Origin of the sequence: Amycolatopsis acididurans, assembly GCF_012328925.1 — a bacterium.
Taxonomy (GTDB): Bacteria; Actinomycetota; Actinomycetes; order Mycobacteriales; family Pseudonocardiaceae; genus Amycolatopsis_E; species Amycolatopsis_E acididurans.
Genome location: NZ_JAAXLS010000057.1, coordinates 1 through 41,148 on the forward strand (window position 1 = coordinate 1; position 41,148 = coordinate 41,148).

33 protein-coding genes are annotated in these 41,148 nt (G+C 69.6%); 16 read left to right on the plus strand and 17 right to left on the minus strand.

The window, feature by feature from the left end; genetic code table 11:
* From sucB to lipB, 4 genes are all read left to right on the plus strand, one after another.
* Positions 1-1,050: 2-oxoglutarate dehydrogenase, E2 component, dihydrolipoamide succinyltransferase (gene sucB, locus HFP15_RS36960; protein WP_168522302.1), on the plus strand; the 1,050-nt coding region annotated here is incomplete at its 5' end.
* Positions 1,051-1,125: 75 nt separating this feature from the next.
* Positions 1,126-1,995, plus strand: coding sequence for a TIGR01777 family oxidoreductase (locus HFP15_RS36965; protein ID WP_168522304.1), 870 nt, complete (start codon positions 1,126-1,128; stop codon positions 1,993-1,995).
* Between the two features lie 11 nt (positions 1,996-2,006).
* Positions 2,007-2,621, plus strand: a complete 615-nt coding sequence (locus tag HFP15_RS36970) for a phosphatase PAP2 family protein (RefSeq protein ID WP_312871930.1) — start codon at positions 2,007-2,009, stop codon at positions 2,619-2,621.
* A 10-nt stretch (positions 2,622-2,631) separates the two neighbouring features.
* Positions 2,632-3,369, plus strand: a complete 738-nt coding sequence (lipB, locus tag HFP15_RS36975) for a lipoyl(octanoyl) transferase LipB (protein ID WP_376768923.1) — start codon at positions 2,632-2,634, stop codon at positions 3,367-3,369.
* Positions 3,370-3,430: 61 nt separating this feature from the next.
* Here lipB and HFP15_RS36980 read toward each other — a convergent pair whose 3' ends face one another.
* Positions 3,431-4,366 (minus strand): LLM class F420-dependent oxidoreductase, encoded by a 936-nt coding sequence (locus HFP15_RS36980; RefSeq protein WP_168522306.1) that lies wholly within the window; start codon positions 4,364-4,366, stop codon positions 3,431-3,433.
* A 188-nt stretch (positions 4,367-4,554) separates the two neighbouring features.
* Positions 4,555-5,157 (minus strand): TetR/AcrR family transcriptional regulator, encoded by a 603-nt coding sequence (locus HFP15_RS36985; RefSeq protein WP_168522308.1) that lies wholly within the window; start codon positions 5,155-5,157, stop codon positions 4,555-4,557.
* A 131-nt stretch (positions 5,158-5,288) separates the two neighbouring features.
* Here HFP15_RS36985 and HFP15_RS36990 point away from each other — a divergent pair, with 131 nt between their 5' ends.
* From HFP15_RS36990 to HFP15_RS37005, 4 genes are all read left to right on the plus strand, one after another.
* Entirely contained in the window at positions 5,289-5,795 is a 507-nt protein-coding gene (locus HFP15_RS36990; RefSeq protein WP_168522310.1) for a hypothetical protein, read from the plus strand.
* A gap of 18 nt (positions 5,796-5,813) precedes the next feature.
* Positions 5,814-6,758 (plus strand): oxidoreductase, encoded by a 945-nt coding sequence (locus tag HFP15_RS36995; RefSeq protein WP_168522312.1) that lies wholly within the window; start codon positions 5,814-5,816, stop codon positions 6,756-6,758.
* A gap of 27 nt (positions 6,759-6,785) precedes the next feature.
* Positions 6,786-7,790, plus strand: coding sequence for a lipoyl synthase (lipA, locus tag HFP15_RS37000; RefSeq protein ID WP_168522315.1), 1,005 nt, complete (start codon positions 6,786-6,788; stop codon positions 7,788-7,790).
* An 85-nt stretch (positions 7,791-7,875) separates the two neighbouring features.
* The gene (locus tag HFP15_RS37005; RefSeq protein WP_168522317.1) at positions 7,876-8,532 is read left to right on the plus strand and encodes a DedA family protein; all 657 of its coding nucleotides are present in this window, start codon (positions 7,876-7,878) and stop codon (positions 8,530-8,532) included.
* Here the strand turns inward: HFP15_RS37005 and HFP15_RS37010 are convergent.
* The gene (locus HFP15_RS37010; RefSeq protein ID WP_168522319.1) at positions 8,529-10,436 is read right to left on the minus strand and encodes an acyl-CoA dehydrogenase family protein; all 1,908 of its coding nucleotides are present in this window, start codon (positions 10,434-10,436) and stop codon (positions 8,529-8,531) included. The genes HFP15_RS37005 and HFP15_RS37010 overlap by 4 nt on opposite strands.
* Positions 10,437-10,585: 149 nt before the next feature.
* Here HFP15_RS37010 and HFP15_RS37015 point away from each other — a divergent pair, with 149 nt between their 5' ends.
* The 3 genes from HFP15_RS37015 to HFP15_RS37025 all read left to right on the plus strand — a co-directional run bounded on the left by HFP15_RS37015 (position 10,586) and on the right by HFP15_RS37025 (position 13,571).
* Complete coding sequence (locus tag HFP15_RS37015) at positions 10,586-11,455, plus strand: patatin-like phospholipase family protein (protein WP_168522321.1); 870 nt, start codon at positions 10,586-10,588, stop codon at positions 11,453-11,455.
* Between the two features lie 129 nt (positions 11,456-11,584).
* Positions 11,585-12,811 carry a L,D-transpeptidase gene (locus tag HFP15_RS37020; RefSeq protein ID WP_376768924.1) on the plus strand — a complete coding sequence of 409 codons (1,227 nt, stop codon included), beginning with the start codon at positions 11,585-11,587 and terminating at the stop codon, positions 12,809-12,811.
* Positions 12,812-12,827: 16 nt separating this feature from the next.
* Positions 12,828-13,571, plus strand: coding sequence for an SIR2 family NAD-dependent protein deacylase (locus tag HFP15_RS37025; RefSeq protein ID WP_168522325.1), 744 nt, complete (start codon positions 12,828-12,830; stop codon positions 13,569-13,571).
* A gap of 9 nt (positions 13,572-13,580) precedes the next feature.
* On the opposite strand, the gene HFP15_RS37030 is transcribed toward HFP15_RS37025, so the two are convergent.
* From HFP15_RS37030 to dnaE, 4 genes are all read right to left on the minus strand, one after another.
* Entirely contained in the window at positions 13,581-15,725 is a 2,145-nt protein-coding gene (locus tag HFP15_RS37030) for a bifunctional polysaccharide deacetylase/glycosyltransferase family 2 protein (RefSeq protein WP_168522327.1), read from the minus strand.
* On the minus strand, positions 15,725-16,216 hold the full coding sequence (locus HFP15_RS37035; RefSeq protein WP_168522329.1) for a hypothetical protein: 492 nt from the start codon (positions 16,214-16,216) through the stop codon (positions 15,725-15,727). The genes HFP15_RS37030 and HFP15_RS37035 overlap by 1 nt, the downstream gene beginning before the upstream one ends.
* A gap of 419 nt (positions 16,217-16,635) precedes the next feature.
* Entirely contained in the window at positions 16,636-18,117 is a 1,482-nt protein-coding gene (locus tag HFP15_RS37040) for an MFS transporter (RefSeq protein ID WP_312871931.1), read from the minus strand.
* A gap of 600 nt (positions 18,118-18,717) precedes the next feature.
* On the minus strand, positions 18,718-22,287 hold the full coding sequence (dnaE, locus tag HFP15_RS37045) for a DNA polymerase III subunit alpha (RefSeq protein ID WP_168522331.1): 3,570 nt from the start codon (positions 22,285-22,287) through the stop codon (positions 18,718-18,720).
* Between the two features lie 135 nt (positions 22,288-22,422).
* Between dnaE and HFP15_RS37050 the strand changes: the two genes are divergently transcribed.
* Positions 22,423-23,589, plus strand: a complete 1,167-nt coding sequence (locus HFP15_RS37050) for an aminotransferase class V-fold PLP-dependent enzyme (protein ID WP_168522333.1) — start codon at positions 22,423-22,425, stop codon at positions 23,587-23,589.
* On the opposite strand, the gene HFP15_RS37055 is transcribed toward HFP15_RS37050, so the two are convergent.
* The 3 genes from HFP15_RS37055 to HFP15_RS37065 form a co-directional block, all read right to left on the minus strand.
* Positions 23,573-24,856: a phenylacetate--CoA ligase family protein gene (locus tag HFP15_RS37055; protein WP_168522335.1), complete on the minus strand. Its 1,284-nt coding sequence runs from the start codon at positions 24,854-24,856 to the stop codon at positions 23,573-23,575. The genes HFP15_RS37050 and HFP15_RS37055 overlap by 17 nt on opposite strands.
* A gap of 60 nt (positions 24,857-24,916) precedes the next feature.
* A complete protein-coding gene (locus HFP15_RS37060) occupies positions 24,917-25,684 on the minus strand; it encodes an IclR family transcriptional regulator (protein WP_168522366.1) in 768 nt (255 codons plus the stop codon).
* A gap of 217 nt (positions 25,685-25,901) precedes the next feature.
* Entirely contained in the window at positions 25,902-26,657 is a 756-nt protein-coding gene (locus HFP15_RS37065) for an IclR family transcriptional regulator (RefSeq protein WP_168522337.1), read from the minus strand.
* A gap of 89 nt (positions 26,658-26,746) precedes the next feature.
* Here HFP15_RS37065 and HFP15_RS37070 point away from each other — a divergent pair, with 89 nt between their 5' ends.
* Together HFP15_RS37070 and HFP15_RS37075 are read left to right on the plus strand one after the other, a co-directional pair.
* A complete protein-coding gene (locus tag HFP15_RS37070; protein ID WP_168522338.1) occupies positions 26,747-27,856 on the plus strand; it encodes a mandelate racemase/muconate lactonizing enzyme family protein in 1,110 nt (369 codons plus the stop codon).
* Entirely contained in the window at positions 27,844-28,953 is a 1,110-nt protein-coding gene (locus HFP15_RS37075; protein ID WP_168522340.1) for an iron-containing alcohol dehydrogenase family protein, read from the plus strand. The genes HFP15_RS37070 and HFP15_RS37075 overlap by 13 nt, the downstream gene beginning before the upstream one ends.
* Before the next feature lie 46 nt (positions 28,954-28,999).
* On the opposite strand, the gene HFP15_RS37080 is transcribed toward HFP15_RS37075, so the two are convergent.
* From HFP15_RS37080 to HFP15_RS37110, 7 genes are all read right to left on the minus strand, one after another.
* Positions 29,000-30,253, minus strand: coding sequence for an alpha/beta hydrolase (locus tag HFP15_RS37080; protein ID WP_168522342.1), 1,254 nt, complete (start codon positions 30,251-30,253; stop codon positions 29,000-29,002).
* Positions 30,250-30,498 (minus strand): hypothetical protein, encoded by a 249-nt coding sequence (locus HFP15_RS37085; RefSeq protein ID WP_168522345.1) that lies wholly within the window; start codon positions 30,496-30,498, stop codon positions 30,250-30,252. The genes HFP15_RS37080 and HFP15_RS37085 overlap by 4 nt, the downstream gene beginning before the upstream one ends.
* Positions 30,495-31,145: a VOC family protein gene (locus HFP15_RS37090; protein WP_168522347.1), complete on the minus strand. Its 651-nt coding sequence runs from the start codon at positions 31,143-31,145 to the stop codon at positions 30,495-30,497. Before HFP15_RS37090 ends, HFP15_RS37085 begins: the two co-directional genes overlap by 4 nt.
* 135 nt (positions 31,146-31,280) lie before the next feature.
* Positions 31,281-32,057, minus strand: a complete 777-nt coding sequence (locus HFP15_RS37095) for a TetR/AcrR family transcriptional regulator (RefSeq protein WP_246272387.1) — start codon at positions 32,055-32,057, stop codon at positions 31,281-31,283.
* A gap of 40 nt (positions 32,058-32,097) precedes the next feature.
* Entirely contained in the window at positions 32,098-32,838 is a 741-nt protein-coding gene (locus HFP15_RS37100) for a maleate cis-trans isomerase family protein (protein ID WP_168522350.1), read from the minus strand.
* Complete coding sequence (locus tag HFP15_RS37105) at positions 32,835-34,547, minus strand: (2,3-dihydroxybenzoyl)adenylate synthase (protein ID WP_168522352.1); 1,713 nt, start codon at positions 34,545-34,547, stop codon at positions 32,835-32,837. Before HFP15_RS37105 ends, HFP15_RS37100 begins: the two co-directional genes overlap by 4 nt.
* Entirely contained in the window at positions 34,544-36,082 is a 1,539-nt protein-coding gene (locus HFP15_RS37110; protein ID WP_168522354.1) for an FAD-dependent monooxygenase, read from the minus strand. The genes HFP15_RS37105 and HFP15_RS37110 overlap by 4 nt, the downstream gene beginning before the upstream one ends.
* 204 nt (positions 36,083-36,286) lie before the next feature.
* On the opposite strand from HFP15_RS37110, the gene HFP15_RS37115 reads away from it, so the two are divergent.
* Together HFP15_RS37115 and HFP15_RS37120 are read left to right on the plus strand one after the other, a co-directional pair.
* Complete coding sequence (locus tag HFP15_RS37115; RefSeq protein WP_168522356.1) at positions 36,287-38,407, plus strand: hydantoinase/oxoprolinase family protein; 2,121 nt, start codon at positions 36,287-36,289, stop codon at positions 38,405-38,407.
* A complete protein-coding gene (locus HFP15_RS37120; RefSeq protein WP_168522358.1) occupies positions 38,404-40,713 on the plus strand; it encodes a hydantoinase B/oxoprolinase family protein in 2,310 nt (769 codons plus the stop codon). The genes HFP15_RS37115 and HFP15_RS37120 overlap by 4 nt, the downstream gene beginning before the upstream one ends.
* Positions 40,714-41,148 lie beyond the last annotated feature (435 nt).

Sequence of the window (41,148 nt, forward strand, 5' to 3'; positions counted from 1 at the left end):
ACGCCGCCCCCGGCTCCGGCGCCCGCCCCGCAGGCATCCGCCCCGCAGGCGCCCGCGCCGAAGGCCCCGGCCGAGGCCGACGGCCACGGCGGCACCCCGTACGTCACGCCGCTGGTCCGCAAGCTCGCCACCGAGCACGGCATCGACCTGGCGACGCTGACCGGCAGTGGCGTGGGTGGCCGCATCCGCAAGCAGGACGTGCTCGCCGCCGCCGAGGCCAAGCAGAAGGAGCAGGCGCCCGCACCCGCGGCGCAGGCTCCGGCCGCACCCGCCCCGCAGCGTCCGAGTGCCCCGGCGCCGGCGGCACCGTCGCCCGAGCTGGCCGCACTGCGGGGCACCGTGCAGAAGGCGAACCGGATCCGCCAGGTCATCGCGCAGCGCACCCGCGAGTCGCTGCAGACCTCGGCTCAGCTCACCCAGGTGTTCGAGGTCGACGTCACCAGGATCGCCCGGCTGCGCCAGCAGGCCAAGGCCGGCTTCGCCGAGCGTGAGGGCGTCAAGCTGACGTTCCTGCCGTTCTTCGCGAAGGCGACCGTCGAGGCGCTCAAGCAGCACCCGAACGTCAACGCCTACCTCAACGAGGAGTCCAAGGAGATCACCTACTTCGGCGAGGAACACCTCGCCGTCGCGGTGGACACCGAGAAGGGCCTGATCTCCCCGGTCATCCACAACGCCGGCGAGCTGAACCTGGCCGGCCTCGCCAGGGCGATCGCGGACGTCGCGTCCCGCACGCGCGCGAACAAGATCAAGCCGGACGAGCTGTCGGGCGGCACCTTCACGGTGACCAACCTGGGCAGCAACGGCGCCCTGTTCGACACGCCGATCATCAACCAGCCGCAGTCCGGGATCCTGGGCGTCGGCTCGGTCGTGAAGCGGCCGGTCGTGATCACCGACGCGGACGGGCAGGACACCATCGCCATCCGGTCGATGGCCTACCTCGCCCTGACCTACGACCACCGCCTGATCGACGGCGCCGACGCGGGCCGGTTCCTGACCACGATCAAGCAGCGCCTGGAAGAGGGCCAGTTCGAGGACGAGCTGGGTCTGTAGCCGAAGTACAGCCTCAGGGGCGCGTCGCGGATCCTCGCGGCGCGCCTCTGTGCTTCTTGTGCTTAAGGTGTTGCCATGCGTGTACTCGTCGCCGGATCGCATGGACTGATCGGCACACCGCTGACCAAAACTCTGCGCGAAGCCGGGCACGACGTGCGAAGGCTCACGCGTGGCGGCGGTGAGTTCTCCTGGGATCCGCCTTCGGGCCGGATCGACGAGCACGCGCTGGACGGCGTGGACGCGGTGATCAACCTGTGCGGGTCGCCGATGGGCCTGCGGTGGAGCGCGGCACGCAAACAGATGATCGTGGACAGCCGGATCGAGCCGACCGAGGTGCTCGCCGAGGCCGTCGCCGAACGCGGCATCGCCACGATGATCAACGCGTCGGGCGTCAACTTCTACGGCGACACCGGCAGCCGGATCACCGACGAGAGCGCACCCCACGGCGAGGGTTTCCTCGCCGGGTTGTGCCAGGCGTGGGAAAGCGCGACCGGACCGGCGGCACGTTCGGGCGCTCGGGTGGTGCGGCTGCGGACCGGCCTGGTGCTCAGCGGGCACGGCGGCCTGCTGGGCCCGCTCAAGCCGCTGTTCTTCCTCGGTCTCGGTGGGCGGCTGGGCAACGGGCAGCAGTACATGCCGTGGATCAGCCTGGCCGATCAGGTCGCCGCGATCCAGTTCCTGCTGGAGCACGAGTCGGTCTCCGGCCCGGTGAACATGTGCAATCCGGAACCGGCGACGAACGCGGAGTTCACCAAGGCGCTCGGGCGGGTGCTGCACCGGCCGACGCCGTGGTGGGTGCCCGGGATCGCGCTGCGCACCGCACTCGGCGAGACCGCGGAGGAGATGGCGCTGGTGTCGCTGCGGGTCGTGCCCGCCGTGCTGACCAAGGCCGGGTTCACCTTCACACACACCACTTTGGACTCCGCGCTGGCGGCGGCGCTTTGATCCGCTGGCTCGTGTCCGGGATCGTCGGCCTCGGACTGTTCGTCGCGCTCGGCTTCGCCGTGGCCAAGCATCCACTGGGTGTCGACATGTCGGTCGCCGGTGCGTTCCAGGGGCTGTGGCGGGGAACGCTGGGTCAGGTCACGACGATCGTGAGCGACGTGCTGGGCCTCCTGCTGCCGTCCGTGCTCATGATCGGCGTGCTGCTGGGCGCCGCACTCGCCTGGTACCGGCGGGCCCGGCACGAGGCCGGGATCGCGCTGCGGGCGCTGGCCGTCTACGCGTCGGGCCGGTGTGTCAGCTGGCTCGGCAAGCCGCTGTTCATCCGGCAACGCCCGCGCAGCTACGCGCAGTTCTCCTACCCCAGCGGGCATGTGGTGTCGATCGCGAGCGCCGGGCTGGCGGCGGTGCTGCTGTGCGTGTGGCTCGCGCCGAAGCTGGTCCGGTGGGTCGCGATCACCGCCGGTGCCGCGACATTGCTCGTGGCGTTCACGCGGCTGCTGCTGGGCGTGCACTGGCTGACCGACACCGTGGGCGGTGTGCTGGGTGTGCTCGGTGTCGGACTCGTCGCCGCGAGTGTGCTGCGGCTCCTACCGAAGCCGGTGTCCGCGCGGGCGTGCGCGGCGTAGCCTGCCAGATGTGAGTGCCAAGTCTTGCCGCGCCAGTGCAGATCCGGTCGACGTCCGCCCGATCGGCACGATTGACTACCTCGAGGCGTGGGAGTTGCAGCGGACGTATGTGAACGCTCGCGCGGACGGCGCGGGGCCGGACACGATGCTGCTGCTGGAGCACCCGTCGGTCTACACCGCGGGCAAGCGCACCGAGCCGGAGGACCGGCCCGCCGACGGCACCCCGGTGATCGACGTCGACCGTGGCGGCAAGATCACCTGGCATGGCCCGGGCCAGCTCGTCGGCTACCCGATCATCAAGCTGGGCGACCCGATCGACGTCGTGCACTACGTGCGGCGCATCGAGGAGGCGCTGATCACCGTGTGCGATCAGCTCGGGGTGCACACCGGCCGGGTCGAAGGCCGCAGCGGCGTGTGGGTGCCTGCCGACGACCGCGGCCCGGAACGCAAGATCGCCGCGATCGGCATCCGGGTGCAGCGCGGCGTGACGATGCACGGTTTCGAGCTGAACTGCAACGCCGACCTCAGCGCGTTCGACAAGATCATCCCGTGCGGCATCCGGGACGTCGGCACGACGTCGTTGTCGCGGGAACTGGACCGCGACGTCACGGTGGCCGAAGCACTCCCGCTGGCCAGCGACGCGGTGCTGGCCGCACTGGAAGGCGACCTCCCGGTGACCGACGATCGCTGGCTGCCACGGCCCGAGGCGCCGAAGGCCGCGGGCGTCACCTTCGCACTGCAGCCGTAACGCATGCCGTGCGGGACCCGCTCCTGGCGTACACGGCCAGGAGCGGGTCTCTCATCGGTTTTCAGTCGAGCTTGGGGGCCACGTCGGAGGCGATGACCTCCAGGTGGTCCAGGTCGGCGATGTCCAGCACCTGCAGGTACAACCTGGTGATCCCGGTTTCCTCGCGGATGCGGCCGATCTTGTCGACCACCTCGGCCGGGCTGCCGGCGAGGCCGCTCTCCTTCAGCTCCGCCACCTCGCGCCCGATGGCGGCCGCGCGACGGGACAGTTCGGTGTCGTCGCGGCCGACGCACACGACCTGCGCGATCGACCGGGTGATCTCCTTCGGGTCGCGGCCTGCGGCGCGGGCCGCGACGTCCACCCGCTCGAACTGTGCGGCCGCGGTCGCGCTGTCGACGAAGGGCAGGTTGAACTCGTCGGCGTACCGCGCCGCCAGCTGCGGGGTGCGCTTCTTGCCCGCACCGCCGATGATCACCGGCGGGCGCGGGGTCTGCGCGGGCTTCGGCAGCGCGGGCGAATTCTCCAGCCGGTAGTACTCGCCCTGGAAGCTGAACGTCTCCCCGACCGGCGTCTCCCACAGTCCGGTGACGATCTCCAGCTGCTCGGCGTAGCGGTCGAAGCGCTCCTTCATCGGCGGCAGCGCCAGCCCGTAGGCGGTGTGCTCGTCGGCGAACCAGCCCGAGCCGAGCCCGAACTCGACGCGCCCGCCCGACATCTGGTCCACCTGCGCCACGGAGATCGCCAGTACCGACGGGTGCCGGAACGTGGCGGCGGTGACGAGCGTGCCCAGGCGGACACGCGAGGTCTCGCGGGCGAGACCGGCCAGGGTGATCCACGCGTCGGTCGGCCCGGGAAGCCCGGAGCCGTCCCCCATTTTCAGGTAGTGATCGGAACGGAAGAACGCGTCGAACCCGCCGTCCTCGGTCGCCTTCGCGATGCGGAGCAGGTCGTCGTAGCTGGCCCCTTGCTGGGGTTCGGTGAAGATCCTCAAGTCCACGCGCTCCACCCTAAAGGGTTTTCCGAAACCGCCGACGGCACGCGTCCGACCTGCTAAGTTCCGGCCGAGATCGAACTGGGGACGTACGACCGTGAATTACCCCTCCGGGCCCACGGTCCCCGTCGACGAGGCCAAGGCCACGCTCGTCGAGCAGGTCGCGAAGACCTACTTCCCGTGAAGCGGGCCGCTCACGCGGGTTCGCCGGTGCGGCGCACCCGGGTGAGCAGCTGCACGATCACACCCTCGACCTGCGCGCCGACCTTCTTCGGGTCCGGCGAGCTGGCGATCTCGGTCGCGGCGGAGGACAGCGCGCCGAACAGCAGCCGGGCGGTGATCTCCACGGGCACGCTGTCCACCTCGCCCGCCTCGATGAGGTCCTCCAGGCTGGAGCGGATCAACCCGAAACTCGCCCGGTCCTCGGCCTCGCGCCAGCGCTCCCATCCCATGACCACCGGCGCCTCGTGAATGGCAATGCGCTGATAAGCGGGATCGAGGCAGCTGGAAATGAATTCGCGCAGACCTCGTAATGCGCGTTCCCACGGCGGTTCCGGGCCGTCCATGATTTCTTCCAGACGACCGAAAACACCACTTTCCACTTGCGCGAAAGCGGCTTCGAAGAGGGCCTGCTTACCACTGAAATGGTGATACAGCGCACCTTTGGTCACCCGAGCCCGTTTCGCGACCTCGTCGAGCGAGGTACCCGCATAACCGCGTTTCGTGAACAGTTCCACCGCGCTGTTCACGAGCGCCGACCGGGTGGACTCGGAATAGTCTTCTCGCCTGGACCGCATTGTCACCACGCTCACAAGCTTACGCCAGAGCCCCCTTCACATACCCGTGGTATGTTGGCCGTGTCAGTTCCATACCGACAGTATGCCGCAAACCGCGAGTATGTACGGGGTCACAGAAGGGGGTACCCCTCATGAGCTGGAACGACTACTACCGCCGACGGGACGTCATGGAGACCGTGCTGCGGCTGGCCGCCCGTGATCCGGAAGGGCCATTGCCGTTCGCCGAGGTCAGTGGCGCGCGAGAGGCTTTCGGCAGCGAGGAGCAACTGCTGCTCGCGCTGCACTACAAGTGGACACAGGTGCTCAGCGGGCACCTGCGCGCCGAACTGCTCGGCGAGGACGACCACGTGGACGCGGTCACTCGGGCCTGGCGTGCCGCCGTCCGCGGCAACCGCGCATTGCGCGCGGTGCTCGACGCCAACCTCGACCGCTCCCCGGCGCTGCGCCCGGTGCACGAGGCCGAGGTGCGCATGCTCGCCATCGCCGCGGGCCTCGCCGAAGCGGGCGAGCCCACCGCCGAGGTGACCAAGGTCGGCGCGGCGTTTTCGACGCTGCTGCGGCAGCGCCCGGAGCCCCGCCGCGGCCGCACCCGCGGTCCGGTGGGCCAACTGCTGAAGATGCTCGCGCCCAGCGCGTAAACGTAGTAAGCAAGGGCCATGCGCAAATGGACCACGGCTGATATTCCGGACCAGACGGGGCGCACGGCGCTCGTCACGGGTGCGAACTCGGGACTTGGTCTGTTCAGCGCGAAAGCACTGGCGGCGGCGGGCGCGCGCATTCTGCTCGCCTGCCGCTCCCGCGAGCGTGGGGAGCGGGCGCTGCGCGCGGTGCACGGCGTCGCCACGACCGAACCCAAGCTGATCCAGCTGGACCTGGCCGAGCTGGACTCCGTGCGTTACGCGGCCGCCGAGGTCCGCGAGAGCACCGGCGACGCGCTCGACATCCTGATGAACAACGCGGGCCTGATGGCCACGCCCAGGGCACTGACCGCGGACGGTTTCGAGCTCCAGTTCGGCACCAACCACCTCGGGCACGCCGCGCTCACCTGGCTGCTCATGCCCGCACTGCGCGGCGGCCGCGAGCCGCGCGTGGTCACGTTGTCGAGCCTGGCCGCGCGGGGTGCGCGACTGGACGTCGCCGACCCCAACTTCGAGCATCGCCGCTACAACCCCGGTACCGCCTACGGCCAGTCGAAGCTGGCCAACCAGGTGTTCGCGCTCGAGCTGGATCGCAGGTTGCGCGCGGCGGGCGAGGACGTGATCAGCGTCGCCGCACACCCCGGTTACACCGCGACCGGACTCAGCCCGGCGATGGCCCGGTCGTACCCGAACAAGGTGGTGAGCGCGGTCATCGGTGGCGTGACCCACCTCGGCGACCTGCTGATCGCGCAGAACGTAGGGACCGGCGCGCTGCCGCAGCTGTACGCGGCCACCGCGCCGGGCGTCAACGGCGGCGACTACGTGGGCCCCGCCGGGCCCGGCGAATTGCGTGGATATCCGAAGATCGTGCAGCCGCTGCGGCCCGCGCTCGACCACGGGACGGGCGCCGCGTTGTGGGAGCTGACCGCCAAGCTGACGGGGATCACTCCGGACCCGGCCTAACGCCAGTACGGGCGTACCCTGGAGCGCGTGACTGTTGCGCCTGAAGGTCGGAAACTGCTGCGGCTCGAAGTCCGCAACAGTGAGACCCCGATCGAGAAGAAGCCGTCCTGGATCAAGACGCGGGCCAAGATGGGCCCGGAGTTCACCGAGCTCAAGGGCCTGGTGCGCCGGGAGGGCCTGCACACGGTCTGCGAGGAAGCCGGCTGTCCCAACATCTACGAATGCTGGGAGGACCGCGAGGCGACCTTCCTGATCGGCGGCGACCAGTGCACCCGCCGCTGTGACTTCTGCCAGATCGACACCGGCAAGCCCGCCGCGCTGGACACCAGCGAGCCGCGCAAGGTCGCCGAGAGCGTCCAGGCGATGGGCCTGCGCTACTCCACCGTCACCGGCGTGGCCCGTGACGACCTGGAAGACGGCGGCGCGTGGCTGTACGCCGAGACCGTCCGCCAGATCCACGCGCTCAACCCCGGCACCGGCGTCGAGCTGCTGATCCCCGACTTCAACGCCGACCCCGCGCAGCTGGCCGAGGTGTTCGGCTCGCGGCCGGAGGTGCTCGCGCACAACGTCGAGACGGTGCCGCGGATCTTCAAGCGGATCCGCCCCGGCTTCCGGTACGCGCGGTCGCTGGAGGTCATCACCAAGGCCCGCGAGGCCGGACTGGTGACCAAGTCGAACCTGATCCTCGGCATGGGCGAGACCCCCGAGGAGGTCGAGCCCGCGATGCGCGACCTGGTCGACGCCGGGTGCGAGATCCTGACCATCACCCAGTACCTGCGCCCGTCGCTGCGGCACCACCCGATCGACCGGTGGGTCAAGCCGGAGGAGTTCGTCGAGCACTCGCGCGTCGCCGAGACGCTGGGCTTCGCCGGGGTCATGGCCGGTCCGCTGGTGCGCTCGTCGTACCGGGCCGGCCGGCTCTACGCCCAGACCAAGGCACACCGCGGTGAGGCGCTGCCGGAGAACCTCTCGCACCTGGCCGAGGCCGGGCCGGCCGCCCAGGAAGCCAGCAGCCTGCTCACTAGGGGATGAATCAGGGCTGATCCCGGAGCCGGGAACCGTGCCGGTCACGTTACGTTGAACCCACCAGACGGGCGAAACGGACAAGGGGAGAGACGTGGCGCTGGTAACCGAGGTTCTCGACTGGCTGCAGAACCTGCCGCAGCCGGCATTGGTCGGCGCCACGGGTGCTCTCGTCTTCCTCGAATGCACCATCGGGCTCGGCTTTCTCGCGCCCGGCGAGTCGGGGCTGCTGATCGCGGCCACCACCGCGAGCACGGTGCCGCGGTTCCTGATCCTGTGGGCGGTGGTGACGGTCTGTGCCGTCGCCGGTGACTCGATCGGTTACGCCATCGGCAGACGGTGGGGACCGAAGCTGCGCGAGACGAAGCTGATCCAGCGCTACGGCGTCGACGCGTGGGACAAGGCCACCGGCATCCTGCAGCGGCGGGGTGCGTGGGCGGTGTTCTTCGCCCGCTTCCTGCCGGTGGTGCGCACGCTCACCCCCGCGGCCGCGGGGACCTCGGGACTGCCGTACCGGAAGTTCCTCCCGGCCGCGTTCGCGGGCGCGTTCTGCTGGTCGGCGCTGCACATCAGCCTCGGCGCGGCGCTGGGCGAGGCCGCGAAGCGGATCGAGGGCATCATGAGCACCGGCGGCCTGATCGTCGTCGGTGTCCTGGCCGCGGTCGCCGTCTTCTTCCTGCTGCGCTGGAAGAAGCGCAAGACGATGAAGGTCGTCGACCAGGACACCGACACGAAGAGCAAGGCTTCCTAGCTCTTGATGGGCCGGTGCACGTTGGTGGCCTCGGAGGCCCCGGCCCGCCAGTCCGCGATCCACGGGCCGGTGCCTTCGCTCGGGTCGAAGATGCCCTCCTCCAGCCACGTGTACCGCCCGCCGAGCACCTGCTTGGTGAGCTCGACGTTGGCGTCGTCGGTGTTGTCCCACAGGGCGTCGAACAGGTTCTCGACGCGCAGCTTCGCCTGGCGGCAGAACACGTCGGCCAGCTCGCGTGCGGCGTCGGTGTCCTGCATCTGGGCGCGCACGCAACTGGCGGCCATCGCGAACAGCTCCGCGCCGATGTCCACGATCCGGGCGAGGAAGCCCTGGCGCTTTTCCAGAGCCGCCTGCCAGCGCGCCATGCCGTAGAACGTGGACCGCGCGAGCTTGCGGGCGGTGCGTTCGACGTAGCGCAGATGCGGGGCCAGCACGCCGAACTCGCGGAACGACGTGGGCACCTGCCCCTTGCCGCCGACCAGCTGCGGCAGCCATTTCGCGTAGAAGCCGCTCGCCTTGGCCGCGGCCTTCGCCTTGGTCTGCAGGTCCGCCTCGGCGTCGGCGAGCGCCCCGGCCGCGGACAGGTGCGCGTCCACGGCCTCGCGGGCGATCAGCAGGTGCATGATCTCGGTCGAACCTTCGAAGATGCGGTTGATCCGCAGGTCCCGGACAAGCTGCTCGACGCCGACCGCCCGCTCCCCGCGCGCCGCCAGCGACGCCGCCGTCTCGTAGCCGCGCCCGCCGCGGATCTGCATCAGCTCGTCGGCGACCTTGCACGACATCTCGCTGGCCCACAGCTTCGCCAGCGCCGCCTCGATCCGGATGTCGTTGCGGCCCTCGTCGCTCATGTACCCGGACAGTTCCTGCACGCTTTCCATGGCATACGTCGTGGCGGCGATGAACGAGATCTTGTTCGCGACCGCGGCGTGCTCGGCGATCGGCTTGCCCCACTGGACCCGTTCCGCCGACCATTCGCGCGCGATCTTCAGGCACCACTTGCCCGCTCCGGCGCACATCGACGGGATCGACAGCCGTCCCGTGTTCAGTGTCGCGAGCGCGATCTTGAGGCCCTTGCCTTCACCGCCGACGACGTTTTCCTTGGGCACGCGCACCTTGTGGAACCGGGTCACGCCGTTTTCGATGCCGCGCAGGCCCATGAACGCGTTGCGCCGTTCGACGGTGATTCCGGGCGTGTCCATCTCGACGATGAACGCCGTCACGCCGCCGCGGTGCCCGTCGGATTTGGGCACCCGCGCCATGACGACGACGAGTTCGGCCACGACGCCGTTGGTGGTCCACAGCTTCACGCCGTCGAGTTCGTAGGCCTCGCCGTCCTCGGTCGGCACCGCCGAGGTCGCCAGCCGCGCGGGATCGGAGCCGACGTCGGGCTCGGTCAGCAGGAACGCGGTGACCGCGCCCTTGGCGCAGCGTGGCAGGAACTTCTGTTTCTGCTCCGGGGTTCCGGCGAGCTTGAGCGGCTCCGGGACGCCGATGGACTGGTGCGCCGAGAGCAGCACGCCGAGCGTCGGATGCACCGAGCCGACGAGCATCAGCGCGCGGTTGTAGGCGACCTGGGACAGGCCGAGACCGCCGTAGGACTCGGGGATCTTGATGCCGAAGCAGCCGAGTTCGGCCAGTCCCTTGACGTACTCGTCGGGGATCTGCGCCTCGCGTTCGATCACCGTGCCGTCCACGGTCGCGCAGTACTCGCGCAGGGCCGTCAGGAACTTCTCGGCCTTGGCCTCGGCTTCCGGGGTCGCGCGCGGATGCGGGTGGACCAGGTCGAGCCGGAACCGGCCGAGGTAGAGCTCCTTGGCGAAGGAGGGCTTGTGCCAGCCGGACTCCCGCGACTCTTCGGCGAGAGCACGAGCTTCCTTTTCCGTCACCTTCGTTCGAGTCGCCATCGTCACGCCCTCCTCGCCGAGCCGTGTCAAGATCAATGTGATGCGCGTTACTCTCCAGTGTTACTTATCGGTAGCGCCAGCGCCACCCTGTCGAGTCACACCGCTCACGACTGATGGCATCCGGCCGCGCGACGCGGGACTATTCGGATATGCCCGAGGTGCGCCTGCCCAGACCCGTCGGGTTCGTGCTCGGCGGCGGCGGAAGCCTCGGCGCCATGCAGGTCGGCATGCTGCGCGCGCTGCACGAACACGACCTGCGGCCCGATCTCGTCGTCGGCACGTCCGTCGGCTCGCTCAACGGTGCCGTGCTGGCGAAGGATCCGGCCGACGCGATCGAGCGGCTGCACAAGACGTGGGCGCACATGACGCGGCAGGAAGCCTTCCCCGGCGGCGTTTTCAGCCGGGTCCGGACCCTGGCGCACGCGAAGACGCATCTGTTTCCCAGTACCGGCCTGAGCTCGATCATCACCGAGCAACTGGGCGCCGGCGCGACCTTCGAGGATCTCGCGCTGCCGCTCGGTGTCGTGGCCACCGAGGTCGATACGGCCGAACCGTTGCTGATCACCGAGGGCGAACTGCTGCCGCCGCTGCTCGCCAGCGCCGCGATCCCCGGGATCTACCAGGCGGTCGAGTACGAAGGCCGCACACTGTACGACGGCGGGCTCGTCGCGAACGTGCCGCTGCGGCAGGCGTTGTCGATGGGCGCGAAGTCGCTCGTGGTGCTCGACTGCGCGTTTCCCGGGCAGATCCCGTCCCCGCCGCACACGATCGCCGAGGTGCTGATGTACACGGCGATGGTCAGCATGCGCAACCAGGCCGTACTGGAGGCGCCGATCGCGGCGGCGGAGGTGCCCGTGGTGTATCTGCCGGGCCCGGTGCCGGTGCGGATGAGCCCGCTGGACTTCCGGCACACCGATCAGCTCGCGAACAGCGCGTACGACGCCGCGAACAGCTATCTCGACAAGCTCACTGTGGACGGTCCGGGCCTGTACGGCGGGCCAGGCGTAAAGGTCGCGTGAGCGCGGAAAACGAGTCGTGACGCACGCCACTGCGATGCAACAAGCCGGGCCGGAGGGCGTCTACCCGGTGGCGGTAGTTTTGAAGACTCAGGCGTGCCACCCCCGACCCTCCACAAAAGAGACCACATGGTGTTCAGAAAGTCTGTACTTTTTTCCAGAAGAGGCCGCTTCGGCGCTTTCGCCGGACTTTTGCTGGTCGGCGTCCTCGCACTGTCGGCGTGCACTTCCGGCAATTCGGGCAATGGTTCTGGTACCGGTAATTCCGGGCAAACCTCGCCGGCCGCTCCCGCGGTCGCAGTGTCGATCGAGCCCGCCAACGCCACCGACGTCAACCCGACCACCCCGATCGTCGTCAAGGCGGCCAACGGCACGCTGACCGACGTGACGGTGAGCAACAGCGACAAGGGCAGCAAGGTCGGCGGCACGCTCTCGGCGGACAAGACCACGTGGACCTCCAAGGACGTCCTCGGCTACGGCGCGACCTACACCGTGCTCGCGCACGCCGCCGACTCGTCCGGGAAAACCGTTGAACAGCAAGGCAAGGTGACGACGGTCAAGCCGTCGAAGCAGGCGAACGCGAACCTGATCCCGGCGCCGTCGTCGGTCGCGCAGACCGGGGTGGGCGTCGGCCAGCCGATCGTGTTCCAGTTCAGCTACGCGGTGAAGAACAAGGCCGATGTGGAAAAGCAGCTGTCGGTGCAGTCGAACCCGCCGCAGCAGGGCTCGTGGTACTGGGTCGACGACAAGAACGTGCACTACCGGCCCAAGGAATACTGGCAGCCCGGCACCACGCTGACCGTTTCGGCGAAGATCTACGGGGTCGACTTCGGCAACGGCGTCTACGGTGCGGAGGACCGCACGGAGACCTACCACGTGCACGATTCGTGGATCGCCAAGGCCGACGGCAACACCGAGCAGATGCAGATCTTCCACAATGGACAAATGGTGAAGTCCATGCCGATCTCGATGGGCAAGGACGCGACACCGACGCACCTTGGCGCGCACGTCATCTCGTTCAAGGCACAGACCTACACAATGGACTCGTGCACCTACGGCGTCTGTCAGGGTGACCCGAACTGGTACCGCTCCGACGAAAAGTGGTCGGAACGCATTTCCAACGACGGCGAGTTCGTGCACGAGAACCCCAACAGCGTGGGCGCACAGGGCAGCTCGAACGTCTCGCACGGCTGCATCAACCTCAACGCCGACAACGCGCAGTGGTTCTTCAACAACCTGGGCCTCGGCGACGTGGTCGAGGTGACCAACTCGGGCGGCAAGCAACTCCCGGTGTGGGACCTCTACGGCGACTGGGCGCTGTCCTGGGACCAGTGGCAGCAGGGCAGCGCGCTGAAGTAGCGGTCATGATGGGGGCATGACGACGGTGCAACGGGCCAGGGAGCTGGTGGCGGGGGCGAGCCGCATCGTGGCGCTGACGGGAGCCGGGGTCTCCACCGAGTCGGGGATCCCGGACTTCCGCGGCCCGCAAGGGGTGTGGACGCGCAATCCCGCGGCGGAGCGGTTGTCCAACATCGACGACTACGTGGCCAGCCGCGAGGTGCGCGAGGAGTCCTGGCAGGGCCGGCTGGACCACCCGGCGTGGCAGGCCGAACCCAACGCGGCGCACCGGGCCTTCGTCGAACTGGAGCGGCGCGGCAAGCTCGCGGCGCTGCTGACTCAGAACATCGACGGCCTGCACCAGAAGGCGGGCTCGAATCCGGACCTGGTGCTGGAACTGCACGGCACGATCGCCGAGTCGGTGTGCCTGTCCTGCGGCGACCGGCGCGATATGCACGAGACGCTGGACCGGGTGCGCGCCGGCGAGGCCGATCCGGACTGCCAGTACTGCGGCGGGATCCTCAAGTCCGCCACCATCTCCTTCGGCCAGCCGCTGGACGTCGAGGTGCTCGAACGTGCGCGGGTCGCGGCGATGACCTGCGATCTGATGATCGCCGCCGGTACCTCGCTGACCGTGGAGCCCGCCGCGGGCCTCGTCGCCATCGCGGCCTCCGCCGGAGCTGCGGTGATCATCTGCAACGACGCCGAAACCCCGTACGACGGGATAGCCGATTTCCTGCTGCGCGACCGGCTCAGCGAGGTGCTGCCCGCGCTCCTGTGATCGGCGGGATCAGTGTCCTCGCCGGGCCGGGATCGGGATCGGCTCGGTGACGGCTTCCGCGTCCTGCGCCACGGGAACCGGCCCGATGCCGCGTCGCTGCAGCTTGTGCCACGGCAGCCGGGCACCGGCCACGGCGGTGACCACCGACTGCACCACCACCAGGTACATCAGTTGCCGGTAGACGACCTGCTGCGCCGCCAGGTACAGCAGCGGGCGCAGCGGCTCGCGGTCGAGCCGGAACGCGACGATGCCGGGAATGACCTGCAGCACAAGGAAGAACAGCCAGTAGCCGAGCAGCACCGGCCAGCGTTGGGTGAACATCCCGAAGATCGCGGCGGCGTCCACGAACGGCGCCAGCACGGGAAGCAGCACCTGGAACAGCAGGAGGTAGGGCAGGCCGCGACGCCCGAGCCGCCCGCCCGTGCCCCGTTCCAGCACGGCCCGACGGTGCTTCCACACCGCCTGCAGCGTGCCGTAGCACCACCGGTACCGCTGCTTCCACAGCTGCCCCAGCGTCGCGGGTGCCTCGGTCCACGCGATCGCCGTCGGCTCGTACACCACGCGCCATCCCGCGCGTTCCAGCGCCATGGTGAGGTCGGTGTCCTCGGCGAGCGTGTCCACCGGCACCCCGCCGCAGCGCAGCACCGCCCGCCTGCGGAACGCGCCGACCGCCCCGGGCACGGTCGGCATACATTCGCCCACGTCGTACATGCGGCGGTCGAGGTTGAACCCGATCACGTACTCGATGTGCTGCCACTTGCCGAGCAGCCCGCCGCGGTTGGCCACCTTCGCGTTGCCGGAGACCGCGCCGACGTCCGGATCGGCGAACGGCCGCACGATGGCGCGCACCGCCCCGGCGTCGAGCACGGTGTCGCCGTCGACCATCACGACGAGCTCGGTGCGCGCCGCGGCGAGCCCGGTGTTCAGCGCGGCGGCCTTGCCCGCGTTGCGCTGCTTGATGAGCCGGACCCGCGAGGACACCAGCCGCTCCACGATCTCGGCGGTGCCGTCCGTCGAACCGTCGTCCACCACGATCACTTCGACCGGATGCGTCGAGGCGAGCAGGGACGAGATGGTGGCCTCGATACCCGCTTCCTCGTTGTAGGCGGGCACGATCACGGTCACCGGGCCGCGGATCGGTTTTCGCTTGCGCGGGCGGCGGCGCACGTGCACCGCGGTCGCGGCGAGCACGAAGATCATGCGCGCGATCGCGAGCACGCCGGCCGCGACCATGAGCACGGTCAGCGAGCCCGCCACGAACTGGCTGAGCCGCACGGCGAACACGAACACCGTGCCCGCGACCTTCGTCCGCAGATCGGCGGGCGAGTCCGTGCCGGTCACGCCGACCGCGCCGCTCACCGTGTCGAACCGCCAGCCCTGGGCCTGCAGCGCCGGGATCAGCCGTTCGAGCGCGGCGACGGTCTGCGAACGGTCGCCGCCCGCGTCGTGGAACAGCACCACGGCACCCTTGCCGTCCCGTGGTGTCGCATTGGCCACGACGGCGCCCATGCCGGGCTGCCGCCAGTCCTCGGAGTCGAGATCGGAGAGCACGACCAGCCTGCCGTCCGCGCCGATGCGCCGCACCGCCTGCCATTCCGCGTCGTCGAGGCTGGCCGGGCTGCTCGAGTACGGCGGGCGCACCAGCGACGGGACCACTCCGGCGGCGTGGGCGAGCGCGAGGTCGGTGGCCTGGAGTTCGAGGTTCTGCCGCAGCGGGCCGGTATCGCGCAGGTCCGGATGGCTCATGGTGTGGTTGCCGATCTCGTGGCCGTCGGCGAGCACCTGGCGCACCAGATCCGGGTGTTGCGCCGCGCGTGCCCCCGTTTCGAAGAACGTCGCGTGCACCTGGTAGCGGGCCAGCACGTCCAGCACCGCGGGAGTCCATTGTGGATCGGGTCCGTCGTCGAAGGTGAGCGCGATCGTCTTGTCGTGCGGGCGCAGCGCGACCGGCGTGCTCGTCCGGGCATCGATCAGCGCGCCACCGTTGCTGATCGCCGAGGGCACCGTCGCCGCGGCGCCGGTCGGTGCGATCTCGTCGTCGTTGAACGAGCCGAACACGACGGCGTTGAGGGCGAGCAGCAGGACGGTGAAGGCCAGCACCGTGCACAGCAACAGCCAATGCGCCCTCGGCGGCGCGGCCACGCGATGTTTCATCAGGGATGGCGTCCCGTGGAGGTGTCCTTGCCGGGCGGTACCGACGGGGCATGGGTGTTGCGGCTGGTGGAGGCGGCGAGGGTGGTCCCGGCGCCAGGGGCCGGAGCCGCGGCGGTGGTGAGGGCGACCGCCCCGGCGATATCCGGCGCGGGCGGGAGCTGATCCGGGTTGGCGGAGGTCGTGACGTCTCCCTGCGTCGTGCCCGGCACCGTCGCGGGGCCGGCCGGAGCGGGCGCGACGGGCGGCGCCGCGTTCGGTGGGGCCGGTGTGGCGGGGTTGTTCACCACCGGCAGCGGCAGCAGTGGCGACGACGGGATGGGCGCACCGAGCAGCGCCGCGACCAGTGCCGCGACATACAGGCCCACCAGGGCGCACCCAGCGATCACGACCCCGCGCAGGAGCCTGCCTCGGCGTCCGGAGGGATCGGCGAACACGGAGTCGACCGTGTCCAGTTCGACGGTGTCCGCCGTTTCCAGATCGATGTCGGTCATGATCCTCCCTGCTCGGGGAGGCAAGTTTAAATGATGAAAAGTCGATCAGAATTGCGGTGCCGAAATCAGCTGAAAGCAATTTCCCGACAATTTCAGCGGAATGCGATTTCCCGCCGGAATCGTTGCCGGGAGGACTCGGGCGGGCCCGGCTCCCCCCCTCTGGTCCAGGCCCACCCGAGCTAACGCCTTCGCACCCGAACCGCCGCACGATCCCCCGCGGACGCCGACGAAGGGCGCGGGATTACCGAACGTGTCCAATCCGGAACCGGATCTGGCAACTCCCCGGATAACCCGGCTCGTGGTCCCATCCCCGGACCGCCAGCCAGGCCGCCACAGCGCGTAGCGAATCCCCTTGATGATGAAGGCGAGACAAGATTTACCCGGTTGCTCTACGTAGCGCTACCTCAGGGCGACAACGATCACTCAGATGGAGCAGCCAATGTCACGTACTGTAGTTGCGCGGCCGAGCGCCGTGTCCGGCGGGCACGGAGTTCGAAGATTCCGAGCGCCAGCGCGATGAGCACGAACCCGACCGAGCACACCATCGCGACCGACAGCGCGGTGGCGTAGTCGCCGCCCGAGGAAGTGACCACGCCACGCAGGACCCCGGCGAGCACGGCGGTGCCGATCGCGGTACCGATGCGTTGTCCCGTCTGCAAAGCGCCGCCCGCGACCCCGGCCATCCGCGTCGGCACGCATTCGAGCGTCAATGTGGTGTTCGGGGAGATCACCATGCCGCCGCCGATGCCGGCGACGAGCAGTGGCGCGATGATCGTCCAGCCGATGTCGGCGACGGGGACGAGCCAGGCCAGCAACGCCACGGTGACCAGGCCGACGGCGACCAGGCTCAGTCCGGTGACGGTGAGCTTGCGGCCGAGGCCGGCGACGAGGCGCCCGGCGAGCGCCGCCGACACGGCCGAACCGATCGCGAACGGGGTGACCAGCAGGCCGGACCGCAGTGGCGAATAGCCGAGCCCCTGCTGGAAGAAGATCGCGAACACGAGCCAGATGCCCGCGAAACCGCAGAAATAGGTGGCGCCGAGCGCCGCGCCGGACGCGTAACCGGGGGTGGAGGTGAACAATCTGATGTCCATCAGCGGCGAGCGGCCGTGCCGCACCGTGCGGCGCTCCCACCGGACGAACGCCAGGCCGAAGATCACGGCGGCGGGGAAGAGCCACCACAGGCGGCGCAGCCCGCCCTGCTCGGACTCGACCAGCGGGAGCAGCACACCGAGCACGGCGAGGCCGAGCAGGGCGACGCCGAGGAAGTCGATCTCGTCGCGAAGCCTGGTGCGGCGCCCGGGTTTCTCCGGGACGAGACGCGTCGCGAGCACGAACGCGACGACGCCGATGGGCACGTTGACGTAGAACACCCACCGCCAGCCGTCCTGCTCGCCGAAGATGGCCAGGATGAGGCCGCCGAGCACGGGCCCGACCGCGGTGGAGATGCCGACGACCGCGCCGAACAAGCCGAACGCGCGGCCGCGCTCGGCGCCGCGGAACAGGTCCTGGATGAGGCCGGAGTTCTGTGGGGTGAGCATGCCCGCGGCACAGCCCTGCAGGAGGCGGCCGACGATGAGGAGGGTGGCGTCGGGGGCGGCGCCGGTGAGCGCGCTGGTCGCGACGAACCCGGCGAGGGCGATGAGGAACATACGTCGCCGGCCGAAGGTGTCGCCGAGGCGCCCGCCGGAGACGAGCACGAGGCCGAAGGTCAGCGCGTAGCCGGAGATGACCCATTGGGCGGTGCCCGCGTCGGCGCCGATGCCGCGTTGGATCGACGGCAGGGCGACGTTGACGATGCTGACGTCGAGCAGGCCCATGAACCCGGCGGCCAATGTGACCGCGAGCGCCTTCCACCGGCGGGGATCTGGCTCATGGGCGGTTTCCCGGGTGTCCGCCACTCACCCATCTTGACTCGCTTAGCGAGGGTAAGCAGGGCTCGGCCGCTGCCACGGCCTGGCTCGCGGCGCACTCCTCAGGCCCGACTCGCGCGCACTGCCGGAGCCCTACTCGGGCGCTTCCCGGGCGCAACTCGGGCGCATCCCGCGCCCTACTCGACCGCGCCCTGGCCTCAACTCGCGCGCACCCCTGGCCCGACTCGACCGCGCCCTGGCCCCAACTCGCGCACACCCCAAGCCCGACTCGGCCGCATCCCCGGCCCGACTCGGCCGCATCCCGGCCCCGACTCGCGCGCACCCCAGGCCCGACTCGGCCGCTGCCTGGCCCCAACTCGCGCACGCCCTGGGCCCAACTCGGCCGCACGCCAGGCGCAACTCGCGCATACTCCGCGCCCGACTCAGCCGCACCCCGGCCTCAACTCGCGCGCACCCCGGGCCCGACTCGGGCACGCCCTGGCCCCAACTCGGCCGCATCCCAAGCCCGACTCGGCCGCACCCTGGCCCCAACTCGGGCGCACGCCGACCCCAACTCGGGCGCACCGCGGCCCCAACTCGGGCGCGCTCCAGGGCCGACTCGGGCGCGCGGAAGGCTCGACTCGCGGGTTAGGTGCCGGCGGTGATTCCGGGGATGCCCTTCAGTTCACCCATCAGCATCGACGTGACCTTGACCGGGTAGTCGTAGAGGGCGAACACCGTCTCGCGCTGGCGGCCGATCAGCTTCAGCCGCACCGGGGTCTCGCCCTTGTGCGCGAGCAGTGTCTGCTTCAGCTCACCGACGACGCTCTTGTCCAGTTTCTCTGCCGAGCAGTTCAGCACGAGCGGCGGTTCGTCCTCGCCGTTGCCCACCTCGGACAGGTCCAGCGGCACCAGACCGCCGCCGAACACCGACATCTTGTCCTCGCGCCAGTTCACCCTGCCCTTGACCAGCACCGCGTTGTCCTCGATCAGATCGGCGGAGAACATCGCGTAGGACTTCGGGAAGAACAGCACCTCGAGCGCGGCGTCCATGTCCTCGACCGTGCAGATGGCCCAGGGCTCGCCCTTCTTGTTGACCCGCCGCTCCAGCGACGTGATCAAGCCGGAAATGATCAGCTCGCCTTCCTTGGGCGGGTTGTCCAGGATCGCGGCGATCGGGCGCGGCGCGTGTTTGCGCAGGATCCGCTCGGCGCCGTCCAGCGGGTGCGCCGACACGTACAGGCCCAGCATCTCCCGTTCGTACGCCAGCAGCTGCTTGCGCGGCCACTCCTCCTCGGTGAACTTCAGATGCGCCAGCGGCGAGGACGACGGCGCGGGCTCGGCGCTCTCGTCGCCGCCGAAGCCGAACAGGTCGAACTGGCCCATCGCCTCCTGCCGCTTGAGCGGCACCACGGCGTCGACCGCGTCCTCGTGCACCTGGATCATCGCCAGCCGCGTCGCGCCCAGCGAGTCGAACCCACCGGCCTTGATCAGCGATTCGATGACCCGCTTGTTGCAGGCCACCAGCTCCGACTTGTCCAGGAAGTCGGTGAACGAGGAGTACTTGCCCTTCTCCTCGCGGGTCTTGATGATCGACTCGACCACGTTCGCGCCGACGTTGCGGACCGCGCCCATGCCGAAGCGGATCGCCTCCCCGACCGCGGCGAAGCGCTGGCCCGATTCGTTGACGTCCGGCGGCAGCACCTTGACGCCGAGCCTGCGGCACTCCGACAGGTACACCGCCGACTTGTCCTTGTTGTCACCGACCGAGGTCAGCAGCGCGGCCATGTACTCCGCGGTGTAGTTGGCCTTGAGGTAGGCGGTCCAGTACGAGACCAGGCCGTACGCGGCCGCGTGGCTCTTGTTGAACGCGTACCCGGCGAACGGGAGGATCGTGTCCCACAGCGCCTGGATGGCCTCGTCGGAAAAGCCGTTCGACCTCATCCCGGCGTGGAAGCCCTCGAACTCCTTGTCGAGGACCTCCTTCTTCTTCTTACCCATCGCGCGGCGCAGCACATCCGCTCGGCCCATCGTGTAGCCGGCGACCTTCTGCGCGATGTGCATGATCTGCTCCTGATAGACGATCAGGCCGTAGGTGTCGGCCAGGATCTCCTTCAGGGGCTCTTCCAGCTCGGGGTGGATCGGCTTGACCTGCTGCCGGCCGTTCTTGCGGTCGGCGTAGTCGTTGTGCGCGTTCATGCCCATCGGGCCGGGGCGGTACAGCGCGCCGACCGCGACGATGTCGTCGAACACGGTGGGCTGCATGCGGCGCAGCAGGTCACGCATGGGGCCACCGTCCAGCTGGAACACGCCGAGCGTGTCACCGCGGGACAGCAGTTTGTAGGTCTCGGGGTCGTCGACGCCGAGGGTGTCGAGGTCGACGTCCTCGCCACGGTTGGCCTTGATGTTGTCGATGGCGTCCCCGATGACGGTGAGGTTGCGCAGACCGAGGAAGTCCATCTTCAACAGGCCGATGGCCTCACACGACGGGTAGTCCCAGCCGGTGATGATCGAACCGTCGTCACGCTGCCACAGCGGGATCGCGTCCATCAGCGGTTCGCTGGACATGATGACCGCACAGGCGTGCACGCCCGCGTTGCGGATCAGGCCTTCGAGACCGCGGGCGGTCTCGAAGATCGTCTTGACCTCTTCGTCGGTCTCGACCAGCGTGCGGACCTCGGCGGCCTCGCCGTAGCGCTCGTGTTCGGGGTTGACGATGCCGGACAGCGGGATGTCCTTGGCCATGATCGGCGGCGGCAGCGCCTTGGAGATCCGGTCCGCGATCGAGTAGCCCGGCTGGCCGAAGTGGACCCGCGCCGAGTCCTTGATCGCGGCCTTGGTCTTAATGGTGCCGAACGTGATCACCTGCGCGACGCGGTCGGCGCCGTACTTCTCGGTGGCGTAGCGCACCATCTCGCCGCGGCGGCGGTCGTCGAAGTCGATGTCGATATCCGGCATCGACACCCGCTCGGGGTTGAGGAACCGCTCGAACAGCAGCTTCTGCGGAATCGGGTCCAGGTTGGTGATACCCAGCACGTACGCCACGAGCGAGCCGGCGGCCGAACCACGGCCGGGGCCGACCCGGATGCCGACGCTGCGCGCGTAGTTGATCAGGTCGGCGACGACGAGGAAGTAGGCCGGGAAGCCCTTCCCGATGATGACGTCGAGTTCCTTCTCGATGCGCTCCTCGTAGCCCTCGGGGGCCCCCTCCGGGAAACGCCACTTCATGCCCTCGGCGACCTCGGCACGCAGCCAGCTCGCCTCGTCGTGCCCGTCCGGGACCCCGAAGACCGGCATCCGGTCCTTGTGGGTGTAGACGTCCTCGTAGCTCTGCACGCGCTCGGCGATCAGCAGCGTGGAGTCACACGCGCCGGGGACCTCGGAGTCCCAGTACTCGCGCATGTCCGCGGCCGACTTCAGGTAGTAGCCGTCGCCGTCGAACTTGAACCGGTTCGGGTCATTGAGCGTCTTGCCCGACTGCACGCACAGCAGCGCCGAGTGCGAGTCGGCCTGGTCCTTGGTGACGTAGTGCGAGTCGTTGGTGGCCAGCGGGCGGAGGTTGAGCTGCTTGCCGATCTCGAGCAGGCCCTCGCGGACCGACCGCTCGATGGGCAGGCCGTGGTCCATCAGCTCGAGGAAGAAGTTGTCCGGGCCGAAGATGTCGCGGTAGTCGGCGGCCGCCTGGACGGCCTCGGCCTTCTGACCCAGCCGCAGCCGGGTCTGCACCTCGCCGGAGGGGCAGCCGGTGGTGGCGATGATGCCCTCGTGGTTCTCCGCGATCAGCTCGCGGTCCATCCGGGGCTTGCGGTAATAGCCCTGCATCGAGGCCAGCGAGGAGAGCTTGAACAGGTTGCGCAGGCCGGTGGCGTTCTCGGCGAGCATCGTCATGTGGGTGTAGGCACCGCCACCGGAGACGTCACCGCCCTCGCCGTACTCGTCGGCGCCACGCTGGTTGGCCTGCCCCCAGAAGACCGGCTTCTTGTGGAAGCGCGACTCGGGCGCGATGTAGGCCTCGATGCCGATGATCGGCTTGAGCCCGGCCTTGCGGGCCTGCTGGTAGAACTCGTCGGCGCCGTACATGTTGCCGTGGTCGGTCATGCCGACGGCCGGCATCTCCAGCCGCGCGGCCTCCGCGAACAGAGGAGCGATCTTCGCCGCGCCATCGAGCATGGAGTACTCGGTGTGCACATGCAGGTGAACGAAGGAATCGTTCGACACCAGCGAAAACCTCCCCTTAGCGGTACTTCCCGGGCCTGGGGGATCAGCCTAGCCCTGGGCACCGACAGTTTCGCGAAGGCGTGCCGGTCCGCTCACGCGTAGCTCGGGTCACAAGCTCCCCCTAGTGTCGATCTCATGGACGTCAGCAGGTACCGGGCCGAGACACCCGGTTGTGCCGAGGTGATCCACTTCAACAACGCGGGCGCGGCCCTGCCGCCGGCCGTCGTGGTCGACACGGTCGTCGACTACCTGCGCGAGGAGGCCGTGCGGGGTGGCTACGAACTCGCGGCGGCCACGCGCGGCCGGTTCGAGGACGTCTACGCCTCGGTCGCGCGTCTGCTCGGCGCCCGCGCCGAGGACGTCGCGCTCGCCGACAACGCCACCCGGTCGTGGCAGGCCGTGTTCTACGCGTTACGGCTCGGCCCCGGCGACAAGATCCTCACCTGCCGCTCGGAGTACGCCAGCAACGCCATCGCCTACCTTCAGTCCGGCGCGCGGGTCGAGGTGGTGGCCGACGACGCGACGGGCCAGCTCGACGTCGCCGACCTGGAGCGCCGCATCGACGGCAACGTGAAGCTGATCTCGATGAACCACGTGCCCACGCACAGCGGGCTGGTCAACCCCGCCGAGCAGGTGGGCGCGATCGCCGAGCGCGCCGGTATCCCGTTCCTGCTCGACGCGTGCCAGAGCGCGGGTCAGCTCGATCTCGACGTCACCAGGCTGCGCTGCGGCGCGCTGTCCGCGACGGGCCGCAAGTACCTGCGCGGGCCCCGCGGCACCGGCTTCCTCTACGTGCACCCCCGGCTGCGGGACCGGCTGGAGCCCGCGATGCTCGACCTGCACTCGGCCACCTGGACCGCGCCCGGCCGCTACGAGGTCGACCCGACCGCGAAACGGTTCGAGGTGTGGGAACGCAACTTCGGGATCACGCTCGGTCTCGGCGCCGCCGTGGACTACGCGCTCGAGATCGGCCTGCCCGCGATCGAGGAACGCGTGCGCGTGCTGGCCGCCCGGCTCCGCGAGGCGCTCGGCGCGCTGGCCGGCATCACGGTGCACGATCGCGGCGCGCGAAAGTGCGGCATCGTCACCTTCAGTGCCGCCGGCCTGCCCTCGCCCGAGGTCAAGGAGCGGCTGGCGAAGGCGGGCATCAACACCTCGGTCACCCACCGCACCTCCGCGCAGTACGAGTTCACCGCCCGCGACCTGCCGGAGGCCGTCCGCGCCTCGGTGCACTACTACAACACCGACGACGAGATCGACGCGCTGGTAACGGAAATCGGGCGGATCACCGCCGCCGCGTGAGGCTGGTCTTCATCTCCGAACGCGCGATGGAACCCGGCGGCACCAGCGTCACGGTGGCGGGGATCGTCAGCCGCCGCCGGATCGCGCGTTCGATCCACCGCGCCAGCTCGTCGCGGTCGCCGGGTGCCTCACCCCATTCGGCCTCGACGTTCAGCGGTGGTTCGACGCGCGGCCCGTCGGAGGGCAGCACGATCTGGATCGCGCCCGAGGTCCGGGGATGGAACTCGTGCACCAGATCCCTTACCGCGGAGGGGAAAACGTTCACGCCGAGCACGATGAGCATGTCGTCGGCGCGGCCGACGCAGCGGATGAGCGGGGTGGCGCCGTCCATCCCGGTCACGCGAACCCGGTCCCGGGTGCGGAAGCGCACGAGCGCGCAGCATTCCCGGTCGACCGAGGTGTAGACCAGCTCACCGGTCGCGCCCGGTTCGGGTTCGACGGGATCGCCGGAGGACGGGTCGACCAGTTCGGCGACGACGTGTTTTCCTCCTGTGTAACGCATTCCGGCGGTGCCGGGCCGTTCGGCGAACAGGATCGGGGCCATGTCCGCGTTGCCGAGCCCTTCGGTGACCGTCGCACCCCATTCGCGCTCCAGGTGCGCACGGAAGGCGGGCTCGCCGCCGCCGGGCTCGCCGCCGACCATGATCTTGCCCAGGCCCAACTCGCGTGGATCGCGGCCCAGCTTCTCGCGGATGTACTCGGCGAGATACCGCGCGTAGGACGGCGTGCTGTGCAGCGTCGTGGCGGCCAACGTGGACATCGCGAGCACGGCCTTCTCCGACGCGCCGGTACCGATGGGCACCATGGTGGCCCCGATCCGCTCGATCGCGTCCCGCACCGGAAGCCCGCCGACGAACAACGTCAGCCCCGCGCCGTGCACGACCACATCGGAGGCGACCAGCCCCTGCGTGTGCATCGCGTTCGCCGTCATTTCCGTCCACGCCGACGAATCCGCTCGTGTCACCCCGACCCAGCTCGGCTTTCCGGTGGTACCGGTGGAGGCGTGCACGCGGATGATCCGGTCCATGGCGACACCGGCGTGCCTGCCCAACGGTGGCGCCGCGGCCTGGCTCTCGCGCAGCATGTGCTTGGTGGTGAAGGGAAACTTGCTCAGCGCGTCAAGGCTTTCCAGCGCCGCAGGGGCGATCCCGTGCTCGGCGAACAGATCCGCGTAGAACGGCGAGCGCTCGACGAGCAGGTCGAGCCGGCGGCGGAGCGACGCGTGGACCTCGCCGATATCCTCCGCCGCCACGAAATGTGCGGTCATGGCGCAAGAATGCGGTTCGGCACGACGGGCGGGCGAGGCCGGTTCCGCGAGGCGGAAGCATCAGCGGCCCTTCACCGCGCCGCCATACCCTTTGGCGGACGGTGCACCGAGAGCACGCGAAATACCGCGCGCCGCGGCCGTCATGACCGGGACGAGAGCCCGCGGTTCGCATTCGTTCATGTGCACCACCAGGCCGAGCGCGGCGACCACCTCGTCGCCGGGGCCACGGATCGGTGCCGCCACGGCGACGCCCTCCAGGGTCAGTTGCTCCTCGGCGACGGCGATACCCGTGCGGCGCACCTCGGCGAGGGTGCGGCGCAGCACGCGCGGGTCGGTCACCGTCCGGTGCGTGTACCGCTTCAACGGCCGAGCGAGGACGTGTTCCTGCAGTTCGTGGCCGGCGAAGGCGAGCAGCACCAGACCGGTGCCGGTGGCGTGCAGCGGCCAGCGCTGCCCGAGTCTGCTCAGCACGGTGACCGCGCCGCGGGCGCGGATCGTCTCCACGTACACGACCTCGGCCCCGTCGCGGACGGCGAGGTGTACGTGGGCGCGGGTGGAATGGAACAGGTCCTCGAGAAACGGTTGTGCGAGTTCGCGGAGTTCGAGGCCACGCGGTGCCAGCGCGGCGAGTTCGAGCAGGTGCAGGCCGATGCGGTAGCGGCCGTCGGCATCGCGTTCGAGCGCACCCCAGTTGACCAGCTCACCGGCGAGGCGATGCGCGGTGGTCAGCGACAGGCCGGCGCGCCTGCTGATCTCGCTCAGCGTGAGAGTGCTGCGGCCCGGCGCGAACGCGTCGAGCACGGAGAGAAGGCGGCCCGCGGCTGTCATCGGAGTCGCGCCAGGCGACGTCGACGTGGCCCTCTGCATCAGACGCTCCTCAGGGTCGGCGTTGACCGTGGTGCGGCCAGATTACCGCCATTTCCGCCGATCTCGACCCTGTTGATCAGTGCCGTTTCGAGTATCAGCGTGTCGGCCGAGGCGGCATAGGACAATTGTCGCTGTACCCCATCAGCTCGACGCGCAACTACGAGGACAACATCGTTGTCTACGCGCGCGTGACCGGCTGAACCCGGTCGTCCCAGCCGAGCTGAGCGGATACGGCCAAAGCGGCGCGGGCGGTCACGCGGCCCGCGCCGTCGAGCCCGGCGCCGAGACGCTCGGCCGGTGCGGAGACGTTGAGTGCGGCCACCACCCGGCCGCGGAAATCGCGTACCGGCGCCGAGACGCCGACCAGCCCGGATTCGAACTCCTCCCTCACCTGCGCGAAACCGTCCCGCCTGCCTTGCCGGATCCGCGCCCACAACTCCGGCAGCCGGTCGCGGTCGCCGGGGAAGCGCACGTACAGCTCGTCCGGGGTGGCATCCGCCAGCAGCACCCGGCCCGCCGACGTGCAGTGTGCGGGCACGCCGCGGCCTTCCCAGCCGTGCACACGAAACGAATGCCCGGACACCGACAGCACGGTCAGCACCTCCTGATCCCGCAGCACGCACAAATGACAGGTCTCCTCCAGTTCGGCGGACAGTTCGCGCAGCACCGGTTCGGCCGCGCGCACCAGGCGGTCCTCGGCCGTGCGCGCCACGAGCGAGAACAGCCGCCAGCCCAGCCGGTAGCCCCGCGTGTCCGGATCCCGCTCCACGATGCCTTCCTCGGCGAGTGCCTTCAGCGCACGCGAGACCTGGCTCTTCTCCCGGCCCGCCAGTTCGGCGATCCGCACCACCCCGAGGCCGCCCGCATGTCTCGCTTCGGGCGTGGCCAGCGCCTCCAGCAGGCTGACATCACGCCGGAGCCCGTGTCCCGTCATGATCCGACCCTGCCTCGCGAGTTGTCGCCAGCGCAACACAGGTTGCGATCGCTTGCCGCGGCCCGGCCCCGCTTCTAACGTCGATTTCGATGAAGATCACCGAGATCGTGCTCGACCGGCTGCGCATCGACCTCGACCCGCCGCTGCGCGCCGCCTGGGATCCCCGGCCCCGGGAGCATTTCGACGCGACGATCGTGCGCGTGCACACCGACGAAGGCGTCACCGGCATCGGCTCCGGGGACACGATGGACGGCTTCGACTCGGCGCGCGACCACTTTCTCGGCGAGGACCCGCTCGACATCGCCCGTCACGTCAAGGCGATCGAGACGGCCAACTTCCACGGCGGCCGCTTCTGGCCGCTGGAGGCGGCGTTGTGGGACATCATCGGCAAGGTCGCCGGACTGCCCGTCGCCACGCTGTTCGGCAATTCCACGCGCGCCCTTCCCGCCTACGCCTCCTCCGCCGAGCTCAAGTCGCCACAAGAGCGTGTGGAAACCGCCTGGCAGGTCAGGGAAGCGGGCTTTCAGGCGATGAAGATCCGGATCGACCGCGCGCTCATCGAGGACGGCGTCGCCGCGGTCGCCGCCGTCCGGGACGCGCTGGGACCCGGCTTCACGATCATGGTCGATCTGAACCAGTCCTGGCGCATGGCGGGTGATACCGCGACCGCGACAGACCTGGCGACGACCCGCCAGCTCGTGCGCAGGCTCGCGGAGCTGGATGTGTTCTGGGTCGAAGAACCGCTGCCCTATCCGGACGTCGAGGGTTTCCGGCAGTTGCGAATGGACAATCCGGGTCTGCGGATCGCGGCGGGTGAGATGCATCATTCGGTCCCGGAACTGCTGCGGTACCTGGAAGACGACGTGCTCGACGTGTACCAGATGGACGTCGTGCTCGCGGTCGGCATGCACCGCGCACGCACGCTGGCGGAGCTGGCTCAGCTCAAGCACCGCGCGTTCACCCCGCACAGCTGGACCAACGGCATCGGCCTGCTCGCGAACCTGCACGTGGCGGCGGGCGTGGGCGCGGGACCGTTCTTCGAGTATCCCTTCGATCCGCCGGGCTGGACGCCGCAGCGCCGCGACTTCATGCTCACCGAACCCGTGCTCGTCAACGCCGGCGGGAAACTGGAAGTGCCGCAACGGCCCGGGCTCGGCGTGGAACTGGACGAGGAGGCGGTGCGCAGGTGGCGGATCTGACGCGGCTCAGCGTCGAGCTGAGCGGCCGCACCGAGTTCGGGCCCGGTGTCGTCGCGGACCTGCCCGCACACGTGGCGGCGCTCGGCCGTTCGCGCGCGTTCGTGGTCACCGACCGCGCGTTGCGCCCCACCGGAATCGTCGATCGTGTCGAGGGACTGCTGAGCGACATCGAGCACGCCACCTACGAGGACGTCGGCCCCAATCCGCCGATGACGGAACTGGAACGCGGCGCCGCCCGCCTGCGCGAGTTCGGGACCTGCGCGGTGATCGCGCTCGGCGGTGGCTCGGCGCTGGATGCGGCGAAGGGCATTTCGCTGCTGGCCGCCGCTCCGGCCGAATCGGGCTGGGCGCCGTTGATCGCCGTGCCCACCACCGCGGGCACCGGGGCCGAGACCAACGGCTTCGGCGTCGTGGAGGACACCCGCACCCGGCGCAAAGTCTACATAGGACATTCGTCGGTGCGCCCGAGGATCGCCGTGCTGGACCCGGAACTCACCCTCGGCCTGCCGCCGTCGGTGACCGCCGCGAGCGGTTTCGACGCGCTCGTCCACGGCATCGAATCGCTGTCCTCACGCGGCTCGAGCCCGCTGTCGGCGGCGTACGCGACGCAGGCGATCACCATGGTGGGCGAGGCTTTGCCCGCCGTGCACCGCGACGGCTCCGACCTCGAATCGCGGGCGCGGATGATGTTCGGCGCCCACCTGGCCGGGCACGCGCTCACCCTGTCCGGCCTCGGCCTCGTGCACGGGATCGGGCACGCGCTCACCGCACACGCCGGCATCCCGCACGGAGTGGCGCTCGCCACCGTGCTGGAGGAGGTCATGGCTCTCGGCGCGGGCGATGCCGCCGGTGCCTACGAATCCGTGGCCCGCGCCCTGCGCGCCACACCCACGGGCGACTGGGCGAGCGCCGCGATCGAAGCGGTGCGCGGGATTTCCGGCGCGCTGGCGATCAAGCGGCGGCTGCGCGATCTCGGCGTCGCCCGCGAGCAGTTGCCCGCCGTCGCGGCGGACGCGATCGCCGACGCCGTCACCCGGAACGCACCGAAAACCCCGACCGAGGCCGAGACCCGGGCGCTGCTCGAATCTGTCTACTGAGGACGGTAGAGACGTTTCAGGATTCGACGTAGGTGCGCCCCCACGCTCACCTGCCGGGCGAATCCGCGAGCTCGAAGCGCTTCTCGAGCCAGCGCACGATTTCCGTGGCGGCCAGCTCGTTGCCGGTGGGCTCCCCCTTGGCGATGGGGCCGCCGAAATGCAGGCCGCGCACGGTGGCGGTGGTGCGGTCGTCCGCGCCGAGCGCGCCGATCATCCGGCGGGAATCGGCGGGGAACGCGGCCTGGTCGCCGGTGAGTTCGACGAACAAGGTCGGCGCGGTGACCCGGGGCGCGCAGCGGACGAAATCTGCGTTGGAGCTGAGCCCGGACCAGGTGGACAGCCACGCTTCCGGGGTGGTGAGCCGACCGAACCCGACCTGGCCGTAGTCGATGAGGTCGGGCCGCGAACCGAACAGCGACCCGTACGGCCGTTCGCTGGGATCGAGGGACAAATCGACAGTGCGGGGATCGGCGTCGGTCCGGTACACGGCGATGATCCGCGGCGCCAGCGAGCGGCGCCGGTGCGCCGCCTCGCCACTGTTCTTGAACGCCGCGCGCGCCTCCGCGGCGCGGGCCAGATGCTCGCGCGCGACGGCGTCGATCCGGGCGACGCGATCGTGCTGCGCGGCGCGGTACCGGGCCAGGAATTCGGCCGTATAGGAGGAACTCTCGGGTGGCTCGGCGAACCCGTTGGCCGGATTGAACGGGTCGAGCTCGGGCACCACGGACAGCGGGTCGTGCTCGTCGGCCACCGACGGGTCGATGCAGCCGAGCAGCAGCTTGCCCTGCCCGGGGTGCGGGGCGAGGAAGACCGCGCCGTCGGCCAACGGCATCTCGGCGTCGGCCAGTGGAACCGGCCTGCCGCCCGGGGTCGTGGTGATGCGCTCCCCCGCCGGACGTCCCGCCTGTTCCAGGTAGAAGGCGTACAGCGCGCCCCCACCGGAATGGCCGAGGGTGACGATCGACGCGAAACCCTGCTCCCGCAGGAAAACCAGGCCCGCGGCGACGTCCAGCAGCGCCTGCTCGTGCACGAGGGTGAGGTCGTTGTTGACCGAGCGGGTGTGCTGTGTCCACACCGCGGCGCCCGACCGCAGCAGCAGCGGGACCAGCGGATGGTGGGTGACGTCCTGGCGCGGGTGCATCAGGCAGACGACCGTCGTGGCGCCGGGCACGGTGGTGAGCACGCCGCGCACGGTCGCTCCGTCCACAGTGGTCAGTTCGTGCACCGTCGTGGTGCTGTTGTCCGGGCGGCTGTCCGCTGCCAGGTACCGGCCCGCGCCGAGACGTCCCGTGCTCGTCACACCGGCTCCACGCGCAGAGCGTCTTTGTCGTGCTGGGTGATGCGGCTGTCCCTGGCCACCCCGGCCACGGCGCTGTACCAGACGGCGTGGCGGCAGCCGGTGGCGCGCCGGTCGATGACGATCGGGCCCGCCGCGTTGATCTCGAAGTACGGGCCGATCCGGCCGATGCTCACCGCCGAATCCTCGCCCGCCACCTTGGCCAGCGGCGTGTTCTCCGGTACGTCGAGCACGTAGAGGGTCGTCACCGCCCCGCCTCCTGCTCGCTGCGGGCCAGTTCCCAGTCCGCGGCCCGTTCGACGATCAGCTCCGCCTTGCGGGCCAGCAGTTTCCCGAACGTCGGCTCCGGCTCGGCCACGACGTCGAGCAGCGCGTCGATGGTGAGGTTCGCGTCGAGATCTTCCTGGGGTGTCACCGGGCGCATCGCGCGGGTGATCTCGAACATGTAGCCGTTCGGGTCGTGGGTGTAGATCGACTCGATGGTCTCGTGCTGGATCTGCATCTCGACGGGCCAGTCGCTGGCGTCCAGGCGGCGCCGGTACTCCAGCAGATCCTCTTCGTTGTCCACGTGGATCGCCAGATGCCGTGACCGCACGAAGAACTCCGGGACTTCCGCGCCGAACCGTGCGTAGACATCGCCCTTGGCGCCCTCGGCACCGCCGATTTCGGTGCCGGTGCCGAAGTAGTAGAAGAACGCGATCCGGTCGTCGTTGCCGATGTCGAAGAAGAAGTGGATGAAGTCCGGGTGGTCCTCCGGGCCCCAGCCCGCCGCGCAAATCGAATGCACGACCGGGAAACCCAGCACGTCCCGGTAGAAGCGCACCGTCGCGGCCGGGTCGAAGGTCGGGAACGCGACGTGGTCGACCCCCCTGACCCGGTGGTCCAGCTCCGTCATGGAGAACCTCCTGCAATACCTCGTGCCGTTTCCCTCACGGTACGCGGCAGTCAACGATTGAGTCAACAGTTTGACGTTAGAGACGATTTCGCGGGCATGTGTCCGCCGGGATGTGTTGCGCCACGGGAGCGGCGGTCAGTCCTTGAGCAGGCGTTCGAGGTGGTCGAGGTCCTGCCGGAGCATCTTCAACGCGGCTTGCGGGCCCTCGCCGTCGAGCGTGTGGTGATCGGCCCGGCGCAGGGCCGCGATCGCCATTTCGGCGAACTGGTCGGTCACGGCCTCTTCGTTGTCGCGACCGCCCGGGTTGAACCACCACGCGACCCAGTTGCACATGCCCAGCACGCCCAGCGCGGCCACCCGTGCGTCGACCGGCCGGAACTGGCCCGCCCGGATGCCGTCCTCGATGACCTCGGCGACGGTCTTCAGCACGGCGCGGCGGCTCTCGTCATAGGCCGCGGTCAGTTCCTCGGGAAGTTCGGCCTCGGAACGGATCAGCAGCCGGAACCGCGCCGGCTGGGTCGCGCGACGCCGCACGATGATCTCCACGATGGCGCGCAGCTGCCCCACCGCGTCGAGATCGGCCTGCTCGACCAGCTCCTTCAGCTCGTTCAGCGGGCCGTTGGTGACCTCGGTGACCAGCTTGGCCAGCAGCTCGTCCTTGCTTTTGACGTAGTAGTAAAGAGCGGGGCGGGTGATCCCGATCGCGTCCGCGATGTCCTGCAGGCTGGTGCCCGCGAAGCCACGCTCGGCGAAAAGCCGGGTGGCCTGCTCGTACATCTCGTTCTCGACGAGCTCCCGGCGCGCGGTCGTGACGCGCGCAGGCTTGTCGCCCTCCGCCGCGCCGTTGCCGCCGGCTCGCGGAGCCGCCCCGGCCTTGCGCGGTGCGGGCTTTCGTCGCGAACTGCTGGTCATGGCCATCATGGTAAAGGTTCGGCCGCGAATACCGGGTTCATCATGCCGGCGACGCCAGGAGACGGCCGGCGCCGGGCACCGTGGGCGGCAGGCCGAGGTGACGCAGCAGGGTGTACGCACCTGCGGTAGCCGCGGACAGGACGGGAATCCCGAACTCCGCCTCGGCGGGCTCGACGAGATCGAGCGAAGGCATCTGCACGCACGCGGAGATCACCAGCGCGTCGGCACCGGCGAGATTCAGGCCGCGTGCGGCAGCCATGATCCGGTCGCCGGGTATGCACCCGACCTCGGCGTTGTCGCCGACCTCGAGCGCGGCCCAGTCCACGACCTCGAAACCCTCGGCTTCCAGATATTCGACGACCTGCTCGGCCAGCGGGCGCAGGTACGGCGTGACCAGCGCGATGCGGCGCTCGCCGAGTGCGTTGAGGCCTTCCACCAGCGCGCCCGCGCTGGAGAGCACGGCGGGCCGCTGACCGGCTTTCGCGAACTGTTCGGTCACCGCGGCCTCGGTCCGCTGATGCTCGCCCGGGCCCTGCGCCATGAGCGCGACCAGACAGGCGTAGAGCACGGCGTCCACGCCCGCGTCGGCGAGTTCGTCGACGCACCGTTCGCGTTGCGCGTTCATCGCACGCAGCTCCTCCGGGGACACCGTGTGCATCCGCATCCGGCTGGAGTGGAAGGAAAACCGCGCCTCGGGATGGCGGCCGAGCAGCGCGGGCACCTCCGTTTCGACGGTGACGTTGGAGCTGGGGACCACGAGTCCGATACGACGAATGCTCACAGAGTTCCTCCCGAAGTGGTGGCGGGGGCCGCGTTGTCCTGCCGTGCGGCGTTCTCGGCGGCGACCTTCCCGGCGATGTCGGCGTGCAGGCGCTTCTTGTCCATCTTCCCGACGAGGGTGCGGGGAATTTCGGAAAGCAGTTCGACGCGTTCGGGCCATTTGAACTTGGCCACCTGCAGCGCGGCGAAATGCTCCTGGACGTCGCCGAGGGTGAGTGGTTTCCCTTGTACGACAAGGTAAGCGCAGCCGCGCTCGCCGAGCCGGGGGTCCGGCATGGCGACCACGGCGGCGCCGGTGATCCGTGGGTGGCGCAGCAACAGGGACTCCACCTCCTCGGCGTTGATCTTCTCTCCGCCGCGGTTGATCACGTCCTTGATGCGGCCTTCGATCGTGACGTAGCGGCCTCCGTCGATCTCGCGGATCGCCGCGAGGTCACCCGTGCGGTAGAAGCCGTCTGAGGTGAACGCCGTCGCGTTGTGCTTGTCCGCGTCGAAGTAGCCGCGCAGCGTGTACGGGCCGCGGCAGCACAGTTCGCCGACTTCCCCGTCGGGGACCTCGGTTTCGGTCCCCGGCGCGAGCACGCGCACTTCGTCCAATGCGGACAGTGGGGTGCCGACGGTCTCCGCGCGTGCTTCGCGGGGAGCACCGGGACGGGTCGTGAGGAACAGCCCCTCCCCCATGCCGAACAGCTGCCCGGACCACAGGCCGCGGCGTTCCAGTTCGTCGAACAGCGCGGGCGGCACCTTCGTGCCGGACAGCACGATCTGGTTCACCGCGGCCGTGGCCGCCTCGAACGCGGGCAGGTCCACGGTCCGGAAATGCCCGTGGCCGAGCAGGACGTGCGTGGCGCCTTCCCGTGCCAGCAAAGGCAACGAGACGTCCGGATCCGCGGTGCCGAGGACGAGGCAGCCACCGACGCTGTGGGGGCCGTGGACGGCGCACACGATGCCCGCGTTGTGGATGATGGGGATCAGGTGGGCGACACGGCTTTCCGCGCTCCATCCCCACGAACGCGCGTATTCCGCGGCGTTGTACCAGTACTCGGCGTGCAACCGCGGAATGACCTTCGGCACCCCGGTCGTCCCGCCGGAGAGCTGGAATACCGCGACATCGTCGGGACCGATGCCGCGCTGAATCTCCTCGACGGTCCGGCGCGCGGCTCGCGGATCGAGGTCGGCACCGAGGGACTCGATCGCGACCCCGGCGGTGGTACCGGTTCCGCCCAGCACCAGAACCTGTCGCAGCGTCGGATGGTCGCGCTGCTGCTCGAGGGCGAAATTCACCAGGTCGAACCCGCGTGTTCCGGCCTCCACGAGGTGCGCGACCGCGCCGACGCGGCGGCTGATCTCGCCGATCTCGTGACCGCGATGAGCGGCGAGTGTGCACACGGGGATCAGCCCGGCCTTGAGCACCCCGTACCAGGCCAGGATCGCCCCCAGCCGGTTCGTCACCTGGAACAGCACGGGGTCACCGGGCACGAGTCCCAGCCCGGCCAGGCCGGCCGCCAGCAGATCGGAGCGCTCGTCCAGTTCGCGGAAGGTCAGCCGCCCGTCCAGCGCGACGACGGCGTCGCGCTCGGAATGGGCGCCGGCCACGGCGTGCAGTTCGTCGGCGATGGTGCACGTGCCCCACAGGCCCGCCTCGCGGTAGCGGCGCACGGCGTCCTCGGGATAGGCGACGAGGCGGCTGCCCCACCTGCTGGTGCTCATACGTCCTCCTCGGTGAGCGAGACCAGGTCACAACGCCCGCTGACCAGGCCGGCCGCCAGATCGGCGCGCAGACTCGCCGGCCCATTCACCACGATGAGCCCCCCGACCTCGCTTCGCACCCGCTCGGCCAGATCCAGCCTGGTCAACAGGGCGGGCCGGTCCGTGAGCCCGGTGAAACGGAAGCCGTCGGCGCCGTCCCGGCGAGCCTCACGTGCCCGCGCGATGAGGTCGTCTCCGGCCTCGTCCCAGGGATCGGCGAGGTTTTCGGCGAACGTGGTGAGCGCGAGCCCGTCCGGCACGTGGCGCAGGATCCGGTGCGGGAACTCGGTTTTCCCGTGCCGCAGGGGTTGTTCCAGCACCCAGTCGACGAGGTCCGCCGCCGGGGGTGCGGCGCCCGCGTACTGCTCGAGCGCGGTCGCGACGACGTCCGGGCTGGTGGCGGCGAAGCGGTCGAGCGGAACGTTGCCCGCCCGCGTCATGTACGCGACCATCAGCCGCTCGACCGGGATGTCGAGCCGGGACGGGAACGACTCCCACCACAGCCGGCTCCGCCGCGCCAGTTCCTGCATCCGCTCGACCGACGGGCGGCGCGTGGTCTCGTACCGCGCGAACGCGGCTTCCACGTCCGGCTCCTCGGCCAGCGCTTCGACAAGGCCGATCGCGTCCTCCATGGCGAGCTTGGTGCCCGATCCGATGGAGAAGTGGGCGGTGTGCGCCGCGTCCCCGAGCAACACGGTCCGCCCGTGCGACCAGCGGGCACACCGCACGGTGCGGAACCGGGTCCAGCGGGTCCGGTTACCGATCAGGGCGTGTCCTCGCAGTTCGCTGGCGAACACTTCTTCCAGGTACCGCAACGAAGTCTCGTCGGAGTCCTCGGGCTGCGCCGGCTCCGGCGACCGGTCGAACCCGGCGCTTCGCCACGTCTGCTCGTCGGTCTCGATCAGAAACGTGCTGCGGCCGCCGGAATACGGATAGGCGTGCGTCACGAACACACCGTGCTCGGTGCGCACCGGGACGAACAGCGCGTCCGGCAACGCGAATTCGGCTCCGCACCACAGGAACAGCCCGCGGCCGAGCTCGGTCGTCTCGCCGAACTCGCCGGCGCTGCGGGTGGCGCTGCTGACCCCGTCGGCGGCGATGACGATGTCCGCGTCGAACTCGCCGGCGCTGCGCCGCGTCCCGTATTCGATGCGCACCCCGGCCTTTTCGGCGTGCCGTTGCAGTACGGCGAGCAACTCGGTGCGCGCGATGCCGATCAGCCGGTCGTTGTGCACCCGCGCGGTCCGGCCGTCGACCACCATCGTCATGTCGTGCCGGTGTCCCGCCGCCACGAGGTCGCGCAGCGTGTCCGCGTCGGCCGCTTCGAGTTTGCGTTGCGTGCCTGCCGCCAGGCCCACTCCGAAACCGAACGTCTTGTCCGGCTCACCCTGCTCGTGGACGACCACGTCGCACCACGGCTGGGCCAGCTTCAGCAGACGCGCGACGTACAGCCCGCCGGGGCCTCCGCCAAGCACGGCGGCACGGCGCACTCGCATCCTGACCTCCTGTTTTACGGCTCATCACGTCGATTGACGATGGCGTAAATGATTAAACACAAGTGAAGACAAGTCAAGAGCCGGCGTGCTTGACTCCAAACAGCAGCGTTTAATAGTCTACGTTCTCGTCACCAGTTGTGGCGCCGAGGCGTGCGCGCCGTCGGCGCCCCTGCAAGTTCGCTTCCACGCAAAGGAGCGTGAGTCATGGCGTATGTCATCGGCGTGGACGTGGGCGGCACGTTCACCGATGCCGTTCTCGATGACGACGCGGGGACCGTGCTCGCCGCGAAGTCCCCGTCCACCCCGCCCGACTATTCCCGGGGAGTGCTCGACGTACTCGGCTTGCTGGCCGAACAGCTCGGCAAGTCGCTGCCCGAGATGCTCGCCGAGACCCATCACATCGCGCACGGCACGACGTCCTCGCTGAACGCGCTGGTGATGGGCAACGTGCCGCCGGTGGGTTTCCTGACCACCAAGGGCCACCGCGACTCGATCTTCATCATGAACGTCGAGGGCCGCTACCTCGGCCGCTCCCCGCACGAGCTGCAGAACGTGCTCGGCCAGGCCAAGGACCACACCCTGCTGCCGAAACGGCACGCACTCGAAGTGACCGAACGGATGGACCGGGACGGCAACGTCGTCGTGCGACTGGACGAGGACGAGGCCCGCGCCGCGATCCGCGCCCTGCTCGACGACGGCGTCCGCGCGATCGCCGTGTCGCTGCTGTGGTCCTTCCGCAATCCCGCGCACGAGCACCGGCTGCGCGAACTGGTCGCCGAGGCCGATCCCGACGTGTTCGTCGCGCTCTCCAGTGAGGTCAGCCCGCGCATCCGCGAGTTCGCCCGCAACGCCACCACGATCATGAGCACGCAGATCGGACCAGGCCTGCGCGACTACCTCACCACGCTCGAAGACACGCTTCGCGAGAACCGGCTGTCCGGGCCGCTGCTGGTCATGCAGAGCAACGGCGGCGCCGTCGCGGCCAAGGAAGCTCCGGCCACGGCGATCAGCACGGTCGGCTCCGTGCTGACCGGCGGCGTGGTCGGGTCGGTCGCGCTGGGCCGCCAGCTGGGCCACCGCAACATCATCTCCACCGACGTCGGCGGCACCACGTTCCTCGCCGGGCTCGTCGTCGACGGCGAACCCGTGCGCGACACCACCACGGTGATCAACCACCACCCGATCAACGTGCCCACCCTGCGCGTCGACGCGATCGGGTCCGGCGGCGGCGCCATCGCCTGGCTGGACGCGGGCGGCAACCTGCGCATCGGACCGCGCAGCGCGCAAGCCGTTCCGGGCCCGGCCTGCTACGGCAACGGCGGCACCGAGCCGACCAACACCGACGCCAACCTCGTGCTCGGCATCCTGCCCGAACGCGGTCTGCTCGGCGGCCGCAAACCGCTCTCGCTCGAACTGGCCCGCCAGGCGATCGAAACGCAGATCGCGAAACCGCTCGGCCTCTCCGTCGAAGAGGCGGCCGCCGCGATCTACACGGTGCAGAACGCGCAAACCGGTGACCTGCTGAGGAAAACCGTCGTCGAGGCGGGGCACGATCCGCGTGGCTTCGTGCTCTACGCCTTCGGCGGCGCCGGTCCCGCGCACTGCGCCGGTTACGCCGCAGAGGTGGGTGTCGGCGAGGTCGTGGTTCCGCTCGGCCCGGTCGCATCGGCCTTCTCCGCCTACGGCCTCGCGTCGTCCGACATCGCGCTGGCCGCCGAGCTGTCCGATCCGACCACGGTGCCGTTCGACCCGGCGCGCGCGGAGCAGAACTTCGCCGTGCTGGAGAAGCAGGTGCGCGAGGGGCTGGACCGCCAGGGCGTGAAGTTCGACACCGTCGAACTTCACCGCGAGATCGACATGCGCTACACGATGCAGCTGGCCGAGGTCACCGCACCGGTCGTGAGCGGTCCACTCGACGCGGCCGCGATCGAGGAGGCCGCGACGGCGTTCGAGGAACGCTACGCCGCCCTCTACGGCAAGGACGCCGGCTTCCGCGAGGCCGGTATCCAGGCCATCACCTTCCGGGTCCGCGGGATCGGCATCCTGCCGTTCTCGCCGGAGCTGCCCACGATTCCCGCGGCGGACTCGCCCGATCCGGCCGAGGCGCGAGCAGGACACCGTCCGGTCTGCCTCGACGCGGCCGCCGGTTACGCCGACACGCCCGTCTACGACTACCGCAAGCTGCGCGCCGGGCACGAGCTCGCCGGGCCGGCCATCGTCGAGGTCCCCACGACCACCGTCGTCGTCCCGGGCGGCACCACCGGCACCGTGGACTCGCTCGGCAACCTCATCATCCGCCGCACCTCGGCAAGGAGCGCCTCATGAGCATGCCCATCTTCGGCTCCGAGACCTTCGCGAGCCGGCCCGTCGATCCCGAAGAACTGCGCCGTTCCCTTCCGTCCACTATGGACGTCCACAGTGTCAGCCAGGAACAGGTCGACGCGCTCGACCCGCTCACCTACGAAGTCGTACGCCACCGGCTGTGGTCGGTCACCGACGAGATGGGCGAAGCGCTCAAGCGGATGTCGGGTTCGCCGATCGTGACCGACGCCAACGACTTCGACTTCGCCATCTCCGACGAACTCGGCCAGGAAGTCCAGGTCGGGCTCTACAACACGATGCTCGTCGGCGCGGTCGATCTGGCCATCTACTGGACGCTGCGCAACCGCGCGGCCAATCCCGGCATCGCCGAAGGGGACATGTTCCTCACGAACGATCCGTGGGTCGGCGGCGGGCTGCACCAGAACGATGTCATGGTCTACCAACCGGTCTTCCACGACGGCAAGCTGTTCGCGTGGACGAGCGCGATCTGCCACGAACCGGACCTCGGCGGCGTCGGGCTCGGCTCGTTCTCACCCGCCGCCGAAGACGTGTTCTCCGAATCGCTGCCCACCCCGCCGGTGAAGGTCGTGCGGGACTTCGAGTTGCAGCGCGACGTCGCCGACGTGTGGGTCCGGCGGTCGCGGGTGCCGATGCTGGTCGCGCTCGATCTGCGCGCGAAGGTCGGCGCCAACAACGTGGGCCGGGAACGCTTGCACGCACTGATCGAGCAGTACGGCGCGGACACGGTCAAGGCCGTCATGAAGCGGATGATGGCGGATGCGGAAACCCGGCTGCGGGACAAGCTGACCAGCCTGCCCGACGGCAGCTGGAGCGCGACCGGGTATCAGGACCAGTCCCACGAAGGCGACCGCGGCCTGCACAAGATCACGGTCACCACCACCAAGACCGGCGATCACCTGACCTTCGACTTCACCGGCACCGATCCGCAGTCCGGCGTCGTCAACTGCACCTACGCCGGTATGCGTGGCGGCGTCATGCTCGCGCTGCTGCCGATCCTGGCCGGCGACATCCCGTGGTCGGCGGGCGGGCTCATGCGCTGCTTCGACCTGATCACCGAGGAAGGCACGCTCAACAACGCCACCTATCCCGCCGCGGTGGGCCGCGGTCCGATCGGCCCGGCCTGGCTCACCGGCAACCTGGTGGCCGAATGCCTGTCGCAGATGCTCGACCGCGATCTCGAACTCGGCAAGAACGTGCAGGCCACCTGCTGCGGCACGTGGGACACCGCGGTCATCGCCGGGCTGGACGAGCGTGCCGAGCAGCCGGCGCCGTTCCTCAACATCATCATGGAGCCGATGTCCGGCGGGTACGGCGCGCGCCCCCACGCCGACGGCATCGACACGGGTGGGTTGTTCTGTATTCCGATGGGGCGCATTCCCGATGTCGAGATGACCGAGTTCCTGTATCCGGTTCTCGCGTTGTGGCGGCGCGAGGTGCCCGACTCCGGTGGGCCGGGCCGGCATCGCGGCGGCGTCGGCGCCTCGATCGCGATCACCCCGCACGGCACGAGCATTCCCATGGGCCTCGTGCTCGCTTCCAACGGCAAGGCCGTCTCGCAGAACGGCGGGCTCGCCGGCGGGCACCCCGGTAACACGGGTCTGGACGTGCTGGCCCGGCAAAGCCGCGTCAGCGAGTTGCTGGCGTCGGGCCGGATGCCCAGCGAGCTGAGCGAGATCAGCGACAGTCTGGAGCCTGCGCAGAACTACGCGTCCAGTTACCTCGCGCCCGGCGAGGTGTTCGTGATGACCTGGCAGGGTGGCGGGGGCTACGGCGATCCGCTCACCCGTGATCCGCGCGCGGTCGCGCGGGACCTGCGGGAGCAGAAGATCACGGCCGACGCGGCGCGGAGTGTTTACGGGGTGGTCGTGGAGAGCGGCACCGTGGACGAGGCCGCCACGGCGGGTGAGCGGGAACGTCAGCGGTCCGCGCGCCGGGAGCGGTCAAGTCTGCTGGGGGCGCCGTCGGGCCGGAAGGCCGATCTCGCGGCGGTGAAGCGGCTGGACGACAACCTCGTGGAGGTGGCCGTCGGGGACGGTGCGGCGGTCGCCTGCCGCCACTGCGCGGAGGTCCTGGGCGACGGCGAGGATGTCGCACTCGCCGTGTACGAGGGTCCAGCGACCGACGCCGGCCCGCAGATCATCGCGAACGCGGCGGATTACGTCGATGCGCCGGTGGTGTTCCGGCAGTACTGCTGCCCGTCGTGCTGGACGGCGTTCTACTCGGCGGTCGTCCCGGCCGGCCACCCGGCCCCGCCCCTGGGGCGGCAGACACCCGCAAGGGCAGCCTGACCAGCTCCCCAAGGCCGACCCGGCAGCACGAAGCAACCGGGTCGGCCTGCTCGTTGGACCACGCGCAGCACGAAGCAGCCGGCTCAGCCTGAACGCCAACGCCGCTGGACAAACGCCCAACGGAACACCCGAAAACCGGCGCTGGTAACCACCCAAGCCACCCACCCGGGAACGCAAGAAGCTCGCACCGCAGGGGCTCCGGGGGCTCGGCCCCCGGACAAAACGACGACCGACCCGGCGAGCGCATCCCGCGACCAGAGTCAGCCAAACCTCCCGCAAACCGGCTCAGCCTGAACGCCAACGCCGCCGGACAAACGCCCAACGGAACACCCGAAAACCGGCGCTGGTAACCACCCAAGCCACCCACCCGGGAACGCAAGAAGCTCGCACCGCAGGGGCTCCGGGGGCTCGGCCCCCGGACAAAACGACGACCGA

Excerpts from the sequence above, each read along its gene's own strand:
- HFP15_RS36965 (WP_168522304.1), top strand. The coding sequence starts at position 1,126 with ATGCGTGTACTCGTCGCCGGATCGCATGGACTGATCGGCACACCGCTG.
- HFP15_RS36985 (WP_168522308.1), bottom strand. The coding sequence starts at position 5,157 with ATGCGGTCCAGGCGAGAAGACTATTCCGAGTCCACCCGGTCGGCGCTC.
- HFP15_RS36990 (WP_168522310.1), top strand. The coding sequence starts at position 5,289 with ATGAGCTGGAACGACTACTACCGCCGACGGGACGTCATGGAGACCGTG.
- HFP15_RS36995 (WP_168522312.1), top strand. The coding sequence starts at position 5,814 with ATGCGCAAATGGACCACGGCTGATATTCCGGACCAGACGGGGCGCACG.
- HFP15_RS37010 (WP_168522319.1), bottom strand. The coding sequence starts at position 10,436 with ATGGCGACTCGAACGAAGGTGACGGAAAAGGAAGCTCGTGCTCTCGCC.
- HFP15_RS37015 (WP_168522321.1), top strand. The coding sequence starts at position 10,586 with ATGCCCGAGGTGCGCCTGCCCAGACCCGTCGGGTTCGTGCTCGGCGGC.
- HFP15_RS37025 (WP_168522325.1), top strand. The coding sequence starts at position 12,828 with ATGACGACGGTGCAACGGGCCAGGGAGCTGGTGGCGGGGGCGAGCCGC.
- HFP15_RS37030 (WP_168522327.1), bottom strand. The coding sequence starts at position 15,725 with ATGAAACATCGCGTGGCCGCGCCGCCGAGGGCGCATTGGCTGTTGCTG.
- HFP15_RS37035 (WP_168522329.1), bottom strand. The coding sequence starts at position 16,216 with ATGACCGACATCGATCTGGAAACGGCGGACACCGTCGAACTGGACACG.
- HFP15_RS37050 (WP_168522333.1), top strand. The coding sequence starts at position 22,423 with ATGGACGTCAGCAGGTACCGGGCCGAGACACCCGGTTGTGCCGAGGTG.
- HFP15_RS37055 (WP_168522335.1), bottom strand. The coding sequence starts at position 24,856 with ATGACCGCACATTTCGTGGCGGCGGAGGATATCGGCGAGGTCCACGCG.
- HFP15_RS37060 (WP_168522366.1), bottom strand. The coding sequence starts at position 25,684 with ATGACAGCCGCGGGCCGCCTTCTCTCCGTGCTCGACGCGTTCGCGCCG.
- HFP15_RS37065 (WP_168522337.1), bottom strand. The coding sequence starts at position 26,657 with ATGACGGGACACGGGCTCCGGCGTGATGTCAGCCTGCTGGAGGCGCTG.
- HFP15_RS37070 (WP_168522338.1), top strand. The coding sequence starts at position 26,747 with ATGAAGATCACCGAGATCGTGCTCGACCGGCTGCGCATCGACCTCGAC.
- HFP15_RS37090 (WP_168522347.1), bottom strand. The coding sequence starts at position 31,145 with ATGACGGAGCTGGACCACCGGGTCAGGGGGGTCGACCACGTCGCGTTC.
- HFP15_RS37095 (WP_246272387.1), bottom strand. The coding sequence starts at position 32,057 with ATGACCAGCAGTTCGCGACGAAAGCCCGCACCGCGCAAGGCCGGGGCG.
- HFP15_RS37105 (WP_168522352.1), bottom strand. The coding sequence starts at position 34,547 with ATGAGCACCAGCAGGTGGGGCAGCCGCCTCGTCGCCTATCCCGAGGAC.
- HFP15_RS37110 (WP_168522354.1), bottom strand. The coding sequence starts at position 36,082 with ATGCGAGTGCGCCGTGCCGCCGTGCTTGGCGGAGGCCCCGGCGGGCTG.
- HFP15_RS37115 (WP_168522356.1), top strand. The coding sequence starts at position 36,287 with ATGGCGTATGTCATCGGCGTGGACGTGGGCGGCACGTTCACCGATGCC.
- HFP15_RS37120 (WP_168522358.1), top strand. The coding sequence starts at position 38,404 with ATGAGCATGCCCATCTTCGGCTCCGAGACCTTCGCGAGCCGGCCCGTC.